The 57055-nt window shown below is 66.0% G+C and carries 48 protein-coding genes and 1 pseudogene (2 of these 49 cut by a window edge); 35 read left to right on the top strand and 14 right to left on the bottom strand.

From position 1 onward, the window contains the following. The 3 genes from CCZ28_RS21115 to aceE all read right to left on the bottom strand — a co-directional run. On the bottom strand, window positions 1–768 hold the 5' portion of the coding sequence (locus CCZ28_RS21115; protein WP_140220726.1) for a putative bifunctional diguanylate cyclase/phosphodiesterase. The gene continues 1839 nt to the left of window position 1, outside the view; only the first 768 of its 2607 coding nucleotides appear in the window; the start codon lies at window positions 766–768; its stop codon lies off the left edge, out of view. Between the two features lie 263 nt (window positions 769–1031). Beyond that, on the bottom strand, window positions 1032–3005 hold the full coding sequence (gene aceF, locus CCZ28_RS21120; RefSeq protein WP_140220727.1) for a dihydrolipoyllysine-residue acetyltransferase: 1974 nt from the start codon (window positions 3003–3005) through the stop codon (window positions 1032–1034). A 28-nt stretch (window positions 3006–3033) separates the two neighbouring features. Beyond that, window positions 3034–5676, bottom strand: a complete 2643-nt coding sequence (aceE, locus tag CCZ28_RS21125) for a pyruvate dehydrogenase (acetyl-transferring), homodimeric type (RefSeq protein ID WP_140220728.1) — start codon at window positions 5674–5676, stop codon at window positions 3034–3036. A 329-nt stretch (window positions 5677–6005) separates the two neighbouring features. On the opposite strand from aceE, the gene glnE reads away from it, so the two are divergent. From glnE to CCZ28_RS21195, 14 genes are all read left to right on the top strand, one after another. Continuing rightward, entirely contained in the window at window positions 6006–8966 is a 2961-nt protein-coding gene (gene glnE / locus CCZ28_RS21130; RefSeq protein ID WP_140220729.1) for a bifunctional [glutamate--ammonia ligase]-adenylyl-L-tyrosine phosphorylase/[glutamate--ammonia-ligase] adenylyltransferase, read from the top strand. A 113-nt stretch (window positions 8967–9079) separates the two neighbouring features. Continuing rightward, window positions 9080–10114, top strand: coding sequence for a lipopolysaccharide heptosyltransferase II (gene waaF / locus CCZ28_RS21135; protein ID WP_140220730.1), 1035 nt, complete (start codon window positions 9080–9082; stop codon window positions 10112–10114). Then, the gene (gene waaC / locus CCZ28_RS21140) at window positions 10115–11122 is read left to right on the top strand and encodes a lipopolysaccharide heptosyltransferase I (RefSeq protein WP_140220731.1); all 1008 of its coding nucleotides are present in this window, start codon (window positions 10115–10117) and stop codon (window positions 11120–11122) included. It abuts the gene before it with no gap. After that, window positions 11119–12237, top strand: a complete 1119-nt coding sequence (locus tag CCZ28_RS21145) for a glycosyltransferase family 4 protein (protein WP_140220732.1) — start codon at window positions 11119–11121, stop codon at window positions 12235–12237. Before waaC ends, CCZ28_RS21145 begins: the two co-directional genes overlap by 4 nt. Then, window positions 12234–13040 carry a lipopolysaccharide core heptose(I) kinase RfaP gene (rfaP, locus tag CCZ28_RS21150; protein ID WP_140220733.1) on the top strand — a complete coding sequence of 269 codons (807 nt, stop codon included), beginning with the start codon at window positions 12234–12236 and terminating at the stop codon, window positions 13038–13040. The genes CCZ28_RS21145 and rfaP overlap by 4 nt, the downstream gene beginning before the upstream one ends. Beyond that, the gene (locus CCZ28_RS21155; RefSeq protein ID WP_140220734.1) at window positions 13040–13771 is read left to right on the top strand and encodes a lipopolysaccharide kinase InaA family protein; all 732 of its coding nucleotides are present in this window, start codon (window positions 13040–13042) and stop codon (window positions 13769–13771) included. Before rfaP ends, CCZ28_RS21155 begins: the two co-directional genes overlap by 1 nt. Continuing rightward, window positions 13768–14523, top strand: a complete 756-nt coding sequence (locus CCZ28_RS21160; protein WP_140220735.1) for a lipopolysaccharide kinase InaA family protein — start codon at window positions 13768–13770, stop codon at window positions 14521–14523. The genes CCZ28_RS21155 and CCZ28_RS21160 overlap by 4 nt, the downstream gene beginning before the upstream one ends. Continuing rightward, a complete protein-coding gene (locus CCZ28_RS21165) occupies window positions 14520–15941 on the top strand; it encodes a lipopolysaccharide kinase InaA family protein (protein WP_140220736.1) in 1422 nt (473 codons plus the stop codon). The genes CCZ28_RS21160 and CCZ28_RS21165 overlap by 4 nt, the downstream gene beginning before the upstream one ends. Window positions 15942–16148: 207 nt before the next feature. Beyond that, window positions 16149–18551 (top strand): membrane-bound PQQ-dependent dehydrogenase, glucose/quinate/shikimate family, encoded by a 2403-nt coding sequence (locus tag CCZ28_RS21170; RefSeq protein WP_140220737.1) that lies wholly within the window; start codon window positions 16149–16151, stop codon window positions 18549–18551. 219 nt (window positions 18552–18770) lie between these two features. Beyond that, window positions 18771–20513, top strand: coding sequence for a carbamoyltransferase family protein (locus CCZ28_RS21175; protein ID WP_140220738.1), 1743 nt, complete (start codon window positions 18771–18773; stop codon window positions 20511–20513). After that, entirely contained in the window at window positions 20510–21643 is a 1134-nt protein-coding gene (locus tag CCZ28_RS21180) for a glycosyltransferase (RefSeq protein ID WP_140220739.1), read from the top strand. The genes CCZ28_RS21175 and CCZ28_RS21180 overlap by 4 nt, the downstream gene beginning before the upstream one ends. Further along, a complete protein-coding gene (locus CCZ28_RS21185) occupies window positions 21640–22599 on the top strand; it encodes a glycosyltransferase (protein WP_140220740.1) in 960 nt (319 codons plus the stop codon). Before CCZ28_RS21180 ends, CCZ28_RS21185 begins: the two co-directional genes overlap by 4 nt. Window positions 22600–22649: 50 nt before the next feature. Then, on the top strand, window positions 22650–23411 hold the full coding sequence (locus CCZ28_RS21190; protein ID WP_140220741.1) for a glycosyltransferase family 2 protein: 762 nt from the start codon (window positions 22650–22652) through the stop codon (window positions 23409–23411). A 5-nt stretch (window positions 23412–23416) separates the two neighbouring features. Next, window positions 23417–24583 (top strand): O-antigen ligase family protein, encoded by a 1167-nt coding sequence (locus CCZ28_RS21195; protein WP_140220742.1) that lies wholly within the window; start codon window positions 23417–23419, stop codon window positions 24581–24583. Here the strand turns inward: CCZ28_RS21195 and CCZ28_RS21200 are convergent. After that, a complete protein-coding gene (locus CCZ28_RS21200) occupies window positions 24580–25221 on the bottom strand; it encodes a lipopolysaccharide kinase InaA family protein (RefSeq protein WP_140220743.1) in 642 nt (213 codons plus the stop codon). The genes CCZ28_RS21195 and CCZ28_RS21200 overlap by 4 nt on opposite strands. A 117-nt stretch (window positions 25222–25338) precedes the next feature. Between CCZ28_RS21200 and CCZ28_RS21205 the strand changes: the two genes are divergently transcribed. Continuing rightward, window positions 25339–26388 carry a hypothetical protein gene (locus tag CCZ28_RS21205; protein WP_140220744.1) on the top strand — a complete coding sequence of 350 codons (1050 nt, stop codon included), beginning with the start codon at window positions 25339–25341 and terminating at the stop codon, window positions 26386–26388. A 21-nt stretch (window positions 26389–26409) separates the two neighbouring features. Then, the gene (locus CCZ28_RS21210; protein WP_140220745.1) at window positions 26410–27249 is read left to right on the top strand and encodes a glycosyltransferase family 2 protein; all 840 of its coding nucleotides are present in this window, start codon (window positions 26410–26412) and stop codon (window positions 27247–27249) included. On the opposite strand, the gene CCZ28_RS21215 is transcribed toward CCZ28_RS21210, so the two are convergent. Further along, a complete protein-coding gene (locus CCZ28_RS21215; protein ID WP_140220746.1) occupies window positions 27224–27820 on the bottom strand; it encodes a serine acetyltransferase in 597 nt (198 codons plus the stop codon). The genes CCZ28_RS21210 and CCZ28_RS21215 overlap by 26 nt on opposite strands. 104 nt (window positions 27821–27924) lie before the next feature. Between CCZ28_RS21215 and msbA the strand changes: the two genes are divergently transcribed. The 5 genes and pseudogenes from msbA (at window position 27925) to CCZ28_RS21240 (ending at window position 35080) form a co-directional block, all read left to right on the top strand. Further along, a complete protein-coding gene (gene msbA / locus CCZ28_RS21220; RefSeq protein WP_140220747.1) occupies window positions 27925–29736 on the top strand; it encodes a lipid A export permease/ATP-binding protein MsbA in 1812 nt (603 codons plus the stop codon). Further along, complete coding sequence (locus tag CCZ28_RS21225; protein WP_140220748.1) at window positions 29730–30626, top strand: GNAT family N-acetyltransferase; 897 nt, start codon at window positions 29730–29732, stop codon at window positions 30624–30626. Before msbA ends, CCZ28_RS21225 begins: the two co-directional genes overlap by 7 nt. A gap of 1 nt (window position 30627) precedes the next feature. Beyond that, window positions 30628–32039: pseudogene (locus CCZ28_RS21230) on the top strand (PIG-L deacetylase family protein). Between the two features lie 90 nt (window positions 32040–32129). Further along, window positions 32130–33557, top strand: coding sequence for a bifunctional D-glycero-beta-D-manno-heptose-7-phosphate kinase/D-glycero-beta-D-manno-heptose 1-phosphate adenylyltransferase HldE (gene hldE, locus CCZ28_RS21235; RefSeq protein ID WP_140220749.1), 1428 nt, complete (start codon window positions 32130–32132; stop codon window positions 33555–33557). Between the two features lie 53 nt (window positions 33558–33610). Then, complete coding sequence (locus tag CCZ28_RS21240) at window positions 33611–35080, top strand: helicase HerA-like domain-containing protein (RefSeq protein ID WP_140220750.1); 1470 nt, start codon at window positions 33611–33613, stop codon at window positions 35078–35080. Between the two features lie 56 nt (window positions 35081–35136). Here CCZ28_RS21240 and CCZ28_RS21245 read toward each other — a convergent pair whose 3' ends face one another. The 3 genes from CCZ28_RS21245 to CCZ28_RS21255 all read right to left on the bottom strand — a co-directional run bounded on the left by CCZ28_RS21245 (window position 35137) and on the right by CCZ28_RS21255 (window position 36991). Continuing rightward, on the bottom strand, window positions 35137–35910 hold the full coding sequence (locus CCZ28_RS21245; RefSeq protein WP_058765277.1) for an OmpA family protein: 774 nt from the start codon (window positions 35908–35910) through the stop codon (window positions 35137–35139). Between the two features lie 45 nt (window positions 35911–35955). Beyond that, window positions 35956–36387, bottom strand: coding sequence for a DUF4398 domain-containing protein (locus tag CCZ28_RS21250; protein ID WP_140220751.1), 432 nt, complete (start codon window positions 36385–36387; stop codon window positions 35956–35958). Window positions 36388–36655: 268 nt separating this feature from the next. Further along, on the bottom strand, window positions 36656–36991 hold the full coding sequence (locus CCZ28_RS21255; RefSeq protein ID WP_140220752.1) for a pilin assembly protein: 336 nt from the start codon (window positions 36989–36991) through the stop codon (window positions 36656–36658). Between the two features lie 167 nt (window positions 36992–37158). On the opposite strand from CCZ28_RS21255, the gene ppc reads away from it, so the two are divergent. The 7 genes from ppc (at window position 37159) to CCZ28_RS21290 (ending at window position 44628) form a co-directional block, all read left to right on the top strand. Continuing rightward, window positions 37159–39795 (top strand): phosphoenolpyruvate carboxylase, encoded by a 2637-nt coding sequence (gene ppc, locus CCZ28_RS21260; protein WP_140220753.1) that lies wholly within the window; start codon window positions 37159–37161, stop codon window positions 39793–39795. 189 nt (window positions 39796–39984) lie between these two features. Further along, the gene (adk, locus tag CCZ28_RS21265; RefSeq protein ID WP_140220754.1) at window positions 39985–40632 is read left to right on the top strand and encodes an adenylate kinase; all 648 of its coding nucleotides are present in this window, start codon (window positions 39985–39987) and stop codon (window positions 40630–40632) included. Window positions 40633–40769: 137 nt separating this feature from the next. After that, a complete protein-coding gene (gene tsaB / locus CCZ28_RS21270; RefSeq protein ID WP_140220755.1) occupies window positions 40770–41453 on the top strand; it encodes a tRNA (adenosine(37)-N6)-threonylcarbamoyltransferase complex dimerization subunit type 1 TsaB in 684 nt (227 codons plus the stop codon). A 138-nt stretch (window positions 41454–41591) separates the two neighbouring features. After that, on the top strand, window positions 41592–41951 hold the full coding sequence (locus CCZ28_RS21275; RefSeq protein ID WP_140220756.1) for a hypothetical protein: 360 nt from the start codon (window positions 41592–41594) through the stop codon (window positions 41949–41951). Next, a complete protein-coding gene (locus CCZ28_RS21280; protein WP_140220757.1) occupies window positions 41951–42808 on the top strand; it encodes a DUF72 domain-containing protein in 858 nt (285 codons plus the stop codon). Before CCZ28_RS21275 ends, CCZ28_RS21280 begins: the two co-directional genes overlap by 1 nt. 304 nt (window positions 42809–43112) lie before the next feature. Further along, window positions 43113–43814 carry an extensin-like domain-containing protein gene (locus CCZ28_RS21285; RefSeq protein ID WP_140220758.1) on the top strand — a complete coding sequence of 234 codons (702 nt, stop codon included), beginning with the start codon at window positions 43113–43115 and terminating at the stop codon, window positions 43812–43814. 31 nt (window positions 43815–43845) lie between these two features. Then, the gene (locus CCZ28_RS21290; protein WP_140220759.1) at window positions 43846–44628 is read left to right on the top strand and encodes a class I SAM-dependent methyltransferase; all 783 of its coding nucleotides are present in this window, start codon (window positions 43846–43848) and stop codon (window positions 44626–44628) included. A gap of 57 nt (window positions 44629–44685) precedes the next feature. Here CCZ28_RS21290 and CCZ28_RS21295 read toward each other — a convergent pair whose 3' ends face one another. Genes CCZ28_RS21295 through CCZ28_RS21305 form a run of 3 tightly spaced genes read right to left on the bottom strand, consistent with a single transcriptional unit; the run spans window position 44686 to window position 47683 of the window. Further along, window positions 44686–46194 (bottom strand): tripartite tricarboxylate transporter permease, encoded by a 1509-nt coding sequence (locus CCZ28_RS21295; protein ID WP_140220760.1) that lies wholly within the window; start codon window positions 46192–46194, stop codon window positions 44686–44688. A gap of 1 nt (window position 46195) precedes the next feature. Then, window positions 46196–46654, bottom strand: coding sequence for a tripartite tricarboxylate transporter TctB family protein (locus tag CCZ28_RS21300; protein ID WP_140220761.1), 459 nt, complete (start codon window positions 46652–46654; stop codon window positions 46196–46198). A 48-nt stretch (window positions 46655–46702) separates the two neighbouring features. Beyond that, window positions 46703–47683: a Bug family tripartite tricarboxylate transporter substrate binding protein gene (locus CCZ28_RS21305; RefSeq protein WP_140220762.1), complete on the bottom strand. Its 981-nt coding sequence runs from the start codon at window positions 47681–47683 to the stop codon at window positions 46703–46705. Window positions 47684–48014: 331 nt separating this feature from the next. Here CCZ28_RS21305 and CCZ28_RS21310 point away from each other — a divergent pair, with 331 nt between their 5' ends. Beyond that, window positions 48015–48686, top strand: a complete 672-nt coding sequence (locus CCZ28_RS21310; RefSeq protein ID WP_140220763.1) for a response regulator — start codon at window positions 48015–48017, stop codon at window positions 48684–48686. Further along, complete coding sequence (locus tag CCZ28_RS21315; RefSeq protein WP_140220764.1) at window positions 48679–50082, top strand: sensor histidine kinase; 1404 nt, start codon at window positions 48679–48681, stop codon at window positions 50080–50082. The genes CCZ28_RS21310 and CCZ28_RS21315 overlap by 8 nt, the downstream gene beginning before the upstream one ends. A gap of 183 nt (window positions 50083–50265) precedes the next feature. Here CCZ28_RS21315 and CCZ28_RS21320 read toward each other — a convergent pair whose 3' ends face one another. After that, the gene (locus tag CCZ28_RS21320; RefSeq protein ID WP_140220765.1) at window positions 50266–51099 is read right to left on the bottom strand and encodes an HDOD domain-containing protein; all 834 of its coding nucleotides are present in this window, start codon (window positions 51097–51099) and stop codon (window positions 50266–50268) included. A gap of 39 nt (window positions 51100–51138) precedes the next feature. After that, on the bottom strand, window positions 51139–52056 hold the full coding sequence (gene ygfZ / locus CCZ28_RS21325; RefSeq protein WP_140220766.1) for a CAF17-like 4Fe-4S cluster assembly/insertion protein YgfZ: 918 nt from the start codon (window positions 52054–52056) through the stop codon (window positions 51139–51141). Window positions 52057–52178: 122 nt separating this feature from the next. Here ygfZ and CCZ28_RS21330 point away from each other — a divergent pair, with 122 nt between their 5' ends. Beyond that, window positions 52179–52436 (top strand): succinate dehydrogenase assembly factor 2, encoded by a 258-nt coding sequence (locus CCZ28_RS21330; protein ID WP_058786648.1) that lies wholly within the window; start codon window positions 52179–52181, stop codon window positions 52434–52436. After that, entirely contained in the window at window positions 52420–52872 is a 453-nt protein-coding gene (locus CCZ28_RS21335) for a protein YgfX (protein WP_140220767.1), read from the top strand. Before CCZ28_RS21330 ends, CCZ28_RS21335 begins: the two co-directional genes overlap by 17 nt. On the opposite strand, the gene nadB is transcribed toward CCZ28_RS21335, so the two are convergent. Continuing rightward, on the bottom strand, window positions 52829–54451 hold the full coding sequence (nadB, locus tag CCZ28_RS21340) for an L-aspartate oxidase (protein ID WP_140220768.1): 1623 nt from the start codon (window positions 54449–54451) through the stop codon (window positions 52829–52831). The genes CCZ28_RS21335 and nadB overlap by 44 nt on opposite strands. A 327-nt stretch (window positions 54452–54778) precedes the next feature. Between nadB and rpoE the strand changes: the two genes are divergently transcribed. The 3 genes from rpoE to CCZ28_RS21355 all read left to right on the top strand — a co-directional run. Continuing rightward, window positions 54779–55360, top strand: a complete 582-nt coding sequence (gene rpoE / locus CCZ28_RS21345; RefSeq protein WP_026083736.1) for an RNA polymerase sigma factor RpoE — start codon at window positions 54779–54781, stop codon at window positions 55358–55360. Between the two features lie 33 nt (window positions 55361–55393). Then, window positions 55394–55921, top strand: a complete 528-nt coding sequence (locus tag CCZ28_RS21350; RefSeq protein ID WP_140220769.1) for a sigma-E factor negative regulatory protein — start codon at window positions 55394–55396, stop codon at window positions 55919–55921. A gap of 221 nt (window positions 55922–56142) precedes the next feature. After that, window positions 56143–57055, top strand: partial view of a DegQ family serine endoprotease gene (locus CCZ28_RS21355; RefSeq protein WP_140220770.1) — the 5' portion only. Its footprint extends 506 nt past the window's final position; only the first 913 of its 1419 coding nucleotides appear in the window; it begins with the start codon at window positions 56143–56145; its stop codon lies off the right edge, out of view.

The following is a 57055-nucleotide window of genomic DNA, read 5'->3' on the forward strand; positions in this document are numbered from 1 at the left end:
CGTGTTCGGTGGCTGCAGTACCTGGCTGGCATCTTCGATCAAGCCCTGCTCGCGCAAGCGCCTTTGATGATCGCTGCACGGCGTCGTTATCCGCTCGTCACTGGTCAGACAGGTCAGGCCGTTGTCGTCGAGGCGCCATAGGCTCACCTGGTCGACGGTGAAGGCGGCAGGGCCATGGCTAAGCAGGAGTTTCGCAAGCTCGCTGTCCGAGGGGGGCTTGCGCACCGCACAGCGGGACAGCTCCAGCAGCAGCGTCTGCCGCGCCTGCGCCAGTACCAACCGCTGTTTGTCCAAGTCCTGGATTTCCTGCAGCAGCGCCAGGGTGGAACGCAGGGCCAGGGTATGGGCTTCCCATTCGCCGGTCAGTGCCTCGTTGCCCATCACCCGCAATAGATAGCCGCGCAGCAGGGGACGCCCATGGCGTTGCAGGCTTTCTCCCACCTCTATGACGTGATAGGGGGCATCGGGCGAGTGGAACAGGTAACTGACCTGGTAGCTGCCGTGTTCGGCGAGCTGCAGCTGGATGTCCTCGTGCAGGCGATGCCGCACGCTGGGCTCCATCAGGCTGGCGTAGGGGGCGTCGATCAAGGAGCACAACGCCTGCGCGGGGAGGCCGAGGCTGGTTTCGCAGCGCGGATCGAGGTAGAGCATCGCCCAGGAGGCTTCGTTCAGACGCTCGAAGCGCAGCAAGCCCAACCGAGCAGGAGCGCTCAGGGCGCCTGCTTGATCGGCTACCGCGGCATCGGCAGCGTCGGAGTGAATACTCATGCGCGTGTTCGCGTCCTTGTGAAGACGGATGGATACCCTTGGGTTATCGGAAAGGGCAGGTAAATCATTAATCCTTTTTCCTTTCCGCCACTGGCGATATCAGATGACTAATAAGGGTGCCCGATGAGGCCGGGTACACACAAGTAGGCGCCGAGCGGCCATCCTACCGTTTCAATCGACCATAAGACAGAAACCCCGCACGAGCGGGGTTTCTTATTTTTTGTCAGGAAGCGGTAGCCGAGTCGGCTACCGTCCTGTTTGGCTTATAGCAGCAGCCCGCGGATTTCCGCCAGCAGATCGCCCAGGCGCTTGGTGAAGCGCGCCGCGGCGGCCCCGTTGATCACGCGGTGATCGTAGGACAGCGACAGCGGCAGCATCAGGCGCGGCTGGAAGGCCTTGCCGTCCCAGACCGGCTGCATGCTGGCCTTGGACACGCCGAGGATCGCCACTTCCGGGGCATTGACGATCGGCGTGAAGCCGATACCGCCGATGTGGCCCAGGCTGGAGATGGTGAAGCAGGCGCCCTGCATGTCGTCGCCGCTGAGCTTCTTGGTCCGCGCCTTTTCCGCCAGTTGGGCGGCTTCGGCGGCGAGTTGCAGGAGGCTCTTCTGGTCGACGTTGCGGATGACCGGGACCAGCAGACCGTCCGGGGTGTCCACGGCGAAGCCGATGTGCACGTACTTCTTGCGGATCACCGCCTTGCCGCTGGGCGCCAGGGAGGCGTTGAAGTCCGGCAACTCCTTGAGCACATGGGCACAGGCCTTGAGCAGGAACGGCAGGATGGTCAGCTTGACGCCGGCCTTTTCCGCCACGGCTTTCTGGCCGACGCGGAAGGCTTCCAGCTCGGTCACGTCGGACTGGTCGAACTGGGTGACGTGGGGCACGTTCAACCAGCTGCGATGCAGGTTGGCGGCACCGACCTGCATGAGGCGCGTCATCGGCACCTCTTCGATCTCGCCGAACTTGCTGAAGTCCACGGTGGGGATCGGCGGGATGCCGGCGCCACCGGTGGCACCCGCAGCCGCGGCCGGGGCCGCCTTGCTCTTCTGCAGCTGATCCTTGACGTAGGTCTGGACGTCTTCCTTGAGGATGCGGCCCTTGGGACCGGTCGGGGTGACCTCGCCCAGGTCGACGCCGAATTCGCGGGCGACCATGCGCACCGCCGGACCGGCGTGGACCTTCTTGCCCTTGCCAGCGGCAGGCGCGCTGGCGGGAGCGGTGGCCTTGGCCGGAGCCGCGGCTTTCTTCTCGGGCGCCGGGGCGCTGGCAGCGTTGCCCGCAGCCGGCTTGGCCGCGGCACCGGCCACCTTCAGAGTCAGGATCAGATCGCCGGTCTTGGCCTGGTCGTTGACCTTAATGGCGACGCTTTCCACCACGCCCGCCTTGGGCGCCGGGATTTCCATGCTGGCCTTGTCGGACTCCAGCACGATCAGCGACTGCTCGGCCTTGACTTGGTCACCGGCCTTGACCAGCACCTCGATGACGTTGGCGCTGCCGGTGGAGCCGATGTCGGGGACCTTGATCTCCTCGACCGATTCACCGGCCGGCTCGGCGGCGGCTTCCTCGTGCAGCTCGGGCTCGGCGGCTTCCTTCGCGGGCTTGTCGCCAGCGGTGGAGGCGACGCTCTTGCTCGGCTTGGCATTGGCGGCGCCCTTGAGCACCAGGATCAGATCGCCGGTGCCCACTTCGTCGCCGACCTTGACGGAAACGCTCTCCACCACGCCAGCGGCGGGGGAGGGGATTTCCATGCTGGCCTTGTCGGATTCCAGGGTGATCAGCGTCTGCTCGGCGGCGATGGTGTCGCCGGGCTTGACCGCCACCTCGATGATGCTGGCCTTGCCGCTGGAGCCGATGTCCGGAACGTGGATCTCCTGGGACTCGCCTTCACCGGCGGACGCCGAAGCGTCCTCGTCGCCGGCCGGCGTCGGGGTTTCGCTTTCCTCGACCTGGGTCTGCTTGGACTCGGCCTTGGGTTCGGCGGCGGGTTCGCTACCGGAGGCAGCGTCGTCACCTTCCAGGTCGATCAGCAGATCACCGGTCTTGAGGGTGTCGCCGACCTTGATGTGCAGGGCGGCGATCTTGCCGGCCTTGGGGGCCGGGATCTCCATGCTGGCCTTGTCGGACTCCAGCACCACCAGGCTCTGTTCGGCCTCGACGGTATCGCCGACCTTCACCAGCAGCTCGATGACTTCGCCGTCGCCACTGCCGATGTCGGGTACGCGGATGGTCTCGCTCACAATTGTTTCCTCTTATCCGTGTGCCGCATCAGCAATCCAGGGGATTGCGCTTCTCGGTGTCGATGCCGAACTTGGTGATGGCGTCGGCCACGACCTTGCGTTCCAGCTTGCCTTGGTTGGCCAGCGCCTGCAGAGCGGCGACGGCGACCCAACGGCGGTCGACCTCGAAGTGATCACGCAGCTTCTTGCGGCTGTCGCTGCGACCGAAGCCGTCGGTACCCAGCACCTGGAATTCGGTGGGGACCCACTGGCGGATCTGGTCGGCGAACAGCTTCATGTAGTCGGTGGAGGCGATGACCGGACCCTGGCGCTCGCCCAGGCACTGCTCGACGTAGGTCAGGCGGCGCTCTTCCAGCGGGTGCAGGCGGTTCCAGCGATCCACGGCCAGGCCTTCACGGCGCAGTTCGTTGAAGCTGGTGACGCTCCAGATGTCGGCGCCGACGCCCATCTCGCGCAGCAGGCTCGCGGCAGCGCGGACCTCGTTGAGGATGGTGCCCGAGCCCAGCAGCTGGACGCGGTGCTTGAAGTCGCCTTTCTCTTCTTCCAGCAGGTACATGCCCTTGATGATGCCTTCCTCGACACCTTCGGGCATGGCCGGCTGCTGGTAGTTCTCGTTCATCACGGTGATGTAGTAGAAGACGCTCTGCTGCAGTTCCATCATCTGATGGATGCCTTCGCGCATGATCACCGCCAGCTCGTAGGCATAGGTGGGATCGTAGCTGCGGCAGTTGGGGATGGTGCCGGCCAGGATGTGGCTGTGACCGTCCTCGTGCTGCAGGCCTTCACCGTTCAGGGTGGTGCGGCCGGAGGTGCCGCCGAGCAGGAAGCCGCGGGTCTGGGCATCGCCCGCCGCCCAGGCCAGGTCGCCGATGCGCTGGAAGCCGAACATCGAATAGAAGATGTAGACCGGCAGCATTGGCTGGTTGTAGTTGCTGTAGGCGGTACCGGCGGCGATGAAGGAGGACATGGCGCCGGCCTCGTTGAGGCCTTCCTGGAGGATCTGGCCATCCTTCTCTTCGCGGTAGTACATCACCTGGTCGCGGTCGACCGGCTCATAGAGCTGGCCGTGGGGCGAGTAGATGCCCAGCTGGCGGAACATGCCTTCCATGCCGAAGGTACGGGCCTCGTCGGCGAGGATGGGCACGATGCGCTTGCCCAGGTCCTTGTCCTTGACCAGTTGCGACAGGATGCGGCCGAAGGCCATGGTGGTGGAGATCTCGCGATCGCCGGAGCCGTCCAGCACCGCCTTCAGGGTGTCCAGCGGCGGGGTGGGGATGCTGATGCTGCGGGCGCGACGCTGGGGCAGGTGGCCGCCCAGGGCTTCGCGGCGGCTCATCAGGTACTTCATCTCGGCGCTGTCGTCGGCCGGGCGATAGAAGGGCAGCTCGCTGAGCTGGGAGTCGTTCAGCGGGATGTCGAAGCGATCGCGGAATTTCTTCAGCGACTCCACATCGACCTTCTTGGTGTTGTGCGCGGTGTTCTTGGCTTCGCCCGCACCGGTGCCGTAGCCCTTGATGGTCTTGGCCAGGATGACGGTGGGCTGGCCCTTGTGGTTGACCGCCTGGTGGTAGGCCGCATAGACCTTGTAGGGGTCGTGACCGCCACGGTTGAGCTTCCAGATCTCGTCGTCGGACAGGTCCTCGACCATCTTGAGCAGCTCGGGATTGGCGCCGAAGAAGTGCTTGCGCACATAGGCACCGTCTTTGGCCTTGTAGTTCTGGTATTCACCGTCGACCACGGCGTCCATGCGCTGCTGCATGCGACCTTCGGTGTCGCGGGCGAACAGCGGGTCCCACATGCGGCCCCAGAGGACCTTGGTGACGTTCCAGTCGGCGCCGCGGAAGATGCCTTCCAGTTCCTGGACGATCTTGCCGTTGCCGCGTACCGGGCCGTCGAGGCGCTGCAGGTTGCAGTTGATGACGAAGATCAGGTTGTCGAGGTTCTCGCGGCCGGCCAGGGAGATGGCACCCAGGGTTTCCGGCTCGTCGCACTCGCCGTCGCCGATGAAGCACCAGACCTTCTGCTTGCCGGCCGGGATGTAGCCGCGGTTCTCCAGGTACTTCATGAAGCGGGCCTGGTAGATGGCGGTGATGGGGCCCAGACCCATGGAGACGGTCGGGAACTGCCAGAAGTCGGGCATCAGGTGCGGGTGCGGGTAGCTCGACAGGCCCTTGCCGTCCACTTCCTGGCGGAAGTTGTTCATCTGGTCTTCGGAGAGGCGGCCTTCCAGGAAGGCACGGGCGTAGACGCCGGGCGAGGCGTGGCCCTGATAGTAGATCAGGTCGCCGCCGTGCTCTTCGTTGGGCGCTTTCCAGAAATAGTTGAAGCCGATGTCATAGAGGGTGGCGCTGGAGGCGAAGGTGGAGATGTGGCCACCCAGATCCGGATCCTTGAGGTTGGCGCGCATGACCATCGCCAGGGCATTCCAGCGGACCAGCGAGCGGATACGGCGCTCCATGAACAGGTCGCCCGGCATATGGGCTTCCTTGGTCACTGGAATGGTGTTGCGATAGGGGGTGGTGATGGAGTAGGGCAGCTGGGTACCACTGCGGGTGGCCAGTTCGCCCATGCGGGTCATCAGATAATGAACGCGCTCCTCGCCTTCGTGGTCGAGGACGGACTCCAGGGCGTCCAGCCATTCCTGGGTTTCGACGGGATCGAGATCTTGCATGGCTTGCTCCAGGGCGGAAAGGCTTCCAGAATCGGTCGCCTCAGGGTCGCCGCCGGCCTCTTGGGGGCAGCGAAAATTCTTGGATTTATGACCGGACGGTTCCGATCGGCGTGTAGTTTTACTACAAATTCAATTTCGTTTCAGCTCTCGGCTGAAATGGATAAAAAACAATTCGACGTTTGTCGAACGCTCTGCTCCAGGGCTCGCGAACTCCGAACCGCGGACATGGAAACGGTTCCCGCTCGGACCGGGTGGTCCGTCGGAATGTCCCCGGAATCGGCGGCGTAGCAGGGGTGGCGGGGTTCGACTGTCTTTGCGCAGGACTGCCCATGATACCGCCTCTTCGTCCCGATCTGCCTCCTACTCTCGTCGCATGCGCCGACCTCGCCGAGCGCCGCCTGGGCGAAGCTCTGGCCGGCGAGTCGACTGCTGCCGCTCGGCATGCGCAGTGGTCCGCGCCGTTGCGCGCGGAATGGCGGCGGGTGGCTGCGCTCAGTGATTTCGTCGTCGAGCAATTCTGTCGCCTGCCCGAGCCCTGCCTGGCACTGGTCGACAGCGGTGCCCTGCACCAGGCGCTGGCGCCGGGGGAGATGGCGCAGCGGCTGCGCGAGGTGCTGGCGGACTGCCCGGACGAAGCCGAGTTGGGGCGGCGCTTGCGGCGTTTCCGCATGCTGCAGCAGGTACGCATCGTCTGGCGCGACCTGACCCGCCAGGCCGACCTGGTGGAAACCTGCCGCGACCTCAGCGACCTGGCCGATGCCTGCATCGACCAGGCCTGCGCCTGGCTGTACGCCCAGCAGTGCGCCCAGTTCGGCGTGCCGACCGGTCAATATAGTGGCGAGCCGCAGCAGTTGGTGGTGCTGGGCATGGGTAAGCTGGGCGCGGGCGAACTCAATCTGTCCTCCGACATCGACCTGATCTTCGCCTATGGCGAGGCGGGCGAGACGCGCGGGGCGCGGCGCGAGCAGGACAACCAGGAATTCTTCACCCGGCTCGGCCAGCGGCTGATCAAGGCGCTGGACGCCGTCACCGTGGACGGCTTCGTCTTCCGCGTCGACATGCGTCTGCGCCCCTATGGCAGCGCCGGCGCCCTGGTGCTGAGCTTCGCGGCCATGGAACTCTATTATCAGGACCAGGGGCGCGACTGGGAGCGCTACGCCATGATCAAGGCGCGGGTGGTCGGTGGCGACCAGGCCAGTGGCGCCGAATTGCTGACCCTGTTGCGGCCCTTCGTCTATCGGCGTTACCTGGATTTCTCCGCCATCGAAGCCTTGCGCAGCATGAAGCAGCTGATCCGGCAGGAGGTGCGCCGGCGCGGCATGACCGACAACGTCAAGCTGGGCGCGGGTGGCATCCGCGAGGTGGAGTTCATCGCCCAGGCTTATCAGCTGATCCACGGCGGGCGTGATCCGGTACTGCAACAGCGGCCGCTGCTCAAGGTGCTGACCAGCTTGCGCGAGCGAGGCTATCTGCCGGCGTCGGCCGAAGCCGAGTTGCGCGAAGGCTATGGTTTTTTGCGTTATGTCGAGCATGCCTTGCAGGCCATCGCCGATCAGCAGACCCAGACCCTGCCGGTGGACCCCCAGAACCGGGCTCGGGTGGCCTTCCTGATGGGCTACGCCGACTGGGACGCCTTCTATGCGGCACTAGACGGCTGGCGTACGCGCGTCGATTGGCATTTCCAGCAGACCATCGCCGATCCGGAGGAAGAAGCCCAGAGCGCCGAGCTGGAAGACAGCTGGCTGCCATTATGGGAAGACCTGCTCGACCCCGAGGAAAGCCTGGCGCGTTTGCGCAAGGCGGGTTTCCAGGCACCGGAGCAGGCGCTGGAGTTGCTGGCGCAGTTGCGCGCCAGTGGCCAGGTGCGGGCCATGCAGCGCGCCGGTCGCGAACGGCTGGATGCCTTCATGCCGCGCCTGCTGGATGCGGTGAGCGTCGACGAGCAGCCCGACCGGGCGCTGGAGCGGGTGTTGCCGTTGGTGGAGGCGGTGGCGCGGCGCTCCGCCTATCTGGTCCTGCTCAGCGAGAATCCGCCGGCATTGGCGCGACTGTTGGAACTCTGCGGCGCCAGCGCCTGGGTAGCCGAGCAGATCGCCCGCTATCCGGCGCTGCTCGATGAATTGCTCAACGAAGGCCGGCTCTACAATCCGCCGCAGAAGCCGGAGCTGGCCGCCGAGTTGCGCGAGCGGCTGATGCGCCTGCCCGAAGAAGACCTGGAACAGCAGATGGACGTGCTGCGCCACTTCAAGCGCGCCCATAGCCTGCGGGTGGCGGCGGCGGAGATCGTCGGCAGCCTGCCCTTGATGAAGGTGAGCGACTACCTCACCTGGCTGGCCGAGGTGATTCTCGCCGAGGTGTTCGGCCTGGCCTGGCGCCAACTGGTGCAGCGCCACGGCACCCCCCAGCGCCGCGATGGCTCGCCCTGCCAGCCGGACTTCATCATCGTCGGCTACGGCAAGGTCGGCGGCATCGAGCTGGGGCATGGCTCGGACCTCGACCTGGTGTTCATCCACGATGCCGATCCCCTGGCCGAGAGCGATGGCGCCAAGCCCCTGGATGGCGCCCAGTTTTTCAATCGCCTTGGTCAACGCATCATCCATCTGCTCACCACCACCACCCCGGTGGGTACCCTCTATGAAGTGGACATGCGCCTGCGGCCGTCCGGCGCGGCGGGGCTGCTGGTCAGCTCGCTGGAGGCCTTCGAGCGCTACCAGGGCAGCGAGGCCTGGACCTGGGAGCACCAGGCCCTGGTGCGGGCGCGGGTAGTGGCGGGTTGCCCGCGGCTGGGCGAGCGCTTCGACGCCGTGCGGGCGCGGATCCTGGGGCGGCAGCGGGAGCTGGCGACGCTGCGGGCCGAGGTGGCCAGCATGCGCGACAAGATGCTCGACAACCTCGGCACCGCGGTCACCGCCGGTGGCCTGGGACCGAACGCGCGCCGGCCGGAGCAGCTGTTCGACCTCAAGCAGGATGCCGGCGGTATCGTCGATATCGAATTTATGGTCCAATATGCCGTTCTGGCCTGGTCGTGGCAGCACCCCGAATTGCTGCGTTTTCCCGACAATATCCGCATCCTGGAATCCCTCGAAGCGGTCGGTCTGTTACCGGCCACGGACGCCATCGCCCTGCGCGAAGCCTACAAGGTCTACCGCGCCGCGATGCACCGCCTGGTCTTGCAGAAACAGCCGGGCAAGGTGCCGGCCGATGGCTTTCTCGCCGAGCGCGACGAAGTGCGCCGCATCTGGCACGGCCTGGGGTTGGACGCACCGTCTGGCAATCCGGCTACCTTTTAGGCCGCCATCAGTTAGGAGAGTCAAGATGTCGATGTCCGAGCGGGACCTTTCGATCAGGCAGGGCCTGATGTGGCTGGAGTCGGTCACCCGCTAGGTGCCGACCGCCTGCCAACATGAATATTCTGATCATCGGACCCAGTTGGGTCGGCGACATGGTGATGGCGCAGACCCTCTTCGTCTGCCTCAAGCGCCAGCACCCCGACTGCCAGATCGACGTCCTCGCGCCCGAGTGGAGTCGCCCGTTGCTTGAGCGCATGCCCGAGGTGCGCGAGGCGCTGAGTTTTCCCCTCGGTCATGGCGCTTTCGAACTGGCCACTCGCCGGCGTATCGGCCAGCAACTGCGCGGTCGCTACGACCAGGCGATCCTGCTGCCCAATTCGCTGAAGTCGGCGCTGGTGCCTTATTTCGCCGGTATCCCCAAGCGCACCGGTTGGCGCGGCGAAATGAGATTCGGCCTGCTCAACGACATCCGCACCCTGGACAAGGCCCGTTATCCGTTGATGATCGAGCGCTTCATGGCGCTGGCCTATGCCCCGGGTACCGCCTTGCCCAAACCCTATCCCGAGCCGCGACTGGCCATCGACCCGGCCAGCCGCGACGCCGCCCTGGAGCGCTTCGGTCTGAGCCTGGACCGGCCGGTGCTGGCGCTCTGCCCGGGCGCCGAATTCGGCGAGGCCAAGCGCTGGCCAGCCGAGCACTACGCCGCCGTGGCCGATGCCCGGCTGCGGCAGGGCTGGCAGGTATGGCTATTCGGCTCGCAAAAGGACGCCCCCGGTGGCGAGGAGATCCGCGAGTGGGTCACCCCTGGCCTGGAAGACGATGTCTATAACCTCGCCGGGCGCACCTCCCTGGCCGAGGCCATCGATCTGCTGTCCTGCGCCAGCGCGGTGGTCAGCAACGACTCGGGCCTGATGCACGTGGCCGCCGCCCTGGATCGCCCGCTGGTAGCTGTTTATGGCTCCACCTCGCCGGGCTTCACGCCGCCGCTGGCTAGCCAGGTGGAAACGGTGCGCCTGGGGCTGGAGTGCAGTCCCTGCTTCGACCGCACCTGCCGCTTCGGCCATTACGATTGCCTGCGCCTGCTTCAGCCGAGTCAGGTGCAGGACGCCCTCGGCCGCCTGGTCGCCGATCCGGTCGAGGTAGGCTAGATGCGTGTTCTGCTGATCAAGACTTCGTCCCTGGGCGATGTCATCCATACCCTGCCGGCGCTGACCGATGCCGCCCGGGCCATCCCCGGCATCTGCTTCGACTGGGTGGTGGAGGAGGGATTCGCCGAGATTCCTGCTTGGCACCCGGCAGTGGGTCAGGTGATCCCGGTGGCCCTGCGCCGCTGGCGCAAGCAACCCTTTTCCGCCTGGGCCAGCGGCGAATGGGGCGAATTCAAGAACCGGGTGCGCGAGCAGGCCTACGACCGGGTGATCGATGCCCAGGGTCTGCTCAAGAGTGCCTGGCTGACCCGCTATGTGAATGCGCCGGTGGCCGGTCTCGACCGCCATTCGGCGCGCGAGCCGCTGGCCAGTCGCTTCTACGATGAGCGCTACCACGTGGCCAAGGGGCAGCATGCCCTGGAGCGGGTACGTCAGCTGTTCGCCCAGGCGCTGGACTATCCGCTGCCGAACTCGGTGGGCGACTACGGGCTGGATCGGCACCGCCTGGCCGGACCCAACGAGACGCCCTATGTGGTCTTCCTGCACGGTACCACCTGGGTCAGCAAGCATTGGCCCGAGGCCCACTGGCGCGAACTGGCCGAACGCATGAGCCGGCTGGACTGGCCGGTGCGGCTGCTGTGGGGCAACGAGGCGGAGCACGCCCGTGCCGAACGCATCGCCGACGGCCTGGATGGCGTCCAGGTGCTGCCGCGCCTGAATCTCGCCGGGGTGGCCAAGGTGCTGGCCGGCGCCCGAGCCTGCGTGGCGGTGGATACTGGTCTCGGCCACCTGGCGGCCGCCCTGGACGTGCCCACCGTTTCGCTCTATGGCCCGACCAGTCCGAAGAAGGTCGGCGCCTATGGCCGCTCCCAGGTACATCTGAGCGCCGTGGGCCTGGACGGCACCGACGAGCCGCGCGATCAGCCGGCCGCGAGCCTCGCCGCCCTGACCCCGGAGCGGGTCGAACTGGAACTGGAAACCCTGCTGTTGGAAGACCTCCCCGCATGACCCTGGCTTTCGTGCTCTACAAGTACTTTCCCTTCGGCGGTCTGCAGCGGGACTTCCTGCGCATCGCCCAGGAATGCCAGCGCCGCGGCCACGCCATCCGCGTCTACACCCTGATCTGGGAAGGCGCGGTGCCGGAGGGCTTCGACGTGCGGGTGGCCAAGGTCAGCGCTCTGTTCAATCACAGACGCAACGAGAAATTCCACGCCTGGCTGCAGGCCGATCTGGCCCGCGATCCGGTGGATAGAGTCATCGGCTTCAACAAGATGCCCGGGCTGGACGTCTACTACGCCGCCGATCCCTGCTTCGAGGACAAGGCCCAGACCCTGCGCAATCCGCTGTATCGCCAGTGGGGTCGCTATCGCCACTTCGCCGAATACGAGCGGGCGGTGTTCGCCCCCGAGTCGCGCACCAAGATCCTGATGATCTCCGAGGTGCAGCAGCCGCTGTTCGTCAAGCACTACGGGACGCCCGCGCCGCGTTTCCATCTCTTGCCACCGGGCATCGCCGCCGACCGTCGCGCCCCGGCCAATGCCGCCGAGATCCGTGCCGACTTCCGCCGCGAATTCGGTCTGGAAGAGGGCGAATTGCTGCTGGTACAGATCGGCTCCGGCTTCAAGACCAAGGGGCTGGATCGCAGCCTGCGGGCGCTGGCATCTCTGCCCAAGGAATTGCGCCGCCGCACCCGACTGTTCGCCATTGGCCAGGACGATCCCAAGCCCTTCATCCTCCAGGCCAAGGCGCTGGGCGTGAGTGATCGGGTACAGATCCTCAAGGGGCGTAGCGACATCCCGCGCTTCCTGCTCGGCGCCGACCTGCTGATCCACCCGGCCTATAACGAGAATACTGGCACCGTGCTCCTGGAGGCGCTGGTCGCCGGGCTGCCGGTGCTGGTCACCGACGTCTGCGGCTACGCCCACTACATCGACGAGGCACGCGCCGGCGAAGTGGTGCCGTCGCCCTTCGCCCAGGAGACCCTGGATCGGATGCTCGCCGAGCTGTTGGCCGATCCCGAGCGCCGCGCGGTGCAGGGGCGCAATGGCCTGGCCTTCGCCGACAGCGCCGATCTCTATTCGCTGCCCGAGCGCGCCGCCGACGTCATCCTGGGGGTGGCATGACCCTGGAATTGCGCGAGCCCTTCGCCAGCCGCTGGGCTGGCCAGGACCCCTTCGTCGCCGTGGAGGCCTTGCAGGGCCAGGTATTCCGCGAGCTGGATGGGCGCCGGACCCTGCGCACCGAGGTGGCCGGGCGCGGCTATTTCGTCAAGATCCACCGCGGCATCGGCTGGGGCGAGATCGCCAAGAATCTGCTGCAATTCAAGCAACCGGTGCTGGGTGCGCGCCAGGAGTGGCAGGCCATCGCGCGACTGCACCAGGTGGGCGTGCCGACCATGACCGCCGTGGCCTTCGGCGATCGTGGCGCCAATCCGGCGACCCAGCATTCCTTCATCATCACCGAGGAACTGGCACCCACCGTCAGCCTCGAGGATTTCAGCCTCGACTGGAGTCGCCAGCCGCCGGAGCCGGCGCTCAAGCGCGCCTTGATCGCCGAGGTGGCGCGCATGACCGGTACCATGCACCGCGCCGGGGTCAATCACCGCGACTGCTATATCTGCCATTTCCTGCTCGACACCGCCCAGCCGGTCACGGTGGCCAATCTACGGCTCTGGCTGATCGACCTGCACCGCGCACAGTGCCGGACGCAGATACCCCGGCGCTGGCGCGATAAGGACCTGGCCGGACTGTATTTCTCCGCCTTGGGCATCGGCCTGACGCGGCGGGACTTCCTGCGTTTCCTACGCGGATATTTCCAGCGGCCACTGCGCGAGATCCTGCGCGACGAGGCCCCGCTGCTGGCGCGTCTCGAACGCAAGGCCGCCGCGCTGCTGGAGCGCAAGGAGCGCTACGGGGATCTGCTCTGATGGCTGACTGGCGGATCGATTCCAGCGTTGCCCATCTCCCCGAGTTCGCCACCCTGGAAGCGGTGTTCGCTCTTGCGGGCGAGCGGCTGACCAGCGATCCGCTGTCGGAAGTGATCCGTATCGAGCGCGACGGCATCCGCTACTACGTCAAGCGCTACCACGGCGCCGGCAAGGGGCTGCGGCGTTATGTGGGGCGGCCGCGGGTCAAGGCCGAGTGGCAGAATCTCAAGCGCTTCGCCAAATGGGGTATCGCCACCGCACCGGTGGTGGGCTGGGGCCTGGAGCGCTCGCCGCGTGGCTTCACCCGTGGCGCCATGATCACCCGGGAGATTCCTGACACCCTGGATCTCGCCGAGCTGGCGCGGCGCGAGGATCCGCGGCTGCGCGACCGGCGCTGGGTGGACAACATCAGCCGCCAGTTGGCCGCGGCGACCCGTACCCTGCACGACCACCATTTCGTCCACAACGATCTCAAGTGGCGCAACCTGCTGGTGGATGGCCAGGGCGTGCTCTATTTCATCGATTGCCCGGGCGGCGCCTTCTGGGTCGGCCACTGGCTGCGCTGGCGCATCGTCAAGGACCTGGCCTGCCTGGACAAGGTAGCCAAGTACCAGCTCTCGCGCACCCAGCGTCTCAGGTTCTATCTGCAATACCGCGGTCGCCCGCGGCTCAGCGACAATGACAAGGGGCGCATCTGCGAGGTGCTGGACTATTTCAAGGGGCGGGAATGAACGACTGGTGGGCGGCCGAGGACAAGGCCGTGCTGGCCGGCGCTGGCCTGGACAGCTTCGCGGCGCTATGGGCGCTGGAGCTGCCGGCGGTGGACGAACCCAACCGGGGGCGCGGCGGCTTCAGCCAGGTGTTTCGCCTGGACGTGGCCGGTCACGGCTACTACCTCAAGCGGCAGCGTGATTACCTGACTCGGACCCTGGCCCGCCCGCTGGGCGAGCCCACCTTCGCTCGCGAGAGTCGCAACATCCGCCGCTACGCTGAACTCGGCATCCCGGCGCTGGAGCTGGCCTACTATGGCGAGCGACGGGATGCCGAGGGCTGGCGCGCCATCCTGCTGACCCGCGCTCTGGATGACTGGCGCGATCTCGACAGTTGGCTGCGCGTCTGGCCGCACCTGTCGCCCGACGAACGCGATGCGGTGCTCGTCGCCGTCGGTGAACTGGCCCGGCGGCTGCACGCCGCCGGCCAGGTCCACGGCTGCTTCTATCCCAAGCACCTCTTCCTGCAGCGCCAGGGCGAAGGCCTGGTCGCGCGTCTGATCGATCTGGAAAAGACCCGGCCGTTGCTGTTTGGCCGGCGTGATCGCCTGCGTGATCTCGAACCCCTGCTACGCCGCGCGCCGCAGTGGCGTGAGGCGGATGTCGCACTCCTGCTGGCCAGCTATCTGCAACAACCCCTGGATAGCGCCGCGGTACGAGACTGGAGCCAACGGCTGGCCGGACGGCGCCGACACAAGGAGCGTAAGGCATGACCCTGGAACAACTCGCCAAGGCCGGCCGCGCCCCGGCGCTGCCGCTCAGGATCGAACTACCCGGCGGCGAGCTGGAGCTGCGCTCGTTGCTGCGGGTGTTGCCCGGTCAGCGCTATGTCGGCGAAGCGCTCTGGCAGGGCCGCCGGGTATTGGCCAAGTTGCTGGTGGGCGAGCGCGCCGCCCGGCAATTCGCTCGCGAGCGCGAGGGCTGTCGTCTGCTGGCGGCAGCCGCGGCGCCCACGCCCGCGTTGCTGGAGAGTGGCGAGGCGAGCGGGCAGGGCGCCTGGCTACTGTTCGACTTCATCGAGGCCGCGCCCAGCGTCGACCAGCTCTGGCAGCAGATCGCCGGCGAGCCGCCGCTGTCGCCCGCGCAGGACGATTTGCTTGGCGCGGCGCTGGCCACCCTGGCCCGGCTCCATGCCCAGGGCCTCTGGCAAGCCGATCTGCACCTGGACAACCTGCTGGTCAAGGACGGTGTGGCCCTGGTGATAGATGCCGCGGACATCCAGGCCGAGACGGTCGGTCAGCCGCTGTCCCAGGCGCGGGTGCAGGAAAATCTGGCGGTGTTCTTCGCCCAGTTGCCGGCCGCCCTGGATGCCCAGCTGGAAGAGCTGTTGATTCACTACCTGCTGGTCAACGCCGAGCACGCCCTGCGCCTCGATGCGTTGCTGGCCCGTACCGCCGAGATCCGCCGCTGGCGGCTGGCGGATTACCTGAAGAAGAGCGGCCGGGAGTGCACCCTGTTCGCCGTCACCCGCGGCGCCTTCGGCCTGATCGCCGTCCGCCGCCGCTGGCTGGCCATCCTGGAAGGTCTGATCGCCGAACCGGACGCCGCTCTGGCCGGACTGCCGACCTTCAAGGACGGCGGCGCCGCCACCGTGGCGCGGCTGCAGTGGCAGGGCCAGGATCTGGTGCTCAAGCGTTACAACATCAAGGGCTTCGGCCACTGGCTGACCCGCTTCTGGCGGCCCAGCCGGGCCTGGCACAGCTGGCGCGAAGGGCATCGGCTACTGTTCCTCGGCATCCCCACGCCCGAACCCCTGGCCGTGCGCGAGCGACGTTTTCTTGGTCTGCGCGGACGCGCCTATCTGGTGACGCCTTACCTCGCGGGTCCCAATCTACTGGAGCGCTTCGCGCCCTATGTCGATTCCGCCCCGCCCGCGGCGGAACTGGACGCCCTGCTGGCCCTGGTCGATGCCCTGCGTCGTGAGCGACTCGGGCATGGCGACTTCAAGGGGACCAATCTGATCTGGCACGACGACCGCTGGCAGGTGATCGACCTCGATGCCTTGCAGGCGCATACCAGCGACCAGGCCTATGCCCGCGCCTATGCCCGTGATCGCGCCCGGCTGCTGCGTAACTGGCCGGTTGGTAGCGCCCTGTATCAGTTGCTCGATAGCCGTCTACCACCGGCCTAAGCGCTGATCGTTCGATAACCGACCCGTTTCGCTCGGAAATGTACTGGTTGGTTAATTAGCTGGCTACCTTTGTGGCAGAATGCCGCAGCCTGAGGGGCCCCGCTAGGGCGGTTGGTCTGCGCGATACGTCCGGCACCTATAACGAGATCCAAGAACGGACCCGCCAGTGGCGGGCTTCTGGCGTGCATGATTTTTAAGGAGACGACGATGAGTGGTAACGGGGGCGCCTCGGGCGCCTGCAAATTCCTGGTATCTGCCCTGGGCGTGCTGATCGCCCTCCTGGGCCTGGCCCTGGGCGGCGGCGGGATCTACCTCGCCACCCTCGGTGGCAGTCTGTATTTCGTCCTGGGTGGCCTGCTGCTGCTGATCGCCGGTGGCCTGATCGCCGCCCGCCGACCGGCCGGGGCCTGGCTCTACGGCCTGTTCCTGTTGGCGACCCTGGTCTGGGCGCTGGCCGATGTCGGCCTGGTGTTCTGGCCACTGGTCTCGCGGCTGATGATGTTCGCCGTGATCGGTGCGGTGGTGGCCCTGGCCTATCCGGCGCTGGTACGCGCCCGTGGCGGCGTCGCCGGCAAGGGTGGCTACCTGCTGGCCGGTCTGCTGGCGGTGGCCTGCGCGGCGAGTTTCGCCTGGATGTTCAAGCCCCAGCCGCTGGTGGCCGCTAGCACCACCCCCGCCGTGACCCCGGTGACGCCCGAAACCGCCCAGAAAGACTGGCGTAGTTGGGGCAATACCACCGCCGGGACCCGTTTCGCCGCCCTGGACCAGATCACCAAGGCCAACGTCGGCCAGCTACAGGTGGCCTGGACCTTCCGCACCGGCGACGTGCCCCTGAGCAACGGCTTCGGTGCCGAAGACCAGCAGACCCCGCTACAGGTCGGCAACACCCTCTACCTGTGCAGTCCGCACAACCTGGTGTTCGCCGTGGACGCCGATACCGGCGCCAAGCGCTGGTCCTTCGATCCCAAGGCCACCGCACCCAACTGGCAGCGTTGCCGGGGCGTGGCCTATTACGAGGATGCGCCCGCGGCCCAGGCCAGCGCTGTCGCTACTGCCGCCCCGGCCCAGCCGGCGGCTGTCTGCCAGCGGCGCATCATCACCACCACCATCGACGCCCGCCTGTTCGCCCTTGATGCCGATACCGGCAAGCCCTGCGCCGATTTCGGCGACAACGGCATGATCGACCTCAAGGCCGGCATGGGCGAGGTCAAGCCTGGCTTCTATACCCTGACCGCCGCACCCCTGGTGGCGGGTGACCTGATCGTGGTCGGCGGTCGCGTGGCCGACAACATCGCGGTCAACGAGCCGAGCGGCGTCGTCCGCGCCTACGATGTCCACACTGGCAAGCGCGTCTGGTTCTGGGACCTGGGCGAGGCGTCGCCGTCGACGCCGCTGCAGCCGGGCAACGAATACCACCGCGCCACGCCCAACGTCTGGACCTCGATGGCCTACGACCCCAAGTTGGGGCTGATCTATCTGCCGACTGGTAATACCACCCCTGATGCCTGGGGCGGCGAGCGTACCCCGAATGACGACAAGTACAACTCCGCGGTGGTCGCCCTGGACGCCAAGACCGGCCAGGAGCGCTGGGTCTACCAGACCGTGCACCATGATCTCTGGGACTACGACCTGCCGTCGCAGCCGACCCTGGTGGACGTGCCGGACGGACAGGGCGGTACCCTGCCGGGTCTGATCCAGACCACCAAGGCCGGCCAGATCTTCCTGCTCAACCGGGAGACCGGCAAGCCCATCGCCGAGGTCCGTGATCAGCCGGTCAAGGCGCCGGTTCCCGCCGTGGACGGTGAGCGCCACGCTGCGACCCAGCCGGTATCCGTCGGCATGCCGTCGATCGGTACCGAGACCCTGACCGAGTCCTCCATGTGGGGCGCCACGCCCTTCGACCAACTGATCTGCCGCATCCAGTTCAAGAAGATGCGCTACGACGGCCTCTTCACCGCGCCGTCCACCGATGTTTCCCTGCAATGGCCCGGTTCGCTGGGTGGCATGAACTGGGGCAGCAACTCCATCGATCCCACCACCGGCTATCTGTTCGTCAACGACATGCGCCTGGGCCTGTGGACGCGGCTGATCCCGCGCGCCCAGATGGAGAGCGACAAGGCCGGTGGGGTCGAGATGGGCGCGGCTTCCCAGACCGGTACCCCCTACGGCTCGCTGCGTAACCGCTTCCTCTCGCCGCTGGGTATTCCCTGCCAGGCACCGCCCTACGGCACCATGACCGCCATCGACCTCAAGACCCGCAAGGTCGCCTGGCAGGTGCCGGTGGGTACCGTGCAGGACACCGGGCCGCTGGGCATCAAGATGCACCTGCCGATTCCCATCGGCATGCCCACCCTGGGCGGCTCCCTGGCGACCCAGTCCGGGCTGCTGTTCTTCGCCGGCACCCAGGACTACTACCTGCGCGCCTACGACAGCGGCACCGGTCGCGAGGTCTGGCGCGCACGCCTGCCGGTGGGCAGCCAGGGTACGCCCATCACCTACGTCTCGCCCAAGACCGGCAAGCAGTACGTGGTCATCAGCGCCGGTGGCGCCCGCCAGTCGCCGGATCGCGGCGACTACGTGATCGCCTACGCCCTGCCCGACAAGCGCTGACAGCGCCCTAGGACAGGCCGAAGCCCGCCGGAGCGATCCGGCGGGCTTCGGCGTTTTCGGCCCGGGACGGGCAGCGGTTTGGCCACAATGTGCCGTGGCGCGATTACCCCGCTGGCGGCGAACGGCTATAATTCGCCGTTTTTGAGGCGAGGCGGGCCTGCAGCGGCCTCGCGAAACCCCGGCGAACCCCTGGTTACGCCCTGTACAGAGGCTTTACCTGTGTCCCTCACCGTCCTTGGCCTGTCCGGCGCCCTCAGCCACGATCCCTCCGCCGCGCTCTACATCGACGGCAAGCTGATCGCCGCGGTGGAAGAAGAACGCTTCGTGCGCGACAAGCATGCCAAGAACCGCATGCCCTACGAGTCGGCCAAGTTCTGCCTGGAACAGGCCGGGATCACCCCCGCCGACGTCGACGTGGTGGCCATTCCCTATGCGCCCATCAGTCTGTTCGGCGAGGCCCGCTGGCACTATGCCAAGCGCTACGCCTACGCCCCGGATCGCGCGCTGGATGCCATCCTGTTCGGCAATCGCCGCTACCACCGCTACAAGAAGCGCATCGAATGGTGCCTGGTGCAGCTGGGTTTCGACCTGAAGAAGGTCAAGCTCGAGGCCGTCGAGCACCATCTGGCCCATGCCTCCAGTGCCTATCACTGCTCGGGTTTCAGCGAGAAGACCGCCATCCTCGGCATCGATGGCAAGGGTGAATACGCCACCACCTTCTTCGGCTACGGCGAGAACGGCAAGATCCACAAGATCAAGGAGTTCTACGATCCGGATTCCCTGGGCGGCCTCTATGGTGCCCTCACCGAATTCCTCGGCTTCGAGATGCTCGACGGCGAATTCAAGGTCATGGGCATGGCGCCCTATGGCGATGCCAGCAAGTACGATTTCTCGCGCCTGGCTAAATTCGAGAACGGCGAGCTGATCATCAACACCGACTACGCCAACGTCATCGGCTTCCGCCGCTACAAGGAAAAGGGCAAGGGCTACTACTTCTCGCCCAAGCTCATCGAGTGGCTGGGGCCCAAGCGCGAAGGCGATATCGCCGACGATCCCTACATCCACTACGCCGCCAGCATGCAGGCCCTGTTCGAGAAGCTGGCGCTGGAGATGATGGACTACTACCTGGGCGACATCATCCGCGAGACCGGCAAGATCGCCTTCGCCGGTGGTTGCGCGCTCAACGTCAAGCTCAACCAGAAGATCATCGCCCGTCCCGAGGTCAAGGAGCTCTTCGTCCAGCCCGCCTCGGGCGATGCCGGCACCGCCGTCGGCGCCGCGGCCTACGTCTCCCACGCCCGTGGCGTACCGGTGGAGAAGATGGAGCACGTCTATCTCGGCCCTGGCTACAGCAACGAGGACGTCATCGCCGCCTGTGCCCGGCATCCCAATGCGCCGAAGTGGCAGCGGATCGACGAGATGCCCCGGCGTATCGCCGAGATCATGGTGGCCGGCAATCCGGTGGCCTGGTTCCAGGGCCGCCTGGAATTCGGTCCGCGCGCCCTCGGCGGTCGCTCCATCATCGGCTGCCCCAGCGTGCCGGGCGTGGCCGACCGTATCAATGCCCAGATCAAGTTCCGCGAGCGCTGGCGGCCGTTCTGCCCGTCGATGCTCGACACCGTGGCCCCGCAGATGCTCAAGGTCGATCATCCTTCGCCCTTCATGACCTTTACCTTCGAGGTCAACGAGGAGTGGAAGAGCCGGGTCCCCGAAGTCGTCCACGAAGACGGCACCTCCCGTGCCCAGGTCCTGGAGCGCCGCCACAATCCGCGCTGGTACGACCTGATGCTGGAGCTGGAAAAGCTCACCGGCAACGGCGTCTCGCTCAACACCTCGCTCAACCGCCGTGGCGAACCCATGGTCTGCTCGCCCACCGATGCCCTGAACATGTTCTACGGCTCGGACCTGCAGTACCTGATCATGGAAGACATCCTGGTGGTCAAGGAAGGTGCCGGCCTATGACGCGTTCCGCCGAACCGCGGGTGCTGCAGTTCTGTCACGGCTACGACGGTCCCTTCCTCGACTGCGCCCGCCAGACCGCCAGCCTCTTCGCGGGCAGCGGCTATCGCGTCACCACGGCGTTCCTCACCGGCGCCGCCGATAGCGAGGTGGCTGCCGGCTGCGGTAGCGACGAGGTGCTGTTCCTCGAGTACTCCTCGCGGGACGTACGCGGCCTCAAGCTCGGCGCCATCCAGGCGCTGCGCGAGATCGTCCGTTCGCGGGGCATCCGCTTCGTCATCGCCCATCGCTTCAAGCCGATCTGGATCGCCTGCCTGGCCACCAATCTGCCGGTGATCGGCGTCCACCATGCCTTCGGCGACTACGATCGCCTCGGTCGGCGGCTGTTCGCCAAGCTGATGAGCAAGCGCCTGAGTCTCCTGGCCGTTTCCGACGCGGTGCGCGACGAGATCCGCCAGCGGCTCAAGGACTGGCCGGCCGAACGCATCGAGACCCTCTACAACCGCCTGGACGTCGAGACGGTGGAGCGCGAGTTGCTGCCGGCCGACCAGGCCCGTGCCGAGCTCAAGCTGCCCCAGGACGCCTGGATTGTCGGCAACGTCGGCCGTCTGCACCCGGACAAGGACCAGGCCACCCTGCTGCGCGGCTTCGCCGCCGCCCTAGCGACCCTGCCGAACAATGCCCTGCTGGCCATCCTCGGCAAGGGCCGCCTGGAAGACGACCTCAAGGACCTGGCGCGCGAGCTGAACATCGCCGACCGGGTCTTGTTCCTCGGCCAGGTGGAAGGCGCCCGGCGCTACTTCAAGGCCTTCGACGTCTTCGCCCTGAGTTCCGACCATGAGCCCTTCGGCATGGTCCTGCTGGAAGCCATGGCCGCCGGCGTGCCGCTGATCGCCACCGCTTGCGGTGGTGCCCGGGAGATCGTCGAAGGGGTGGGCTTTCTCTTTCCCCTGGGCGATGCCGAAGCCCTGGCGCAGGGCCTGCAGCATCTCGGCCGCCTGGCTCCCAGCCAGAGACGCGCCTGCGTCCAGCACATGCGTGAACGCCTGGCCGAACGCTTCTCCGACGAGGCCGTGCGCCGCGACTTCTGGCGGCTGCCCATGGTCGCCGCCTTCAAGGCTCCGGCGCCGTGAAAGTCCTGTTCCTGGTCCAGAAGGAACAACGCATCCTGCTGGACCACTTCTATGCCAGCATCGCCGCCCATTGCGACTGCGACCTGCGCTGGCTGAGCGACGCCGAGCAGGCCGATCTGCGCGGCTACTTCCGCCGCGCCGTGCCCCAGCCCGAGCAATACGACCGCATCCTGCTGTTCTTGAGGTTCAAGAAGCAGCTCAAGCAGATCGCCTTCATCCGCAGCCTGCCCAATCTGGTCGAGCTGGAACACGACGCCTACCAGAACTTCATCCCCTGCAAGTACACCGGCAAATTCAGCCGCTACTATCGGGCCATCCCCCATGTCCGGGTGCTGGTCTCGGGAGCCGGCGTGGCGCGGCGCCTGCAGGAAGAGGGGGTGGACGCCGTCTTCGTGCCCAAGGGCTACGACGACAGTCGCCTGCGCGACCTGAGCCTGGAACGCGACATCGAGCTGGGCTTCGTCGGCAGCCTGGGCAGCGTGGCCTACAGCGGGCGCAAGCAATTGCTGGAAGACCTGGCCAAGGTCGAGCCGCTGTTGATCACCAAGACTCGTTCGGGCGATGAATACCTGCAGACGCTCAATCGCATCCGCTTCTTCGTCGGTGCCGACGTTGGCATGGGCGAATACATGATCAAGAATTTCGAGGCCATGGCCTGCGGCTGCGTGCTCTTCACCTACGACCAGGGCGAGGAAGAGAACCGGGCGCTGGGTTTCGCCGACGGGGTCAACGTGGTGCTCTATCGCTCGCTGGACGAATTGCGCGAAAAGCTCGCCAGACTGCGCGCGGATCCCGCGCACGCCGCGGCCATCGCCAAGGCCGGAGAGGCTCTGGCCCGTCACTCTTTCGCCTTCGGCCACTTGGGCGAACGCGTGGTTTCGGCTATAACCCCAGCGCTGCGGCCAGTGGTCGCACCGGGGTTCCTGCAACGCCTGCTGGCCAGGCTGGGACGCTGATGCGGCGCGCAAGGCCAAGCTTTCGACTCACCTGGCAGAAAGGGTAGAACGTGCAGTTTTCCGCCGATAGCGACATTTCCCTGGTCGTCACCAGTTGCGGGCGCTTCGAGCTGCTCACGCAGACGCTGGCGACCTTCGACGAATTCAACACCGCGCCCATTCGCCGGGTCTTCATCACCGAGGATTCCGGTGACGAACGGGTACGCGATTGCATCCCGGCGCACTGGCGCGAACACACCGAGTTCATCGTCAACAATCCCAAGCTCGGCCAGATGCGCAGTGTCGACGCCGCCTATGCCCGGGTCGAGACCGCCTGGATCTTCCATTGCGAAGACGACTGGGCCTTCTACCGCCCCGGCTTCATCGAGGACTCCCAGGCGCTGCTGGAGGCCGATCCCCAGGCGCTGCAGGTGTGGCTGCGCAGCCATGCCCATGACCTGGCGATCCATAGCCCCTACGTCTATCTCAAGCCACGACAGGTGCATGCCGGCATCGCCTTTCATGAAGTCGGCTCGCACAAGCCCGAATGGCAAGGCTTTTCCTTCAATCCCGGTCTGCGGCGGCGCGCTGATTATCTGCTGCACGCTCCCTATGGCGAGCTGAGCGGCGAGAAGGAGCTGTCGCGGCGTTATGCCGATGAAAGCCGGCACGCGCTGATCCTGGAAAACGACGCCGTGCTGCATACCGGTTTCGGCCAGCATGTGGTCAGCGACAAGGATCGCCGCGACAAGCGCAAGCGCCGGCGTATGGAACGCATCAAACTGGCACTGGCCTTCCTGGTCGGCGCACTCCTCGGAGCCCTCTTGTGGTGACACCCGTGCTCGATCGGCTGCAGCAGAGCCGTTATTTCACCCTGGCGGTGCTGGTGTTCATGGCCGCCTATCTGTGCATTCCCGTGGCGAAGTGGATCAACAGCTTCTATTACGCGGCCATTGCCCTACCGGCATTGATCCTCTTCGTCCTGCGTCCGCGGCTGATCGATTGGCGCTCTCCGCTGCTGCTGCTCTGGCTGGTGTTTCTCGCCTGGTTCATCGTGCCGGGCGCACGGGCGGAGGAGGGGATGTTCTTCAAGCACATCCTCTATGTGCTGTTGTTCGTACTGATCGTAGCCTGCCTGGTGGATGGCGACTTCTTTCGCCGACCCAGTCTGGTACGCCTGGCCTTCTGGATTCTCTGTGCCTATGCGGTGGGTTCCAGCCTGGTCTTCTGGCTCACCGGGCACTATGCCGTGGGCCAGCGGGTCATCCACCTGCCGGGGCGGATCTCCAACCCCATCTATGTGAGCATCTGGCTGGTCTGCCTGGGCGGCCTCGCCGCGCCCACCTGGATTCGCGAGCGGCGCTGGGGCGAGTTGCTGGCGGCCGTGGTGATCACCATCGTCGGGATCTCCTTCGCCCTGCAGACCCGCACCGGGCTGGTGGGCATCGTCTTCTTGGCAGCCCTCGGCGTGCTCTTCGCCTTTCCGCGTTTTCCGCTACGGACCCTGGCCTTCGTCGTGCTGGTCAGTGCGTTGATCGCCGGGGTGGTCGAGGTGGTGCATACCGAGGCCTGGTTCGTCTCCTTTTGGGGGCGGGCGGATTCCGGCCGCATCGAGCTGTTCCACTTCATGATCAAGGATTGGGAAGGCTGCGGTTGGTGGCTGGGCTGCGGCCTGGGTTACCAGAGCCACGACCTGTTGCACGGCACTGAGGCCATCCAGCATCCGCATAACATCTTCGTCTCCCTGGGCATCTACACCGGGTTGGTGTCGCTGTTGATCTTCGCCGTGCTGATGCTGGCCACCCTGGGCGCCGCGCTGCGCCACCGCGATCCCTGGGGGCTCTATCTGGCCGTGGCCCTGCTGATGCTCAACTTCGACGGCGCCAAGCTGATCGGCAATCCGGACGAGTTATGGCCACTGGTGTTGCTGCCGGCGGCGATGATCGTCGGCGGCGAGGTACAGCGGCGGCGCAAGCTGGCGCTGGCTCGGGCGCTGCCGAGCTAGTCGTTCAGCTGGCGGTCGAGGTCACGCCAGTCCAAGGGCTGGCGGCAAGCCTCGGCGTAGGCCCGCAGGAAGGGCTCGCGGCCGGGCTGGAACAGCCAGTCGCGGTCTTCGCTGTAGCGCAGCAGGTGATGGAAATTGCGTACCCGTAAGCGCAGCGGCAGGCGGCGGGCATGGCAGCGCAGATCGGCGATGTCGATCAGGCCCAGTTCGCCTGCGGGCGTCAGCACCACGTTGCCCAGGTGCAACGAGCGGAAATAGACGCCCTTGTCGTGCAGGCCGGCGATGAAGCGCCCCAGCGCCGGACGCAGCGCCTCGGCCTGTGCCGACTCACGCAACTGGCGCAGGGTCTGGCCGGGTAGCGGGCTGTAGTGCACGACATCGCGCTGCAGCGAGGCGGCGCGATAGACCTCCAGCACCTGCGGACAGGGAATGCCGCGCGCGGCCAACTGGCGGGCGTTGTCGGCAAAGCGCTGGGCGTAGGGGAACAGGGCAGCCGAGGTCAGCAGCCGTTTGCGGCGGAACAGCTTGAGATAGCTGCCATCGGTGAGGCGCAGAACCTTGTCGCCATGGTGATCGGCTTCCACTACCTGGGCGGCGTCGCGCAGTTCGAGATAGCGCGAATGTTCGAGAGGCTTCATGCAGGACCCGTCAACGTCAGGGCGTGCATGTTACCCGAAGGCGGCAAGCTGTGAAGTGACCCTTGCGCCCTATGCAGCCGCTTGTTGTTAGAATCAGATTTTTGCCGGCACCTTTACATGCGTCCAACACGTCAACTCCTGTACTTCGTCTATGGCGGTGCTCAGGCCTATCGGCAGGAGCTGAAGTTCAGCCTGCTGAGCGTGCTGCATTGGCGGCAGCAGCAGGACATCGCCATCCGTATCGTGACCGACCGGCCGCAGGACTATCGCGGTTGGCCGGTCGAGCTGTTGCCCATTGAGGGGACCACCCTGAAAGAGTGGCAGGGCCAGCACGGCTACCTCCACCGTAGCAAGGCCTGCGCCATCGCCTGGGCGCTGCCTAGGGCGGACAAGACCCTGTTCCTCGACAGCGATACCGTCGTCCAGGCGCCGCTGGCGCCCTTGTTCGATGGGATCGATGACCAACGCTGCGTGATGGATGTGGAGGAATGGCGCTGGCGCAAGGCCCGGGAGCGACCCGAGTTCGCCCGTTTCGCCGCGACGCTGGCCGAGCGCCGGCAGGCGCCGGCGGAGGACACACGGCTCTACAACAGTGGCGTCTGTGGTCTGGCGCGGACTCATCTGGCGCGGGTCGAACGGGCCATCGCCCTGATCGACGACTGGCGTGGCCACGATGACGAGGTCCATACCCTGGAGCAGATCGCCCTGTCGTTCAGTCTGGCCGAGCTCGCCATCAGCGAAGCCCGCGGCGCGATTCGGCACTATTACGCGGAAAAACGCTTTTTGCATTTCATGCTGGCGCACTTCTTCGAGCGCTATGGGGAAGACTACTCAGCGGAATTGTGCCGCCACTGGCAGGAAGTGCCCCTGACCAAGCCGCTGCCCGATGTCTGGACCCGGCTACGGGTGAAGTGGCAACTGATCGGGCTGGACAAGCAGCGGGCGAGTCTGGGGCGCAAGCTGCTCTATGGCTGCCTGGCGCCCCAGGACAGCTACGCCCAGGCCTGTCGCCACGTCTGGTGGGAGCGGGCGCTGAGCGAGCGCCTGGGTGGCGGCGATCGCCAGGCCTTCGCCGAAGGCATCTGGCCGAACGACCTGCCACGTCCGCACCTGGCCGACGAAGCCAGCGCGGCGCTCGACTATCTGCGCACCCGGGTGCGCGGCTAGCATCCCTTCAGGAATCTCTGCATGCGAACGCTCTTTCTCGTCGTCCTCTACGGCTTGCGCCCCCGGGATTCGGCTACCTTGCGCAGCTTGCTGGCCCAGCCCGTCGCCAGCCTGCCGGCGGACAGCGGCCTGCTGGTCTGGAACAACGGCCCCCAGGCCATGGACGAGACGGAGCGCCAGACCCTGCTGGCCACACCGGGCTGGGCGCAGGTGCTCATCGAAGAGGATCTCGGCAATCCCCCCTTGAGTCGGGTCTACAACCGGGCGCTGCAGCTGGGCTCCGAGCGGTTGGTGGTCTTCGATCAGGACACCGTGGTGGACGAGCGCTATCTGCAGGCGCTTGGGCGGGAAGCCGAATTGCTGGTCCCGCTGGTGCTGGGCGCGGGGGCCATCCGCTATCCCCACCAATACAAGCAAGTGGTGACCAGCGAGGGTCCGCTGGACCCGCAAGCCACTGTTACCATCAGCTCGGGCCTGTGCCTGTCACGAGGCCTGGCCCAGCGCATCGCCGCGCGCCATGGCGACGTCTTCGACGAGAGATTCGCTCTCTATGGGGTCGATGTCTCCTTCTTCCTGCGGGTGCAGGGGCTGGCCCGTGAGGAGTCGGTCGAGTTGCTCTGCGCCGGGGTGCTGGATCACTCGCTGTCCGAGCTGGAGGAAGAAACCCCGGCCCAGCGGCGCTTTCGCGACATCGAGAAGTTCTATGTCGCCCTGCTGCTGCGCCTGCACTACAAGGGGGCCTCCCGCGGCAAGGTGCTGCGCTACCTGGGGCGGCAACTGCTGGGCAATCGTCCCTATCTGTATGGCGTACTGCCGCAGATGCTGAGGACCGTGTTCAGGGGGCGGCATCCCCGGGCGTGATACCCGGCAGCGGACGGATCACCGCCTCGTGACGGCTGTAGTAGAGGCTGTCGGCGGGGATGTCGCGCATCACCAGGGCGCCGGCACCGACCACCACGTTGTCACCGATGGTCAGGTGGTCGCCAACGATGCAGACGTGGGCACCCAGGCTGACGTTGTCGCCGATGAAGATGCCCACCAGCTGCGCCGGATCGTCGCTCTTGATGCCGATGGTGGTGTGCTGGCGGATCATCACATTGCGCCCTATCACCGCCAGGTTGGACACGCAGATGCCCATGCGATGGGGTAGGCGTAGTCCGGGCCCGATGCGCGCGCCCAGCAGGATCTCGATATTGTGCCGGCGGATCAGCCGGCGATTGATCCGCTCGGCCAGCTTGCGGTAGTTGAGCAGGCCACGCGGGCGGCAATAGAGGAACTGCGCCAGGCGATACCAGAACAGAAAGCTCGGGCTTTCACCTGCCATCACGCGGCGGAACAGGCGCTTGAGCCGCAACGGCTTGCCGGGGGCGTCCAGCACCTCCACGCGCCAGTAGTCCTTGAGTTCGGCGAAGGTGGCGATGAGCGGTGACATGACGGACGTTCCAGAGCGAGGGAGGGCAAGCCTAGCGGAAAATCCCCTGGCTGGGTCAGCCGCGGGTGCGTGTTAACATGGCGCTTTTGCGTCACGACGAGACCATGAGCCAAGACTCCCCTGCGCAGACTTCCAGCCTGAAGATCTATTTCCGCCTGCTCGGCTACGTACGGCCCTACATCGGCATGTTCGCCCTGAGCATCATCGGCTTCCTGATCTTCGCCTCCACCCAGCCGATGCTGGCCGGCATCCTCAAGTACTTCGTCGATGGCCTGAACAACCCCAACGCCGCCATGTTTCCCGGTTGGCCGCTCATCGGCGGGCTGAACCTGGTCGCGGCGGTGCCGCTGATGATCATCCTGATCGCCGCCTGGCAGGGCGTGGGCTCCTTTCTCGGCAACTACTTTTTGGCGCGGGTTTCCCTGGGGCTGGTGCACGACCTGCGGGTGGCGCTGTTCAACCATATGCTGCGCCTGCCCAATCGCTACTTCGATGCGAACAACTCGGGCCATTTGATCTCGCGCATCACCTTCAACGTCACCATGGTCACCGGCGCCGCCACCGAGGCGATCAAGGTGGTGATCCGCGAAGGCATGACGGTGGTCTTCCTGTTCGCCTCGCTGCTGTGGATGAATTGGAAGCTGACCCTGGTGATGGTTGCCATCCTGCCATTGATCGCCCTGATGGTGACCAGCGCCAGCCGCAAGTTCCGCAAGCAGAGCAGCAAGATCCAGTCGGCCATGGGCGACGTCACCCACATCACCTCCGAGGCCATCCAGGGCTACCGGGTGGTGCGCAGCTTCGGCGGCGAGCGCTACGAGCAGCAGCGCTTCCTCGATTCCAGCACGGCCAACACCGACAAGCAGCTGACCATGACCAAGACCGGTGCGGTCTATACGCCCATGCTGCAACTGGTGATCTATTCGGCCATGGCCGTATTGATGTTCCTGGTGCTGTGGCTGCGCGGAAGCGCCTCCGCCGGTGATCTGGTCGCCTACATCACCATGGCCGGCCTGCTGCCCAAGCCGATCCGTCAGCTTTCCGAGGTCAGCTCCACCATCCAGCGCGGCGTAGCCGGGGCGGAAAGCATCTTCGAGCAGCTCGACGAGCCCGCCGAGCGCGATGAAGGACGCGAAGAGCGCGAGCGCGTCCAGGGTCGCCTGGAGGTGCGCAACCTGACCTTCCATTATCCGGGCACCGACAAGGCCGTGCTGGAAGGCATCGACTTCGTCGCCGAGCCGGGCCAGATGGTGGCCCTGGTGGGCCGCTCGGGCAGTGGCAAGTCGACCCTGGCCAACCTGATTCCGCGCTTCTACCAGCACGAGCAAGGCCAGATCCTGCTCGATGGCTTGGAGATCCAGGACTACCGGTTGAGCAACCTGCGCCGGCACATCGCCCTGGTGACCCAGCACGTCACCCTGTTCAACGACAGTGTCACCAACAACATCGCCTATGGCGATCTGGCCGGGGCGCCCATGGAGCTGGTCAAGGCGGCGGCCGAAGCGGCCTATGCCGACGAATTCATCCAGCGCCTGCCGCAGCAATACGACACCCAGGTCGGCGAGAACGGGGTGCTGCTGTCCGGTGGTCAGCGCCAGCGCCTGGCCATCGCCCGGGCGCTGCTGAAGAACGCGCCGCTGCTGATCCTCGACGAGGCCACCTCGGCGCTGGATACGGAATCCGAGCGCCACATCCAGGCGGCGCTGGATCGCGTCATGCAGGGGCGTACCACCCTGGTGATCGCCCACCGCCTCTCGACCATCGAGAAGGCCGACCTGATCCTGGTGATGGATCACGGGCGCATCGTCGAGCGCGGCAGCCACAGCGAACTGCTGGCGCTGAACGGTTACTACGCCCGACTGCACGCCAAGCAATTTGAGGAGGTCGCGCCGCCGGCGCCGACGATCGAATGCTGAACCGACTGCGTTTCTGGCGTGAGCGCGGCTGGACCTCGATTTCCGCCGCCGACTATGCCGCCACCTGGCAGCGCTATGGCGGCAGCGTCGCCACCCACCCGGAGGTGGTCGCGCGACTGGCCGAACTGGCCGGTATCCCGGTGCGCTACCTGGGGTGGCCCGGCGAGGACGGCTTGCAGGCCGCGGTGCCCTGCTGGGGCCGTGAGCTGGCGCTGTCCCGCGCGGTGCTCAAGAAGCGCCGCCAGCGTGCCCTGTTCGACCTGGGCAATGCCGAGATCATCCTGCCCGCCGCACCGGGCACTGCCGCCCCTCTGCGCCAGCGCGCCCGCTATCTGTCGCCGCTGTGCGAAGAGCGCTTCGCCGGTCTGCGCCGGCAGAGCGAAGAGCTGGCGATGCTCCGCGAGCCGGAGGCCTGGTCGAAGAAATTCCGCTACAACCAGAGACGCGAGCAGCGTCTCTTCGAAGACGCCGGTGGCCGCGCCGTTCCCATGGTCGAACTGGACAGTGCCGAGCAGGCGCGCATCTATGCGCAGCTGTTCGAGGCGCGCTGGGGCTTCGAGGTGCCGGGCAAGGCGCGGCTGGCCGAGGTGTTCGCCCTGCTGCGGGACTTCATGACCGGTTCGGTGCTGATGCTCGGCGAGCGGCCGGTGGCCATCCAGGTGCTCTATCGGGTGGAGGCGCCGCAGTGGATCAGCGTCGAATACGTCAATGGAGGCGTCGATCCCAGCTGCAGTGACCTCAGCCCGGGTAGCGTCCTCACCTATCTGAACACCCAGGCGGCCTGGCAGGATGCTCGCGCCCTGGACAAGGCGCTGCGCTATTCCTTCGGTCGCGCCGACCGCGACTACAAGGATCGCTGGTGCCACCGCGTCACCGTCTTCGAGAGCTGAGATGACCGCCCGCAAACAAGCCCTGCTCAAACGCCATCGCCGCCACAAGCGCCTGGTTCTGCTGGTCATCGCCCTGATCCTGCTCGGTTGCCTGCTGCTGGGCCCCTGGTGGAGCGCGCCGTTGCTGGCGGTGCTGGTCTGGCTGGCGCATGAGGCTTGGTTCGCCGATCACCTCTTCTATTCGCCGCGCGACAACTACAGCTATCAGTTCCCTGCCGACACCCTGGTGCTGGGCCTGCATCTGCAGCAGGGCCGGCTGGCGGCGATAGAGTTGCCGCCGGGCGAACTGACGCTGTTCCTGGAGTGCCGCCTGCGGGCCAGCTGGCTTGGCCGATTGCTGGATCCCCAGGTACGGCTGCGGGCGGGCGATGACAGCGACCGCCAGGACTTCGAGCGCGGCGTGGCCGGGCGCCGCTACGTGAACCTCAGTGGCTACGCCGAGGCCCTGCGCCGTGGCGAGCTGCAGCTCTGGACCCGTTTCTGCCGCCTGCAGGGCGAGTTGCGCCTGCATGTCTTCGCCCAGCCGGATTTCCGCACCAAGCGCGTGATGGTCATCGCTCCCCACGCCGACGATGCCGAGCTGGCCGCCTTCGGCCTCTACAGCCAGGCGCGGGAGACCAGCATCGTCACCCTGACCCAGGGCGAGATCGAGGCCGAGCACTACCAGCGCCTTGGCCTCGACCGCCAGGCTGCCGCCCGGCTCAAGGGCCGGCTGCGCACCTGGGATAGCCTGGTCACTCCCCTCTGGGGGGGGTACTGCCGGAGCGCTGCTTTCAGCTGGGTTATTACTGCCTGCAATTGCCGGCCATGCGCCAGGCGCCGGACGAGCCGTTTGGTTCCCGGGAGTCCGGTGAGAGCGACATCCGCAGCGCCCGTCGCTACAACGCCTTCGATCTGCCCGCCGAGGTTGACGGCGCTCCGACCTGGCGCAACCTGGTGGCCGATCTGGTCGCGTTGCTGGAGCACTTTCGCCCCGAGGTGGTGGTTCTGCCGCATCCCGAGATCGATCCCCATGCCGATCACGTGGCCAGTACCCAGGCCCTGCGCGAAGCCCTGGCCGCAAGCCAGTGGCAGCCTGAGCTCGAATTGCTCTATGCCAACCACCTGCACGACAACGACCGCTGGCCAATGGGGCCGGCCGAGGGTGGTATCGCCTTGCCACCGGCCATCGAGACGCCGGCGCCCCTGGTGCCCTGGAGTCCGCTGCTGACGCCTGAGCGTCGACTGGACAAGGCCATGGCCCTGGGCATGCAGCACGACCTGCTGGTGCCGTTGCCGGCCAAGAAGCGCCTGCGCCGCGCCATCCAGTGGCTACTAGCCGGGCGCCGCTGGCCGCGCACGGGGGAAGACGAGTTCTTCCGCAAGGCGGTGCGGCGTCACGAGCTGTTCTGGATCAATCGCCGTACACCCTGATGCCGGCTATTGCCGCTGGTAGGCGCTTCCGGGGCGCCTGGAACGCTATGGTATGATCGCCGCCATTTTCGCGCTTTGGAGCCTGTCCCTATGAAGCTGACCATGCCTCGCTTCGATCTCGCGCCGGTCCTGGTGGTCGGCGACGTGATGCTCGACCGCTACTGGCACGGCACCACCTCGCGGATCTCCCCCGAGGCGCCGGTACCCGTGGTGCGGGTCGACCAGCACGAGGATCGTCCCGGTGGCGCGGCCAACGTCGCCCTCAACATCGCCGCCCTCGGCGCGCCGGCCTATCTGGTCGGCGTAACTGGCCAGGACGAAGCCGCCGATGCCCTGACCGACAGTCTGAGAGCCGCCCATGTGCAGGTGCGCTTCCAGCGCATCGCCCAGCAGCCGACCATCGTCAAGCTGCGCATCATGAGTCGTCACCAGCAACTGATCCGCGTCGACTTCGAGGAACCCTTCGACACCGACGCCCAGGCGCTGGCCTCGGACACTGCGGCCATGCTGGCCGGGGTCAAGGTGCTGGTGCTCTCGGACTACGGCAAGGGCGCACTGAAGAATCACCAGGCGCTGATCCAGTTGGCCAAGGCGCGCAACATCCCGGTGCTGGCCGATCCCAAGGGCAAGGATTTCTCCATCTACCGGGGCGCCAGCCTGATCACCCCGAACCTGTCCGAATTCGAAGCCATCGTCGGCGTCTGCGCCGACGACGCCGAGCTGGTGGCCAAGGGCAACGAGTTGATGGCGCGGCTGGACCTGGGCGCCCTGCTGGTGACCCGTGGCGAGCACGGCATGACCCTGCTGCGCCCCGGCCAGGCTGCCTTGCACCTGCCGGCCCGCGCCCGCGAGGTGTTCGACGTCACCGGCGCCGGCGATACCGTGATTTCCACCCTGGCCGCCGCCCTGGCGGCCGGCGAGGAATTGCCCCAGGCCGTGGCCCTGGCCAATCTGGCCGCCGGTATCGTGGTCGGCAAGCTGGGTACCGCCGCCATCAGCGCCCCCGAGTTGCGCCGCGCGGTGCAACGCTCGGAAGGCTCCGAACGCGGTGTCCTGACCCTGGAGCAGCTGCAACTGGCCATCGAAGACGCCCGCGCCCATGGCGAGAAGATCGTCTTCACCAACGGTTGCTTTGACATCCTCCACGCCGGCCACGTGACCTACCTGGAGCAGGCGCGCGCCCAGGGTGATCGCCTGATCGTGGCGGTCAATGACGACGCCTCGGTCACCCGCCTCAAGGGCCCGGGTCGGCCGATCAACAGCGTCGACCGGCGCATGGCGGTGTTGGCCGGTCTTGGCGCGGTGGACTGGGTCATCCCCTTCAGCGAGAACACCCCCGAGCGGCTGCTGGAGCAGGTCCGCCCGGATGTGCTGGTCAAGGGTGGTGACTACAAGAGCGTCGAAGAGGTGGTCGGCGCCCAGATCGTGCAGGGCTACGGCGGCGAGGTGCGCATCCTCGGCCTGGTGGAGAACAGCTCCACCACCGCCATCGTCGAGCGGATCCGCAACCGTACCTGACCGCTGGCGGCACTCGGGTTAAGCTGGGCGCAGAACCGCTATGGAGCTGCGCCATGCCCTCGACGCCCCACCTGATCCTTGGTACCCGCACCGACGGTCAACCCCTCGGTCATCCCCTGAAACTGGCCAATCGGCACGGACTCATCGCCGGGGCCACGGGCACCGGCAAGACCGTCACCCTGCAACGGCTGGCCGAAGCCTTCAGCGATGCCGGGGTCGCGGTCTTCGCCGCTGATATCAAGGGCGACCTCTGCGGCCTGGGTGCTGCCGGTGCTCCCCAGGGCAAGCTGGCCGAGCGTATCGCCGCCCAGGGCCTGCCGCACCAGCCCCAGGCCTATCCGGTCACCCTCTGGGACGTCGACGGCCGGAGCGGCCATCCACTGCGGACCACCCTGAGCGAAATGGGTCCCTTGTTGCTGGGCAATCTGCTGGAGCTGACCGACAGCCAGCAAGCCGCCTTGCACGCCGCCTTCAAGCTGGCCGACCGCGAAGGCCTGCTGCTGCTCGACCTCAAGGATCTCAAGGCCGTCCTCAATCACCTGCGCGAGCACCCCGAAGCCCTCGGCGAAGACCGCGCCCTGTTCACCGGTGCCTCGGCCCAGGCACTGCTGCGGCGCCTGGCGACCCTGGAGCAGCAGGGCGCCGAGGCCTTCTTCGGTGAGCCGGCCTTGCAACTGGAAGACGTGCTGCGCCCCGAGCCGGATGGTCGCGGCCGTATTCATCTGCTCGACGCCAGCCGCCTGGTGCACGAGGCGCCCAAGGTCTATGCCACCTTTCTGATCTGGCTGCTGGCCGAACTCTTCGAGCAATTGCCCGAGCGGGGCGATGCCGACAAGCCGGTGCTGGCGCTGTTCTTCGACGAGGCCCATCTACTCTTCGGCGATACGCCCAAGGCATTGCGTGATCGCCTGGAGCAGGTGGTACGGCTGATCCGCTCCAAGGGCGTCGGCGTCTATTTCGTCACCCAGTCGCCCGCCGATCTACCGGACGACATCCTCGCCCAGCTGGGCCTGCGCATCCAGCACGGCTTGCGTGCCTTCACCGCCAAGGAGCAGAAGGCCTTACGCGCGGTGGCCGACGGCTTCCGCCCCAATCCGGCCTTCGACAGCCTGCAGGTGTTGACCGAGCTGGGCATTGGCGAAGCCCTGGTGGGCAGCCTTGAAGACAAGGGCACCCCGGCCATGGTCGAGCGCGTGGCCATAGCGCCACCGCAGTCGCGGGTCGGTCCGCTGAGCGAGGCCGAGCGCCAGGCCTTGATCCGTCAATCACCCCAGGCGGGGCGCTACGACCGGGCGGTGGATCGCGAGTCGGCCTACGAGATCCTGCATGACCGCCAGGCTGAACGGGTACCGCAAGAAGCTCCCGCGCCAGCGAAGTCGAAGGAGGGCGGGGCGCTCAGCGATCTGGTGGGTGAACTGGCCGGGCAGGCGCTTAAAAGTGCTGCACGCCAGGCAGCCAATCAATTGGGTCGGCAACTGGTACGGGGCCTGTTGGGTTCGCTCCTCGGTGGCAAGCGCCGCTAGCCAAGCGGGCAAAAAAAGACCCCGCCATGGCGGGGTCTTTTCGCGTCACGCAGTTATTACATGCGCGGGGCGACCGGGTTGGCGTCGTTGGAGATGGTTACTTCCACGCGACGATTCAGGGCGCGGTCGGAGGCGTTGCTGTTGCTGGCCACCGGGAAGTTCTTGCCGTAGCCGCGGGTCTGGATGCGGCTCGGGTCCACGCCGGCGCTGATCAGCGCGGTCTGGATGGCCTGGGCGCGGCGCTCGGACAGTTGCAGGTTGTAGGCATCGCCGCCGACGTTGTCGGTATAGCCCTCGACGATCACCTTGCGCTCGGGATTCTGCTTCAGGTAATCAGCCAGCTTCTGCACATTGGCATAGCCCTGGGGCTTGAGTTCGGCCTTGTTGAAATCGAACAGCACGTTGCCGAAGGTCACCATGGTGCCGCGGTCGGTCTGCTTGGCCTGCAGGGCGTCCTGCAGTTGCTTGAGCTGGGCGGTACGGGCATCCAGACGGGCCTGGGTGCGCTCGGCGTCGACGTTCTGCATCTGGGCTTCGGTCATGCGCAGCTTGATGGTCTGCATGGCCGTCTGGATGCGCTGATTGGTCAGGTAGGCCAACTGGTCGACGGTCTTCTCGTTTTCACCGTCCTTGTAGGCCTTCTCGGTCTTTTGCAGCCAGGTGCCGGCGTCTTTGGTTTCCAGGGCGGCCAGTTGGGCGGCCTGGGGCTGGGATTCCAGGGCGGAGTAGTCGGCCTTGGCCTTTTCCAGGTTGGGGTTGGGCGGCGTGGAGCACGCGGCCAGGGCCAGGCTGAGCAGCGACACGGCAGGGATCAGAATGTGTTTACGCATGATGGTCATCCTTTGAATTCGTGGAGGTAAGAACAAGCGGGTCGCTTACTGCTGGACCTTCTTCTGCAGGTTCTGCTGGAGCTGCAGGTTGATCTGACCTTCCTCACGGATTTGCTGGATGCTGTTCTGGGCATCCTTGAGTGCGGCTTCGGCCTTGGCGGCCTGGGTCTTACGGGTAGCCAGGCGAGCATCCCATTCGGCCTGCTCGGCCAGTTGCTTGGCTTCGGCGTACTTCTCGTTGGAGAGCGCCGTCTGGGCCTGGGTCCACTTGTCCTGGGCCGACTTGGTCTCGATGGGGGCGTACTGGTTGCCACCGGAGCTGACCGCCTCGTTGACGGCGGACTGGGTCACGGCCATCTGCGCGGTCGGCGGATTGCCGGCGCAGCCGGCCAGCAACAATGAGCTGCCCAGGGCAAGGGCTGCAAGTTTCAGGGTGCAGGCTTTGGAAAAGGACGTTTGGGCAGTTGCACTCTTCATGGATTCAAGCTCCGTTATTTATCCGAAAAGCACGCCGCCGGCACGGGCAGGGCGGGCGCCTTGGTCAGCAGAAGCCGCATGTGGAAAAAGGTGCTTGCCCGTTCCGAAAGGTCCGTGGCGGGCGTTTGCAAACGTCCCCGTCCAGCGCTGCGGTCTGATCCTATGACCGCTCATCCGCCAGGAATGTTCACGAGCTATCGAATTTCTGCTCATGGCAAAGCCCTTCGCAGAGCGGTAGCGCCGTAGGTAAGACTGCAGGCCGGGGCGCCTAGACGCCGTCCTCCGCCTGCAGCCGATGCAGGTGTTTGCGCGCCAATTCGAGAAAGCGCGGCGTGGCGCCCGCGTCGGCATACAGCGGATCGCCCAGTTCGTCGGTGGCCACCACTTCGCTGCCCTGCACATAGGGAAAGCTCGCCTCCAGTTCCTCGAAGGCCGCCGCCAGCAATTCGCTCAACAGGGCTTCCGGGGTGCGCTGTGGATAGAGTTCGCGCAAGGCTTCGAGCCGAGCCGCGGTTTCCAATTCCAGGTTGAGGGTGTAGGTCCGGGTGGTGCTCGGCGTGGTGGCCTGCTGTTCCCATTGGTGGGCGAGTTCACGAATCTTCATGGGCATCTCCATTGGCGTTAGGCAAAGGTCGGATGGTCAGCCCGACCGGCTCTGTGCACCCTGCACTGACCGGGTCTTGCAACCCGCGTGACAAGGTGCTGTCCTCAGCCCTAGACCGCAGCCTTGGCCGCGAGGTCCGAACCGGTACTTTCGAGGAGCACAACAAGATGGTGGAAATCGACGTTCGTCTGCGCGAACAGGTACGTTTGCTAGGTGATCTCCTGGGGCAGACCATCGCCGACCAGCACGGCGCAGCCTTTCTCGACAAGATCGAGCGGATCCGCAAGGGGGCCAAGGCCGCCCGCGGCGGCTCCGCCGAGGGTGCCCGGCAACTGGGCGACACCCTCGATACCCTGGCCGAAGACGAGTTGCTGCCGGTGGCCCGGGCCTTCAGCCATTTTCTCAACCTGGCCAACATCGCCGAGGAATACCACCGTGTCCGCCGCCGCGGCGAAGACGAGGCGCCGCCTTTCGAGGAGCAAGTCCTGCCCGAGTTGCTCAAGCGGCTAGGCGCGGCCGGACATGCCGGCGAGGCGCTGGTCGCGCGGGTGGCGGCGCTGGATATCGACTTGGTGCTGACCGCCCACCCCACCGAGGTCTCGCGGCGCACCCTGATCCAGAAATACGACGAGATCAGCACCCAGCTCGCCGCGCTCGACCATCGCGACCTGACCACCGCCGAGGTGGCGGCCATCGAGGCGCGGCTGCGACGGCTGATCGCCGAGGCCTGGCACACCGAGGAAATCCGCCGCCAGCGCCCGACGCCGGTGGACGAAGCCAAGTGGGGCTTCGCGGTGATCGAGAATTCGCTCTGGCAGGCGGTACCCAATGTCCTGCGCAGCCTGGATGCCTGCCTGCAGCAGCAAACCGGTCAGCGCCTGCCACTGAGCGCCGCGCCGCTGCGCTTCTCTTCCTGGATGGGTGGCGACCGCGACGGCAATCCCAACGTCACTGCCACCGTGACCCGCGAGGTGCTGCTGTTGGCGCGCTGGATGGCGGCGGATCTTTATTTGCGTGACGTCGACCGGCTGGCCGCGGAGTTGTCCATGCAGGCGGCGAGTCCGGCCTTGCGCGAGCAGGCCGGTGACCACCCCGAACCCTATCGCAAGGTGCTCAAGGTGCTGCGCGAGCGCCTGCAGATCACCCGCAGCTGGGCCGCCCATGCCATCACCGATCCCCATGCCGGGGCCCGCCACGTCTTGAGCGACAACGCCGAACTGATCGCCTCGCTGCAGCTGTGCTACGACTCGCTGCAGCACTGTGGCCTCAGCGTCATCGCCGAAGGCTCCCTGCTCGATACCCTGCGGCGGGCACGGACCTTCGGGCTCTATCTGGTCCGCCTGGACATCCGCCAGGACGCCGCGCGCCATGCCGCGGCTATGGCCGATATCTGCCGCTACCTCGACCTGGGCGACTACGCCGCCTGGAGCGAGGCGCAGCGCCTGGAGTTCCTGCGCGGCGAGCTGGCCAGTCGGCGTCCCCTGTTGCCCCAGGATGCCGAGCTCGCCGCCGACACCCAGGAAGTGCTCGCCACCTGTCGCGTCATCGCCGAGTCGCCACCCGCGGCGCTGGGTTCCTACGTCATCTCCATGGCCGGCGCGGCCTCCGATGTCCTCGCCGTGCAACTGTTGCTGCGCGAGTGCGGAGTGCGCCACCCGATGCGCGTCGTGCCGCTGTTCGAGACCCTCGACGACCTGGACAATGCCGGGACGGCCATCGAAAGCCTGCTGGACCTGCCCGACTACCGCGAACGCCTGGCCGGTCCCCAGGAGGTCATGATCGGCTACTCGGATTCGGCCAAGGATGCCGGTACCCTGGCCGCCGCCTGGGCCCAGTACCGCGCTCAGGAGGCCCTGGTAGAGATCTGCGCCAACCGTGGCGTGGAGCTGCTGTTGTTCCACGGCCGCGGCGGTACCGTGGGCCGCGGCGGTGGTCCGGCCCATGCCGCCATTCTGTCGCAGCCGCCGGGTTCGGTGGCCGGACGCTTCCGCACCACCGAGCAGGGCGAGATGATCCGCTTCAAGTTCGGCCAACCGGCCATCGCCGAGCAGAATCTGGCGCTGTACCTGGGCGCCGTGTTGGAAGCCACCTTGCTGCCGCCGCCGGCGCCCGAACCGGCCTGGCGCGAACAGATGGATCGCCTCGCCCGCGACAGTCTCCAGTCCTACCGTGGCGTGGTCCGCGAGGACCCGCATTTCGTCACCTATTTCCGCCAGGCCACCCCCGAGCAGGAGCTGGGTCGCCTGCCCCTGGGCAGCCGTCCGGCGAAGCGCCGCGAAGGTGGCGTGGAAAGCCTCAGGGCCATTCCCTGGATCTTCGCCTGGACCCAGACCCGGCTGATGCTGCCCGCCTGGCTCGGTTGGGAAGCGGCGCTGGAGCAGGCGGAGCGACGTGGCGAGTCGCCCCTGCTGCGCGAGATGCGCGAGCGCTGGCCGTTCTTCCAGACCCGCATCGACATGCTGGAAATGGTGCTGGCCAAGGCCGAAGCCGAATTGGCGCGACTCTATGACGAGCGTCTGGTGGAGGCCGAGCTGCAGGTGCTCGGCAGCCAGTTGCGCGAGCGCCTGCGCCAGGCTGGGATAGCGGTACTGCGCTTGACGGGGCAGGGCGAACTGCTCGAACACAACCCGGAAACCCTGGTATTCATCGCCGTGCGCAACACCTACCTCGATCCGCTGCATCTGCTGCAGATCGAACTGCTGGCCCGCGCGCGGGCGGCGGGGGAAAGCCAGCCGGCGGCACTGGACCTGGCGCTGCTGGTGAGCGTGGCCGGGATCGCCGCGGGACTGCGCAATACCGGTTGATACGTAAGGCGCGTCTGCAGGGGCTCTAGGTCGTAGCGACCGACGCGGCACCTGCGACGCTTGGTAACTTGTGCGGCCAGAGAGCGCTGTGTATGGTTGGTCCCTTTGGCCGTCTCGTGTCGTCGACAACAATCATCGCGACAGCACCCGTGCGGGCTGCCAGTCCGAGACCATTCTAAGGAGCTACAGATGCGCGTAATCCTGCTGGGAGCGCCCGGTGCCGGCAAAGGTACTCAGGCCCGGTTCATCACTGAAAAATTTGGCATTCCGCAGGTTTCCACCGGCGACATGCTGCGTGCGGCGGTCAAGGCCGGCACGCCCCTGGGCCTGCAGGTCAAGGACATCATGGACAGCGGCGGCCTGGTCTCCGACGAGATCATCATCGCCCTGATCAGTGAGCGTATCCTGGAGGCCGATTGCGCCAAGGGTTTCCTGTTCGACGGCTTCCCGCGGACCATTCCCCAGGCCGAGGCCCTCGAAGCCGCGGGCGTCAAGATCGACCATGTTCTGGAGATCGCCGTCGATGACGAGGAGATCGTGCAGCGCCTGTCCGGTCGCCGCGTGCACCCGGGCTCGGGCCGCGTCTATCACGTCCAGCACAATCCGCCGAAGGTCGCTGACGTCGACGACCTGACCGGCGAGCCGCTGGTGCAGCGCGAGGACGATCGCGAAGCCACCATTCGCAAGCGCCTGGAGCTCTACCATTCCCAGACCAAGCCGCTGGTGGACTTCTACCAGAAACTCGGCGCCGCCCAAGGCACCCCCACCTGCAGCCGCATCGAAGGCGTGGGCTCGGTGGATGCCATCACCGCCAAGGTGCTGAACGCCCTGAGCTGATCCCGGCTCCGACCGCCTGTGCCTGCAGGCGGTCCCGTTACGACGCCGTCCTGGCGTCGCGACCGATAGGCGGGTCCCCTCGCGTCCCGTCTTGCTCTAGAATGCGCGGCCTTCCAAACCGTTGCGGATTCGCCCCTATGTCCATCCTGCTCGCCCTCGATACCGCCACCGAAGCCTGCTCGGTCGCCTTGCATCTGGGCGACGAGATCATCCACCGCTACGAGATCGCCCCGCGCCTGCATGCCCAGCGGGTCCTGCCCATGGTGCAGGAGGTGCTCGCCGAGGCCGGCATGGCGCTGTCGCAAGTGGACGCCATCGCCTTCGGTCGTGGTCCCGGCGCCTTCACCGGGGTCCGCATCGCCATCGGCGTGGTCCAAGGCCTGGCCTTCGGGCTGGAGCGACCGGTGCTGCCGGTTTCCAATCTGGCGATCATCGCCCAGCGCGCCTGGCGCGAGCGGGGCGTCACCCAGGTGGCTGCTGCCATCGATGCGCGTATGGACGAGGTCTATTGGGGCTGCTATCGCCTGGTAGAAGACGCCATGGTGCTGGCGGGCGCGGAGGCCGTGCTGGCGCCCGAAGCCATCGCCTTGCCCGACGCTGCCGCTGGCGATTGGTTCGGCGCCGGCACCGGTTGGGGTTACGTGGGCCGCATGGCCCTGCCGCTGACCGAGGTGGATGCCACCTTGCTGCCCCATGCCCGCGATCTGGCGGTCCTGGCGGCCAGTGCCTGGCAGCGTGGCGAAGCCGCGGCAGCGGAGTCCGAGGCGGCGCAACCGGTCTATCTGCGTGACCGGGTCGCCACTCCCAAGACGCCGGTCTGAATCCGTGGAACCGGGAGACGGTGATGGCCTCTCTAAGCACTGGAGGCCACTCGTCCACTGTTCGTGACGGACGTCCGGCCCCTGATTGCCTTAGATCTCGGCCCTACCTAGAGTAGCGGCATCCGTTCAGGACCTGCCATGCGCATCGACAGCGGTTTTTCCTCCTCTGCCTACCCCCTGAATCGTTCCTCGCGCGCGGTCACGCCCGTTCGCGAGGTGGCGAGGGATGAGGACGCCCGCCAGAACGCCATCGCCAAGGATGCCGCAGGCAACGCCCAAGCCCAGGTCGCCCCCGTGCGCCGGGTCGAGGCCGCTGCCGCCACCGATAGCGGCGATGCCGGCGCCAATGGCCTGGTGCTCAGCGAACGCGAAGGCCGCTTCGCCAGCAACCTCACCGCCCGCGCCCAGCAGGCCCTGGCCAGCTACGGTAGCACCGCCACCCTGGGTGCCGAGCCTAACGGGTCCTCCAGTGTCGTGGGCCTCGATCTCTACGCCTGATGCTGCCGTATTTCCTCGGTTGTCCCTCCTGGAACGATAACGCCTGGCGCGAGAGCCTCTACCACGGCCTGCGGCCCGCCGAGTTCCTGCCGCGCTATGCCCAGGTGTTCAACGCCGTAGAGGGCAACACCACCCTCTACGCCTGGCCGTCGGCGGACAAGATCCGTCATTGGGCCGAGGTGATGCCGGCGGGTTTTCGCTTCTGCGCCAAGTTTCCCCAGGACATCAGCCATGCCGATGATCTGCGGGTACAGCTCTCCAGTGCTCGTACCTTCATCGAGCTGCTGGCGCCCCTGGGCGAGCGGGCCAGCCCCCTGTGGCTGCAGTTACCGCGTCGCTTCGGCCCGGATCGGCTGGCTGAGCTCAAGGTATTCCTCGAAGCCCTGGCGCCGCGTCGCGCCCTGGCGGTGGAGGTCCGTCACCTGGCCTTCTTCGACAAGGGCGACACCGAGCGGGCGCTCAATCGCCTGCTCCTGGAACTAGGTGTGGAACGCATCGGCCTGGATTCCGCCGCGCTGTTCAGCGCCGACCCGAGCGATCCGGCGGTACGCCTGGCGCAGTCCAAGAAGCCCCGCGTTCCGGCCCGCGCCCTGGCCTTCAGCGACCATCCCCAGGTGCGCTTCATCGGTCGCCTGGAGCTGGCCGCCAACGACTATTACCTGGCGAAGTGGGTTACCCGGGTCGCTGACTGGATCGAAGCAGGCAAGGTGCCCTACGTCTTCCTGCATACCCCGGACAATCGCCAGGCGCCCGAACTGGCCCTGAGATTCCACGCCCAGTTGCGCGAGCAGCTGCCCGGCTTACCCGAACTGCCCGAGCTGAGTACTGCCAACACCGAGCAACTCGGCCTGCTGTAAGAGCCTATCCAAAGTCTGCTGCGCGTCGGCCGAACGGCGTTGAACGGACCCTGGAAGGCCAGCCCCGCCTGGACGGCCCCGTCGGAATACTCATTTACCACTCGTAAACTCGTTCGCGAGCCCGGTCCGCTTCCTCAGGTGTTTTCGTGGGGCCGCCTAGGCCTTGTTTGGCGCTAGCTCGCGAGACTTTGAACAGGCTCTGGAGCCTGCTGATCCGATACGTTTGGCGACGTTTTTCCCCGGCATTCCCAAAGGCCGTTCCGGTCTCAAACCCTATCGTCCCCGCGAATCCTGCCGGCGCTCCATGAAAGCCAGACACCTGCTCGGTCTCGTCATCCTGCTCTATGGCGGCCTGCATACCGCCTTCGACCAGGGCTGGCTGCGCATCCCGCCGGCCTATAACCCCTGGGCGCCGCTGGACATCCAGGCACCGACCAACCCCGTCACCCGACTCAAGCTCTGGCGCCTGCAGGCCGATGCCGACTACTGCGCGGCCTCCCTGGCCAGCTCGGCGCTCAGCTATCACGAATTGCGTGGCAATCCCGGTTCGGCCGATTGCCCGCTGGAGCGCGCGGTGCGCATCCAGCGTGGCGAAGGGGTACGGCTGAGCGGTAGTTTCATCGCCAGTTGCCCGCTGGCAGTGAGCTTCGCGCTGTTCGAGCGGCAGGCGCTGCAACCGGCCGCCGAGGCGGTCTATGGGCAGCGGGTGGCCGAGGTGGAGCACTATGGCAGCTTCGCCTGTCGCAACGTCTATGGCAGGGCCAGTGGGCGGCGCAGCCAGCATGCCAGCGCCAATGCACTCGATATCGCCGGCCTGCGCCTGGCCGACGGCCGCCGGATCACGGTCGCGCGCGACTGGAACGGCGATCCCCAGGCGCAGCGCTTTTTGCGCCAGGTACGCGACGGCGCCTGCCGCTCCTTCAATACCACCTTGGGACCGGAGTACAACGCCGCACACCGCGATCATTTCCACGTCGACATGGGTGGCTTTCGCGTCTGTCGGTAGAATGACCGGTCTTTCCGTCAGCGAGTCGCCCATGTCCACCGTCAGTCCCTCACTCATCGTCGAAGCCCTGGAACCTGCCTTCAGCGAGGCTGCTGCCGCCTGGGCGGTGCGCCTTGGGCTGTCCCTGGGCACGGCGGCTACCGAGGATTTCGCGGTGCAGGTGGGCGCCCAGGGACTGCAACTGGTCCAGCGGGGCCCGGATGCACCGGGCCCGGTGCGGGTGGATTTCGTCGAGGGCGCCGCGGCGCACCGGCGCAAGTTCGGCGGCGGTGCCGGCCAGATGATCGCCAAGGCGGTCGGTGTGGGGCCGGGCGTGCGACCGCGCGTCCTGGATGCCACCGCCGGGCTGGGCCGCGACGGCTTCGTGCTGGCCACCCTGGGCTGCCAGGTGATCCTGGTGGAGCGTCAGCCGCTGATCGCTGCCCTGCTCGAAGACGGCCTGGCCCGCGCGGCGCGGGACTTCGAGGCAGCCGGTATCGTCGCCCTGATGACCCTGGTACAGGCCGACTCCACCGCCTATCTGCAAGGCGGGGAGGGCGAGGCACCCGAGGTGATCTACCTGGACCCCATGTTCCCGCACCGCGACAAGAGCGCCCTGGTGAAGAAGGAAATGCGCCTGTTCCGGCCGCTGGTGGGCGACGACCTGGACGCCCCGGCACTGCTCGCCGCGGCCCTCGCGCGCGCCACCCATCGGGTGGTGGTCAAGCGCCCGCGCAAGGCGCCCCCCATCGAAGGCGCCAAGCCCGGCTACGTGTTGGAGGGCAAGTCCAGCCGCTACGATATCTACCCGAAGAAGAGCTTCAAAACTGCTTGAATGAAAAAGCCCGCGGGCGGAAAAGGCTTCCGGCCGCGGGCTTGATCTGCCGCTACGTCAGACGGTAGCGGCCTTGAGCGCGCGACGCTTGCGCCAGGTGCGATAGAAGGGCAGGGCCACCATCAGGATGCAGACGATCCAGATGGCCTGGCTGATGCCGCTCTGCCAGAGGATGCCCATGTCGCCGTTGGAGATCGACAGGGCGCGTCTCAGGCTCTGCTCCATCAGCTCGCCGAGGATGAAGCCCAGCAGCAGCGGCGACAGCGGGAAATCCAGCTTGCGCATGATGTAGCCGAAGATGCCCACGCAGACCATCAGCACCAGGTCGAAGGTGGTGGCGTGCACCGCATAGACGCCGATGCCGGTGATGATGGCGATGGCGGGGGCCAGCGACCAGTTCGGTACCTCGAGGATCTTGGTGAACATCTTCACCATGGGCACGTTGAGGATCAGCAGCATCACGTTGGCGATGAATAGCGAGGCGATCAGGCCCCACACCAGATTCGGCTCGTTCTGGAACAGCAGCGGACCGGGGGTGATGTTGTAGAGGGTCAGGGCGCCGATCATCACCGCGGTGGTGCCCGAGCCGGGGATGCCCAGGGTCAGCATGGGAATCATGTTGCCGCACACCGCCGCGCCGATGGCGGTTTCCGGCGCTGCCAGGCCGCGCAGATCGCCCTTGCCGAACTTGCCATCGGCACCGGCCATGCGCTTCTCGGTGGTGTAGGCCAGGGCACTGGCCAGGGTCGCGCCGGCACCTGGCAGCACGCCGATGATGAAGCCGCTCACCGAGCTGCGCAGGTTGACCATGAACACGCTGCGCGCTTCCCGCACGTTGAACAGCATGCGTCCGGTGGCCTTGACCGCGACCTGGCCATGATGGGTCTGTTCCAGCAGCAGGAGCAGCTCGCTCACCGAGAACAGACCCAGCACCAGGATCACGAAGTCGATGCCGTCGGCCAGGTGCACGTTATCGAAGGTGAAGCGATAGACGCCGCTGTTGGCATCGATGCCCACGGAGGCGATGGCCAGGCCGAAGAGGGCGGCGACCAGGGTTTTCACCGGTTTTTCGGCGGCCATGCCGGAGAGGCTGAGGATGGCCAGGGCCATCAGCGCGAAGTATTCCGCCGGACCAAAGGCGATCGCCCATTTCGCCAGCAGCGGCGAGAACAGCACCATGCCGCAGGTGGCGATGAAGGCGCCGATGAAGGAACTCCAGGCCGACAGCGACAGGGCGACGCCGGCCAGGCCTTGGCGGGCCAGCGGGTAGCCGTCCAGACAGGTCATCATGGTCGCGGCTTCGCCGGGGATGTTCAGCAGGATCGAGGAGATCCGGCCGCCGTACTCACAACCGAGATAGACCGCGGCCAGGAGGATGAGCGAGGTCTCCGGCGGCAGGCCCAGGGCGAAGGCCACCGGGATCAGCAGGGCGATGCCGTTGATCGGGCCGAGGCCCGGCAGCAGGCCCACCACGGTGCCGATCAGGGTGCCGATCAGTGCCACGATCAGGTTGGTGGGGGTCAGGGCGACGCCGAAGCCCTGCATCAGAAAGTTCAGGGTATCCATGTCAGCCCTCCAGGAATTCCAGCACGCCAAGGGGCAGGGGGACTTCCATCACCCGATCGAACAGCACGTAGAGACCCACGGCGAGCAGCAGGCTGACCAGGGCGCAGGGCACCAGCCGGCCGCCATAAAGCAAGCCGCAGAGGGTGGCGGTGATGAAGGCGCTCAGCGGAAAGCCCAGCGGTTGGAAGGTCAGGGCGTAGCCCAGCAGGATGGCGCAGCAGGCCACCACCTTGCGCAGCGACGAGGCGTCGAGCGGCTTCTGGTCCTCGCCATCGCCGATCGGCGTGGGGCGGATGATCAGATAGGCCAGGCCCAGGCTCATCAGGCCGAACATCAGCATCGGATAGGCCCGCGGGCCCACCGGCTCGTAGGAAAAGGGCGCCTGGTAATCCCGGGCGATGAACAGCATGACGAGCCCGGCCACCAGCCAGACCGCCATGAAGGCGCGTTGGAAGATCATGTCGACATCCTCGAAGGCGCCCGGAGGGGCGCCAGGGGCGGGGGCTCGTTACTGGATCAGGCCGAATTCCTTGGCCATGCCGCGATAGCGCGCGACTTCCTTCTGCACATAGGCGTCCAGTTCGGCGCCGGTCATGGCGAAGGGGAAGAGTTCGCGCTGGTCACGCAGCTTGGCGAAGTCCTCGGAGGCCAGCAGCTTGTCGAAGCTGGCTTTCCACCAGTTGTACTGCTCGTCGGTGACCTTCGGGCCGACATAGAAGCCGCGCACCACCGGCCAGACGATGTCGTAGCCCTGCTCGCGAGCAGTCGGGATGTCCTTCATCGCCGGCTCGTCGAAACGCTTCTCGGCGAACACCGCCAGGAGCCGCATGTTGCCGGCCTCGACATGGGGCATGGAGTCGGAGATATCGGTGCTGCCGACCTGGATGTGGCCACCCAGCAAGGCCGTGGCGATCTCGCCGCCGCCTTCCAGAGCCACGTAGCGCAGGTCCTTTGGATTGATGCCGGCGGCCTTGGCGATCAGCGCCGTCTGCATCCAGTCCTGGCTGCCGACGGTACCGCCGGAGCCGATCACCACCTTGCTCGGGTCCTTCTTCAGCGCCTCGACCAGATCACCCAGGGTCTTGTAGGGCGAATCGGCCTTGACCGCGATGGCGCCGTAGCTGGCACCGATGGCGGCCAGCCAGCGCACGGCCTTTTCGTCGAAGCGCCCGAACTTGCCCTGGGCCAGGTTCAGTAGCGAACCGCTGGAGAAGGCGACGATGGTGTCGCCATCGGCCGGACGTTGAGCCACCACGGTGTTGTAGGCCACCGCGCCCACGCCACCGGGCATGTAGGTCACGCGCATGGGCTTGTCCAGCAGCTTGGCTTCCACCAGGCCGCTCTGCGCCAGTTTGCAGGTGAGGTCAAAACCGCCGCCGGGAGAAGCCGGGGCGATGCACTCGGGACGTTTGGGTTCGGCCATGACCTGGGCGGACAGCAGCAGTGAAGCGGCCAGGGTCAGGGTGAGGGTGCGCAAGGTGGTGCTCATCGACGTCTTCCTTTTGTTGTTATTTCAGAAGCTGACAGGCGGACACGGCTCAAGCTCGCCAGGGCGGCGATCGTTCGGAGAGCTGATGGGGAAGCACGAGAAGCTGCACGAGGGCGAGCATGGATGTCGTTCCGCTTGTTATTGTTGTTGGCCGACCAGGGGTGGCGCTTGGGCAAGCATCGGGCGGTTTTGCAACCGCTACCTTTCACTCTAGATCGCCAAGCTTTCAACAGCCTTTCAGTGATGAAAGGTGACGATTACGAGCTTCCGGCCAGGGGTCAGCTCGACCGGATCCCGGTAAACTCCCGACTTTTCAGCGGGAGCAAGCAGCGTGCGCATCCTCTTGGTCGAAGACCATCCGCCCCTGGCCGAAAGCGTCGCCCAGGCACTCAAGAGTGCCGGGCTCAACGTCGATCTGCTCACCGATGGCGTCGCGGCGGACCTGGCCCTGCAGAGCGAAAGCTACGCCCTGGCCATCCTCGACGTCGGCCTGCCCCGGCTGGATGGCTTCGAGGTATTGGCCCGGCTGCGCGAGCGCGGTGATCGCCTGCCGGTGCTGATGCTCACCGCCCGTGGCGAGGTGAAGGACCGGGTCCAGGGGCTCAACCTGGGCGCCGACGACTACCTGGCCAAGCCCTTCGAACTCACCGAGCTGGAAGCGCGGGTCAAGGCCCTGCTGCGTCGCAGCGTGCTGGGTGGCGACCGCCAGCAGCGCTGCGGTCCGTTGGTCTACGATCTCAACACCTCCCGCTTCATTCTGGGCGAGGAGGCGCTGTCGCTCACTTCCCGTGAGCATGCGGTACTGGCCGCGCTCATCGCCCGGCCCGGTCGGGTCATGAGCAAGGAGCAACTGGCCGCTCAGGTGTTCGGCCTGGACGAGGAAGCCAGTCCCGAAGCCATCGAGATCTATGTGCATCGCCTGCGCAAGAAGCTCGAAGCCGGGGCCGTGCGCATCGTGACCTTCCGTGGCCTGGGCTATCTGCTGGAAGAACAGCATGGCTGAAGCGCTCAGCGCGACCGGTAGCCTGCGTGGTCGACTGCTGCTGCGGCTGGTCGTGCTGCTGGCGGTGGTCCTGGCGATCAGCAGCCTGGCCGCCTATCTCAATGGCCGGCGTCTGGCCGACGTCGCCTACGACCGCACCCTGCTGGCGTCGGCCCGCACCATCGCCGCCGGCCTCTCGGCCAGCAATGGCACCCTGCGCGCGGACGTACCCTATATCGCCCTGGACAACTTCGCCTACGACAATGTCGGTCGCATCTTCTATCAGGTGCTCGATACCCAGGGACGGTTGATCTCCGGCTACGAGGATATTCCGCCGCCCCCGGCCGATGCCGGCCTGACCCGCGACTATCCCGCCCTGGCGCGCTTCTACAACAGCACCTATCGCGGCAAGGACGTGCGGGTGGTCAGTCTGGCCCAGCCCGTCAGCGAGCCCGATCTCACCGGCATGGCCGAGATCCGCGTCGCCGAGACCTCCGAGGCGCGTGAGGATGTGGCCCGCAGCCTGCTCACCGACACCCTGATCCGGCTGGGCCTGATGGGGCTGGGTGCCATCCTGCTGGTGTGGATGGCGGTTGGCGCCGCCCTGCGCCCCTTGGAACGCCTGCGCCAGGCGGTGGAGGAGCGGGGCGTCGACGATCTGCGGCCCCTGCCCGATGTTCGTGCACCCCAGGAGCTGCTGCCGCTGGTGCATGCCCTGGAAGGTTTCACCCTGAGATTGCGGCGCCTGTTCGAACGCCAGGCCGATTTCATCGCCAATGCCTCTCACGAATTGCGTACCCCCCTGGCGGCGATCAAGGCCAGGGTCGAACTGGGGCTACGCGAGAAGGATGCCCAGGCCTGGTACGCCACGCTGGAAGAGGCACGCACCAGCACCGACCGCCTCGCTCGCCTGGCCAATCAGCTGCTTTCTCTTGCCCGCATCGAAAGCGGCGCCCAGGCCATCGCCGAGGGCGGCGCCGAGCGCCTGGAGCTTAGCGAGTTAGCACGGGAGCTGGCCATGGCGCTGGCGCCCCTGGCCCATGCCAAGGGGGTCGCCCTGGCCTTCGAGCCCTTCGCCAAGGGCATGGTGATCGGCGAACCCACCCTGCTCAACGAGCTGCTTTGCAATCTGGTGGAAAACGCCCTGGCGCACAGTCGGCCGGACGGCAACATCGTCGTGCGGGTGCTGGCGCCGGCGGTATTGGAAGTCGAGGACGACGGCCCCGGCATTCCGGCCAACGCCCGGACCAAGGTGTTCGAGCGCTTTCAGCGGCTGGATCCGCAGTCCGGCGGTGCCGGTCTGGGCCTCGCCATCGTCGGCGAGATCTGTGCCGCCCACCGGGCCCGTATCCAGTTGCTGGATGGGGCCCTGGGTGGGTTGCGGGTACGGGTGGAGTTCCCCGTCGTGGAAGCCTAGAACCTAGTGTGGTGTTTCAGAAGTTATCTACACAATTTTGGCGGCGCTTTTTGCCCGCAGCGGCGGACCGCCCTGGGACGGCGTTGCCACTCCTCGCCATAGCCCTGCTATGACTCGTCGCGGCGCCTGGCCCAGGAACAAAAATCACTCGCCAATTCTTGCGCGAACTTCTGAAACACCACACTAGCCAAGCAAGGTCCGCGAACCTTCCACCGCCTCCCAGAACGCCGGATCCTGTTGCAGATCCGGCTGGTTGTTCAAACCCAGGCGGATGGCGGCGGGAAAGGTGGCTATCGCAGCGTCCTGTACCTGCCCCTGACGCACGGCGTGTAGCAGGGCAGCGACCTGCACGATATCGGCATAGTCCGCCGCCGCTGGCTGCCGCTGCAGGGCCAGATGCTCTTGCGGCACACAGGCGATATCTGCGGGGAAGTCCCACGTCTTGAGGATGCGCTCGCCAATCTGCGGGTGGATGCGCGCCGTCACCTGGTCGAGGGTGATGGCGTTGGCCAGCAACTCTTCCTGTTCTTCGGCATAGGTCAGGATCGGCAGCACGCCGATCTGGTGCACAAGACCCGCCAGCAGGGCGCGATCGGCCATGAGACGGGTGTACTTCTTGCACAGCGCATGACTGATGGCGGCGATCTCGGTGCCCTGGCTCCAGACCTCGCGCATCTTGCGGTCCACGGCGTCGCTGGTGGCCTGGAACATCTGCTGCATGGCCAGGCCCGTGGCCAGATTCGCGGTGTAGTTGATGCCCAGGCGGCCGACGGCCATCTGCAGATCGGTGATCTCCTTGTTGGTGCGCAGCAGCGGGCTGTTCACCACCTTGATCAGGCGGGCCGTGAGGGCCGCGTCCATGGCGATCACCCGGCTCAGTTCGGTGACACCGACGTTAGGGTCCTCGGCTGCCTCTCTCACCTTCAGCGCCACCTCCGGTAGGGTGGGCAACACCACACGATCGGTGTCTATCGCGTGAAGGAGATCCTGGACAACTTTTTCAGCAAGAGGAGTCATGACATACCTGTGTAGTAGCGCGGAAGGCAATCCCGACCTTCAGCGTTTTATTTCACGATCGCTATCGAGTGAGTAGGGCAAATCGAGTAAACGGCAGTTTGCTCCGTCCGAGCTGCCCAGAGTGATACGCCCATCCTCCACGGCATCGCCCTGGAGCACGGCCAGCAACTCGCAATCTTCGGTGCTAGACGCTGCGAGTACCACCTCACCCACGCTACTGCCATGGACCGGGGAAAACAACTCCGTACCCACCGCGGGCGCTGGGCCGCTGCTGGCCAGACGGTAGAGACGCCGCTTGAGCTTGCCCAGATACTGCATACGCGCGACGATTTCCTGGCCGGTGTAGCAGCCCTTGCGAAAGCTCACGCCGTCCAGCGCCTGCAGATTGATCATCTGCGGCACGAACATCTCGCGGGTTGCCCCGAATACCTGGCCCACCCCGGCCCGCACCTGGGCCAGCAGCCAGACGTCGAGGGACTCCTCCGGTAATTCGGGTGCCGCTGCGTCCGCCGCGAGCCAGGCTTCGACGCGGCCATCTTCCAAGCGAATGGCGAAGCCGCCGGTGATCGACGCCACGCCATTGGCCTGTTCGGCCAGGGCGACGTCGGGATAGGCGCTGGCGAAACCGGCAGCATTCAGACCCAGGCGTTGCCATTGGGCGCTTTCGTCGGCGAGCACCGATTTGGAGAAGACGGCGTACTTCTTCAGGTCCGCCAGTTGTGGCTCGACCAGTTCCCGGGCCATCGCCAGCAAATAGCCATCGGGCTGCTTGACGATGCGGAAACTCGATACCAGGCGCCCCTTGGGCGTACAGCGGCCGCCAAGGCCTGCCTGGTCGTCAGCGAGATAATTGAGATTACAGGTGACCTGCCCTTGCAGGAACTTGGTCGCATCGACCCCGCGGATGGCCAGGACGCCTTCGTGGGTCAAGCGGCAGAAATACGGCGAGTCGGCCATTGCGGCTGCAGCTCCGTGTCGTGTGAAGCCGCTCATCATAGGCTCGCCGGGGTGGAATGTCAGGCGCACTGCGCGGCGGGGCGCTTCGCGCTTATACTGCGCCGATTGTCGCAGGAGTCCCCATGAGTACCGAAGCTACCGAACTCAAGAAACTGTACTGGCATAGCCGTCGCGGCATGCTCGAACTGGATGTGCTGCTGGTGCCCTTCGTCCAGGAGGTCTATTCCTCGCTCGGCGCCGAGGATCAGGCCCGTTATCGCAAGCTGCTCGAATGCGAGGACCAGGACATGTTCCACTGGTTCATGCAGCGCGGCGAGCCGGACGACGCCGACCTGCGAATCATCGTGCGCATGATTCTGGACCGTGTCCAGCCGGCTTGAGCCCTTCGAATGCACCTGGAGCGCCTCGCCGACGCTCCTGCGGCTGCATGCGCTGGTCGCGGTCGTCGCGCTGGTCAGTCTCTGGTTGGCCGCGCTGCCCTGGACCCTCGCAGCCCTCCTGACGCTGCTCGTGCTCTGGTCGTGGCACCGCGTCCGCTATCGCCAACTCCAGCAGGGGCATCCCGAGATTCCGCGGCGCCTGCGCCACGCTGCCGAGGGCTGGCAGCTTTGGTCCCCGGCCAGGGGTTGGCGCGGCGTCCAGTTGCGCCCGGATAGCCTGGCCCTGCCGCTGCTCATCGTCCTGCGTTATCGCCTGCCCGGCGAAAGAGGTACCCGCAGTCTGTGCATCGCCCGGGACAGCCTGTCCGCGGCTGCCCATCGCCGCCTGCGCGTCAGGCTTCGCTTCGCGCCCCGCCGGTTCGCGGTACCAGAATAGTGTCCTGGGCGTGCTCGTCGGTCTGCGGATAGTCCAGGGTGAAGTGCAAGCCGCGGCTTTCCCGGCGGGCGAGGGCGCTCTCGATGATCAACTCCGCCACCTGCGCCAGGTTGCGCAGCTCGATCAGATCGCGGCTGACCTTGTAGTTGCTATAGAACTCGTCGATCTCGTCCATCAGCAGGCGGACGCGATGCCGGGCGCGGACCAGACGCTTGGTGGTGCGCACGATGCCGACATAGTCCCACATGAATCGGCGCAATTCGTCCCAGTTGTGGGCGATCACCACGTCCTCGTCGGAGTCCGTCACCTGGCTGGCGTCCCAGTCGGGCAGGTCGCGGGGCATCTCTACCCGGGCCTGTTGCGCCTGGATGTCCAGCGCCGCCGAGCGCGCGTAGACGAAGCATTCCAACAGCGAATTGCTCGCCATGCGATTGGCACCGTGCAGCCCGGTACAGCTCGTTTCGCCGATGGCGTAGAGGCCGGCGAGATCCGAGCGTCCGTGCTCGTCGACGCGTACGCCGCCGCAGGTGTAGTGCGCCGCCGGTACCACCGGAATCGGATCACGGGTGATATCGATGCCCAGTTCCAGGCAGCGGCCGTACACCGTGGGAAAGTGTTCCTGAATGAAGTCGGCCGGCTTGTGGCTGATATCGAGAAAGACGCAGTCGATACCCAGGCGCTTCATCTCGTGGTCGATGGCCCGCGCCACCACGTCCCGCGGCGCCAGGTCGGCGCGCTCGTCGAAGCGCGGCATGAAGCGCTCGCCATCCGGCAGCCGCAACACCGCGCCCTCGCCGCGCAGGGCCTCGGTAACCAGGAAGCTCCGGGCGTGGGGGTGGTAGAGACAGGTCGGGTGGAATTGGTTGAACTCCAGGTTCGCCACCGAGCAACCCGCCCGCCAGGCCATGGCGATACCGTCGCCACTGGCGCTGTCCTGGTTGGTGCTATAGAGATACGCCTTGCTGGCGCCGCCCGTCGCCAACACGGTAAAGCGTGCGTGCAGGGTGTCCACCTGACCGCTGGTCCGATCGAGCACATAGGCGCCCAGGCAGCGTGAGCCGGGTCTGCCGAGTTTTTCCGTGGTGATCAGATCCACCGCCACGCGTTGGCTCAACAACTGGATGTTGGGCCTGCCTTCGGCGGTGCGCAGGAGGGTGTCGAAGATCGCCATGCCGGTGGCGTCCGCGGCATGGATGATCCGGCGATGGCTGTGCCCCCCTTCGCGGGTGAGATGGAAGCCCAGGCCGCCCTTGCCCTCGACGGACTCGCGGGTGAAGGGCACGCCCTGGTCGATCAGCCACTGCATGGCTTCGCGGCTGTGCTCCACGGTGAAGCGCACGGCTTCCTCGTCGCACAACCCGGCGCCCGCGACTAGGGTATCCTGTACATGAGCTTCGACGGTGTCGCCTTCATCCAGTACGGCGGCGACGCCGCCCTGCGCCCAGTACGTCGAGCCATGGGCCAGTTCGCCCTTGCTCAAGACTGCGATCGACAGTGTCGCCGGTAAATTGAGGGCGAGCGTCAGGCCTGCCGCGCCACTGCCGATTACCAGGACATCGAATTCCAGATGACGCGCCATGTCGTTTCCTTCTCGCCGGGAGCGCGAGTATAGGAACAAGGGGGCTGATGGCATAGCCACCCAAGCGTTGACCAGGGAACTAGGGGCCCGGGAGCGCGGTCTATGTACAGATAATTGCCCATTCGTGCGGCCGGAACGCCTAGAACGAGCATGGGACGTCTGCCAAGCTAATTAGCAATACCCAGGAGCGATCAGCAGCAATTAAATGCTCGCTCATCAACTGCTGTGGAGGGGAGAACTTTCGTGCAACAGCCCAGTCTAGCAGCACGCCTCGAGAGTGAAAGCAAGGACGATACCGAACTGCAAGCCAAGGACAGCAAACCGGTCCTGCCGACGCAGGAGCAGGATCAGCAGCTCGTCGAGCGTGTGCAGCGTGGTGATAAACGCGCCTTCGATCTTCTCGTGCTCAAGTATCAGCACAAGATCCTCGGTCTCATCGTCCGTTTCGTACACGACACCCAGGAAGCCCAGGACGTCGCTCAGGAAGCTTTTATCAAGGCTTATCGAGCGCTCGGGAACTTCCGCGGGGACAGTGCTTTCTACACCTGGCTTTATCGCATCGCCATCAACACGGCGAAGAACCATCTGGTTGCCCGGGGTCGTCGTCCACCGGACAGCGACGTCAGCGCCGAAGATGCGGAATTTTATGAAGGTGACCACGCTCTAAAGGATATCGAATCCCCAGAGCGGTCTCTTTTGCGGGATGAGATCGAGGCCACCGTGCACCGTACCATCCAGCAACTCCCGGAAGATCTGCGTACTGCGCTGACCCTTCGTGAGTTCGAGGGTCTGAGCTACGAGGACATTGCGAACGTCATGCAATGTCCCGTGGGAACGGTCCGGTCACGGATCTTCCGTGCTCGGGAAGCGATAGACAAAGCATTGCAGCCTCTGCTGCGTGATGCATAGACAGCGACGACAGCTTTTAGAGAGGTAATACGTATGAGTCGTGAAGCCCTGCTGGAATCCCTGTCCGCTGTTATGGATAACGAAGCGGACGAATTCGAAACCCGGCGTGTTCTGTCCGAGGTCAGCAAGGATCCAGAACTGCGCGCCACCTGGTCGCGTTATGCCATGGTCAGTGCCGTGATCCGTGGCGAACCCATGATGCCCAACCTGGACATCGCCAAGGGTGTCACCAGCACGCTGGAACGTGACGACGTTGCTGCCGCCCCTGTGGCTGCTGCGGTCGCACCGGCTGCCAAGAGCCGCTGGGCGAGCCTCGGTCGGGTCGCGGTTGCCGCTTCCGTCACCTTTGCCGTATTGGCAGGCGTGCGGATGTACAACCAGTCCGACGTCGCCACCCAGGGTCTGGCTCAGCAGGCACCCAGCCAGCTGACCGCACCGCAACCGGCGCGTAGCCCGGCGGTGCTGGCCAGCTTCAGCGAAGAAAGCACCAAGGCCGCTGCCGACAACAAAGTCGACCAGTCTGCCGCGGGTGTGAAGCAGGAAACTCCTGCTCAGCGTTGATTTATTGGCTTCGCCTCGAAACGGCGACCGGACCCACCGTCCGGTCGCCGTTTTTTTGCGGCCGGATATTCTCATACCCCCACAAAATCCAACGAAAGCTATCGTTCAGCAAGGGCGTGGTATTTCTGCTGCCAGTCGTCAGGGACTGTGCTCGTCATGAAGCGAGAGCAGGCCGCCAACGATGAGTTCACGTTACTGGATTAAAGTGGAGCTGCATGCGCATGCGCAATTTCAAACATTATACAGCTGCCCTGATGGGCCTTTGGCTGATGGGGCTGGCAGCCGCCGCCCGGGCTGATTTGCCCGATTTCACCGGCTTGGTCGAGGCGGCCTCTCCTGCGGTAGTCAACATCAGCACCCGGCAGAAGCTACCTGAGGGGCGCGCCACCGCTGGCATGCCAGATCTGGATGGCCTACCCCCCGGCATCCGCGAATTCTTCGAACGCAGCATTCCGCAGGCACCGCGCGGTCCGCGTGGCAAGCAAGAGCAGGCGCAATCCCTGGGTTCCGGCTTCATCATTTCGCCGGACGGCTACATCCTGACCAATAACCACGTGGTCGCCGACGCGGACGAAATTCTCGTCCGGCTTTCGGATCGTAGCGAGTACAAGGCCAAGCTGGTCGGTGCCGATCCACGCACCGACGTCGCCTTGCTCAAGATCGACGCCAAGAACCTGCCGACGCTGAAGATCGGCAACTCCGATAACCTCAAGGTTGGGGAATGGGTGCTGGCCATCGGCTCGCCCTTCGGCTTCGATCACTCGGTCACCGCGGGCATCGTCAGCGCCAAGGGCCGCAGCCTGCCCAACGAAAGCTATGTGCCCTTCATCCAGACCGACGTCGCCATCAACCCGGGCAACTCCGGTGGCCCGTTGTTCAACCTCAAGGGTGAAGTGGTCGGGATCAACTCGCAAATCTTCACCCGCTCGGGCGGCTTCATGGGCCTGTCCTTCGCCATCCCGATCGACGTCGCCATGAATGTGGCCAACCAATTGCGTACCGACGGCAAAGTCAGCCGTGGCTGGTTGGGCGTGGTCATCCAGGAAGTCGACAAAGGTCTTGCCGAGTCCTTCGGTCTTGATCGTCCGGCCGGCGCGCTGGTCGCCCAGGTACTCGACAATGGTCCTGCGGCCA

The sequence above is a fragment of the Pseudomonas oryzihabitans genome (genome assembly GCF_006384975.1).
Classification (GTDB): Bacteria; Pseudomonadota; Gammaproteobacteria; order Pseudomonadales; family Pseudomonadaceae; genus Chryseomonas; species Chryseomonas psychrotolerans_B.

Bases quoted from the DNA above. Each gene is read 5' to 3' on its own strand.
- aceE (WP_140220728.1), bottom strand. From the start codon at position 5,676: ATGCAAGATCTCGATCCCGTCGAAACCCAGGAATGGCTGGACGCCCTG.
- glnE (WP_140220729.1), top strand. From the start codon at position 6,006: ATGATACCGCCTCTTCGTCCCGATCTGCCTCCTACTCTCGTCGCATGC.
- waaF (WP_140220730.1), top strand. From the start codon at position 9,080: ATGAATATTCTGATCATCGGACCCAGTTGGGTCGGCGACATGGTGATG.
- waaC (WP_140220731.1), top strand. From the start codon at position 10,115: ATGCGTGTTCTGCTGATCAAGACTTCGTCCCTGGGCGATGTCATCCAT.
- CCZ28_RS21145 (WP_140220732.1), top strand. From the start codon at position 11,119: ATGACCCTGGCTTTCGTGCTCTACAAGTACTTTCCCTTCGGCGGTCTG.
- rfaP (WP_140220733.1), top strand. From the start codon at position 12,234: ATGACCCTGGAATTGCGCGAGCCCTTCGCCAGCCGCTGGGCTGGCCAG.
- CCZ28_RS21155 (WP_140220734.1), top strand. From the start codon at position 13,040: ATGGCTGACTGGCGGATCGATTCCAGCGTTGCCCATCTCCCCGAGTTC.
- CCZ28_RS21160 (WP_140220735.1), top strand. From the start codon at position 13,768: ATGAACGACTGGTGGGCGGCCGAGGACAAGGCCGTGCTGGCCGGCGCT.
- CCZ28_RS21165 (WP_140220736.1), top strand. From the start codon at position 14,520: ATGACCCTGGAACAACTCGCCAAGGCCGGCCGCGCCCCGGCGCTGCCG.
- CCZ28_RS21170 (WP_140220737.1), top strand. From the start codon at position 16,149: ATGAGTGGTAACGGGGGCGCCTCGGGCGCCTGCAAATTCCTGGTATCT.
- CCZ28_RS21180 (WP_140220739.1), top strand. From the start codon at position 20,510: ATGACGCGTTCCGCCGAACCGCGGGTGCTGCAGTTCTGTCACGGCTAC.
- CCZ28_RS21200 (WP_140220743.1), bottom strand. From the start codon at position 25,221: ATGAAGCCTCTCGAACATTCGCGCTATCTCGAACTGCGCGACGCCGCC.
- CCZ28_RS21205 (WP_140220744.1), top strand. From the start codon at position 25,339: ATGCGTCCAACACGTCAACTCCTGTACTTCGTCTATGGCGGTGCTCAG.
- CCZ28_RS21210 (WP_140220745.1), top strand. From the start codon at position 26,410: ATGCGAACGCTCTTTCTCGTCGTCCTCTACGGCTTGCGCCCCCGGGAT.
- CCZ28_RS21215 (WP_140220746.1), bottom strand. From the start codon at position 27,820: ATGTCACCGCTCATCGCCACCTTCGCCGAACTCAAGGACTACTGGCGC.
- msbA (WP_140220747.1), top strand. From the start codon at position 27,925: ATGAGCCAAGACTCCCCTGCGCAGACTTCCAGCCTGAAGATCTATTTC.
- CCZ28_RS21225 (WP_140220748.1), top strand. From the start codon at position 29,730: ATGCTGAACCGACTGCGTTTCTGGCGTGAGCGCGGCTGGACCTCGATT.
- hldE (WP_140220749.1), top strand. From the start codon at position 32,130: ATGAAGCTGACCATGCCTCGCTTCGATCTCGCGCCGGTCCTGGTGGTC.
- CCZ28_RS21240 (WP_140220750.1), top strand. From the start codon at position 33,611: ATGCCCTCGACGCCCCACCTGATCCTTGGTACCCGCACCGACGGTCAA.
- CCZ28_RS21245 (WP_058765277.1), bottom strand. From the start codon at position 35,910: ATGCGTAAACACATTCTGATCCCTGCCGTGTCGCTGCTCAGCCTGGCC.
- CCZ28_RS21250 (WP_140220751.1), bottom strand. From the start codon at position 36,387: ATGAAGAGTGCAACTGCCCAAACGTCCTTTTCCAAAGCCTGCACCCTG.
- CCZ28_RS21255 (WP_140220752.1), bottom strand. From the start codon at position 36,991: ATGAAGATTCGTGAACTCGCCCACCAATGGGAACAGCAGGCCACCACG.
- ppc (WP_140220753.1), top strand. From the start codon at position 37,159: ATGGTGGAAATCGACGTTCGTCTGCGCGAACAGGTACGTTTGCTAGGT.
- adk (WP_140220754.1), top strand. From the start codon at position 39,985: ATGCGCGTAATCCTGCTGGGAGCGCCCGGTGCCGGCAAAGGTACTCAG.
- tsaB (WP_140220755.1), top strand. From the start codon at position 40,770: ATGTCCATCCTGCTCGCCCTCGATACCGCCACCGAAGCCTGCTCGGTC.
- CCZ28_RS21275 (WP_140220756.1), top strand. From the start codon at position 41,592: ATGCGCATCGACAGCGGTTTTTCCTCCTCTGCCTACCCCCTGAATCGT.
- CCZ28_RS21280 (WP_140220757.1), top strand. From the start codon at position 41,951: ATGCTGCCGTATTTCCTCGGTTGTCCCTCCTGGAACGATAACGCCTGG.
- CCZ28_RS21285 (WP_140220758.1), top strand. From the start codon at position 43,113: ATGAAAGCCAGACACCTGCTCGGTCTCGTCATCCTGCTCTATGGCGGC.
- CCZ28_RS21290 (WP_140220759.1), top strand. From the start codon at position 43,846: ATGTCCACCGTCAGTCCCTCACTCATCGTCGAAGCCCTGGAACCTGCC.
- CCZ28_RS21295 (WP_140220760.1), bottom strand. From the start codon at position 46,194: ATGGATACCCTGAACTTTCTGATGCAGGGCTTCGGCGTCGCCCTGACC.
- CCZ28_RS21300 (WP_140220761.1), bottom strand. From the start codon at position 46,654: ATGATCTTCCAACGCGCCTTCATGGCGGTCTGGCTGGTGGCCGGGCTC.
- CCZ28_RS21305 (WP_140220762.1), bottom strand. From the start codon at position 47,683: ATGAGCACCACCTTGCGCACCCTCACCCTGACCCTGGCCGCTTCACTG.
- CCZ28_RS21315 (WP_140220764.1), top strand. From the start codon at position 48,679: ATGGCTGAAGCGCTCAGCGCGACCGGTAGCCTGCGTGGTCGACTGCTG.
- CCZ28_RS21320 (WP_140220765.1), bottom strand. From the start codon at position 51,099: ATGACTCCTCTTGCTGAAAAAGTTGTCCAGGATCTCCTTCACGCGATA.
- ygfZ (WP_140220766.1), bottom strand. From the start codon at position 52,056: ATGGCCGACTCGCCGTATTTCTGCCGCTTGACCCACGAAGGCGTCCTG.
- CCZ28_RS21330 (WP_058786648.1), top strand. From the start codon at position 52,179: ATGAGTACCGAAGCTACCGAACTCAAGAAACTGTACTGGCATAGCCGT.
- nadB (WP_140220768.1), bottom strand. From the start codon at position 54,451: ATGGCGCGTCATCTGGAATTCGATGTCCTGGTAATCGGCAGTGGCGCG.
- CCZ28_RS21350 (WP_140220769.1), top strand. From the start codon at position 55,394: ATGAGTCGTGAAGCCCTGCTGGAATCCCTGTCCGCTGTTATGGATAAC.